General features: G+C 72.0%; 50 protein-coding genes and 1 riboswitch (2 of these 51 cut by a window edge). Of the genes, 13 read left to right on the top strand and 37 right to left on the bottom strand.

What is annotated here, in order from left to right:
- Positions 1-257, top strand: the end of a protein-coding gene (locus AB0E88_RS11790) for an MFS transporter (RefSeq protein WP_361627817.1). Its footprint begins 1,267 nt before the window's first position; 257 of the gene's 1,524 nt are visible here — the last part of the coding sequence; its start codon lies beyond the left edge, outside the window; its stop codon occupies positions 255-257.
- Positions 258-333: 76 nt separating this feature from the next.
- On the opposite strand, the gene serA is transcribed toward AB0E88_RS11790, so the two are convergent.
- The 6 genes from serA to AB0E88_RS11820 form a co-directional block, all read right to left on the bottom strand.
- Positions 334-1,923 carry a phosphoglycerate dehydrogenase gene (gene serA, locus AB0E88_RS11795; RefSeq protein WP_361627820.1) on the bottom strand — a complete coding sequence of 530 codons (1,590 nt, stop codon included), beginning with the start codon at positions 1,921-1,923 and terminating at the stop codon, positions 334-336.
- 261 nt (positions 1,924-2,184) lie between these two features.
- The gene (gene ilvC / locus AB0E88_RS11800) at positions 2,185-3,183 is read right to left on the bottom strand and encodes a ketol-acid reductoisomerase (RefSeq protein ID WP_361627823.1); all 999 of its coding nucleotides are present in this window, start codon (positions 3,181-3,183) and stop codon (positions 2,185-2,187) included.
- Positions 3,184-3,301: 118 nt separating this feature from the next.
- The gene (ilvN, locus tag AB0E88_RS11805) at positions 3,302-3,826 is read right to left on the bottom strand and encodes an acetolactate synthase small subunit (RefSeq protein ID WP_361627826.1); all 525 of its coding nucleotides are present in this window, start codon (positions 3,824-3,826) and stop codon (positions 3,302-3,304) included.
- A gap of 21 nt (positions 3,827-3,847) precedes the next feature.
- Positions 3,848-5,707, bottom strand: coding sequence for an acetolactate synthase large subunit (locus AB0E88_RS11810; protein WP_361627829.1), 1,860 nt, complete (start codon positions 5,705-5,707; stop codon positions 3,848-3,850).
- 213 nt (positions 5,708-5,920) lie between these two features.
- The gene (locus AB0E88_RS11815; protein WP_361627832.1) at positions 5,921-9,031 is read right to left on the bottom strand and encodes an EAL domain-containing protein; all 3,111 of its coding nucleotides are present in this window, start codon (positions 9,029-9,031) and stop codon (positions 5,921-5,923) included.
- Positions 9,032-9,556: 525 nt separating this feature from the next.
- Positions 9,557-10,522 (bottom strand): 2-hydroxyacid dehydrogenase, encoded by a 966-nt coding sequence (locus tag AB0E88_RS11820; RefSeq protein WP_361627835.1) that lies wholly within the window; start codon positions 10,520-10,522, stop codon positions 9,557-9,559.
- A gap of 76 nt (positions 10,523-10,598) precedes the next feature.
- Here AB0E88_RS11820 and AB0E88_RS11825 point away from each other — a divergent pair, with 76 nt between their 5' ends.
- Both AB0E88_RS11825 and AB0E88_RS11830 read left to right on the top strand, forming a co-directional pair.
- Positions 10,599-11,603 (top strand): aldo/keto reductase, encoded by a 1,005-nt coding sequence (locus AB0E88_RS11825; protein WP_361627838.1) that lies wholly within the window; start codon positions 10,599-10,601, stop codon positions 11,601-11,603.
- 523 nt (positions 11,604-12,126) lie between these two features.
- Positions 12,127-13,272 (top strand): PQQ-dependent sugar dehydrogenase, encoded by a 1,146-nt coding sequence (locus AB0E88_RS11830; protein ID WP_361627841.1) that lies wholly within the window; start codon positions 12,127-12,129, stop codon positions 13,270-13,272.
- Between the two features lie 6 nt (positions 13,273-13,278).
- Here the strand turns inward: AB0E88_RS11830 and AB0E88_RS11835 are convergent, their stop codons facing one another.
- From AB0E88_RS11835 to AB0E88_RS11910, 16 genes are all read right to left on the bottom strand, one after another.
- On the bottom strand, positions 13,279-13,458 hold the full coding sequence (locus tag AB0E88_RS11835) for a DUF6191 domain-containing protein (RefSeq protein ID WP_361627844.1): 180 nt from the start codon (positions 13,456-13,458) through the stop codon (positions 13,279-13,281).
- Positions 13,459-13,495: 37 nt separating this feature from the next.
- Entirely contained in the window at positions 13,496-16,537 is a 3,042-nt protein-coding gene (locus tag AB0E88_RS11840; protein WP_361628030.1) for an AAA family ATPase, read from the bottom strand.
- 335 nt (positions 16,538-16,872) lie between these two features.
- On the bottom strand, positions 16,873-17,058 hold the full coding sequence (locus AB0E88_RS11845; RefSeq protein WP_361627847.1) for a hypothetical protein: 186 nt from the start codon (positions 17,056-17,058) through the stop codon (positions 16,873-16,875).
- 244 nt (positions 17,059-17,302) lie between these two features.
- Complete coding sequence (locus tag AB0E88_RS11850; RefSeq protein ID WP_361627850.1) at positions 17,303-17,875, bottom strand: hypothetical protein; 573 nt, start codon at positions 17,873-17,875, stop codon at positions 17,303-17,305.
- Positions 17,876-17,940: 65 nt separating this feature from the next.
- Positions 17,941-18,495 (bottom strand): GNAT family protein, encoded by a 555-nt coding sequence (locus tag AB0E88_RS11855; protein ID WP_361627853.1) that lies wholly within the window; start codon positions 18,493-18,495, stop codon positions 17,941-17,943.
- Positions 18,473-20,716 carry an MMPL family transporter gene (locus tag AB0E88_RS11860; protein ID WP_361627856.1) on the bottom strand — a complete coding sequence of 748 codons (2,244 nt, stop codon included), beginning with the start codon at positions 20,714-20,716 and terminating at the stop codon, positions 18,473-18,475. The genes AB0E88_RS11855 and AB0E88_RS11860 overlap by 23 nt, the downstream gene beginning before the upstream one ends.
- A 271-nt stretch (positions 20,717-20,987) precedes the next feature.
- A complete protein-coding gene (gene gatB / locus AB0E88_RS11865) occupies positions 20,988-22,502 on the bottom strand; it encodes an Asp-tRNA(Asn)/Glu-tRNA(Gln) amidotransferase subunit GatB (RefSeq protein WP_361627859.1) in 1,515 nt (504 codons plus the stop codon).
- A gap of 15 nt (positions 22,503-22,517) precedes the next feature.
- Positions 22,518-22,757: a hypothetical protein gene (locus AB0E88_RS11870; RefSeq protein WP_103782893.1), complete on the bottom strand. Its 240-nt coding sequence runs from the start codon at positions 22,755-22,757 to the stop codon at positions 22,518-22,520.
- Positions 22,754-24,250 carry an Asp-tRNA(Asn)/Glu-tRNA(Gln) amidotransferase subunit GatA gene (gene gatA, locus AB0E88_RS11875; RefSeq protein WP_361627863.1) on the bottom strand — a complete coding sequence of 499 codons (1,497 nt, stop codon included), beginning with the start codon at positions 24,248-24,250 and terminating at the stop codon, positions 22,754-22,756. Before gatA ends, AB0E88_RS11870 begins: the two co-directional genes overlap by 4 nt.
- Before the next feature lie 5 nt (positions 24,251-24,255).
- On the bottom strand, positions 24,256-24,552 hold the full coding sequence (gene gatC, locus AB0E88_RS11880) for an Asp-tRNA(Asn)/Glu-tRNA(Gln) amidotransferase subunit GatC (RefSeq protein ID WP_270081522.1): 297 nt from the start codon (positions 24,550-24,552) through the stop codon (positions 24,256-24,258).
- Positions 24,553-24,663: 111 nt separating this feature from the next.
- Positions 24,664-25,158 carry a cupin domain-containing protein gene (locus AB0E88_RS11885; RefSeq protein ID WP_361627867.1) on the bottom strand — a complete coding sequence of 165 codons (495 nt, stop codon included), beginning with the start codon at positions 25,156-25,158 and terminating at the stop codon, positions 24,664-24,666.
- Positions 25,159-25,421: 263 nt separating this feature from the next.
- Positions 25,422-27,764 (bottom strand): EAL domain-containing protein, encoded by a 2,343-nt coding sequence (locus AB0E88_RS11890; RefSeq protein ID WP_361627870.1) that lies wholly within the window; start codon positions 27,762-27,764, stop codon positions 25,422-25,424.
- Between the two features lie 260 nt (positions 27,765-28,024).
- Positions 28,025-30,220: an NAD-dependent DNA ligase LigA gene (ligA, locus tag AB0E88_RS11895; RefSeq protein ID WP_361627873.1), complete on the bottom strand. Its 2,196-nt coding sequence runs from the start codon at positions 30,218-30,220 to the stop codon at positions 28,025-28,027.
- Between the two features lie 15 nt (positions 30,221-30,235).
- Positions 30,236-31,243 carry a methionine synthase gene (locus AB0E88_RS11900; protein ID WP_361627876.1) on the bottom strand — a complete coding sequence of 336 codons (1,008 nt, stop codon included), beginning with the start codon at positions 31,241-31,243 and terminating at the stop codon, positions 30,236-30,238.
- Between the two features lie 93 nt (positions 31,244-31,336).
- Entirely contained in the window at positions 31,337-32,035 is a 699-nt protein-coding gene (locus AB0E88_RS11905) for an SDR family oxidoreductase (RefSeq protein WP_361627879.1), read from the bottom strand.
- An 18-nt stretch (positions 32,036-32,053) separates the two neighbouring features.
- Positions 32,054-32,593 carry a TIGR00730 family Rossman fold protein gene (locus tag AB0E88_RS11910; RefSeq protein WP_361627882.1) on the bottom strand — a complete coding sequence of 180 codons (540 nt, stop codon included), beginning with the start codon at positions 32,591-32,593 and terminating at the stop codon, positions 32,054-32,056.
- A 52-nt stretch (positions 32,594-32,645) separates the two neighbouring features.
- Here AB0E88_RS11910 and AB0E88_RS11915 point away from each other — a divergent pair, with 52 nt between their 5' ends.
- The gene (locus tag AB0E88_RS11915) at positions 32,646-32,969 is read left to right on the top strand and encodes a DUF427 domain-containing protein (protein ID WP_361627885.1); all 324 of its coding nucleotides are present in this window, start codon (positions 32,646-32,648) and stop codon (positions 32,967-32,969) included.
- 37 nt (positions 32,970-33,006) lie between these two features.
- Positions 33,007-33,819 (top strand): alpha/beta hydrolase, encoded by an 813-nt coding sequence (locus tag AB0E88_RS11920; RefSeq protein ID WP_361627888.1) that lies wholly within the window; start codon positions 33,007-33,009, stop codon positions 33,817-33,819.
- Positions 33,820-34,085: 266 nt separating this feature from the next.
- Here the strand turns inward: AB0E88_RS11920 and mnmA are convergent, their stop codons facing one another.
- Positions 34,086-35,216 carry a tRNA 2-thiouridine(34) synthase MnmA gene (gene mnmA, locus AB0E88_RS11925; protein ID WP_361627891.1) on the bottom strand — a complete coding sequence of 377 codons (1,131 nt, stop codon included), beginning with the start codon at positions 35,214-35,216 and terminating at the stop codon, positions 34,086-34,088.
- A gap of 60 nt (positions 35,217-35,276) precedes the next feature.
- Between mnmA and AB0E88_RS11930 the strand changes: the two genes are divergently transcribed.
- Complete coding sequence (locus AB0E88_RS11930; RefSeq protein WP_361627894.1) at positions 35,277-35,936, top strand: N-acetylmuramoyl-L-alanine amidase; 660 nt, start codon at positions 35,277-35,279, stop codon at positions 35,934-35,936.
- 333 nt (positions 35,937-36,269) lie between these two features.
- Here the strand turns inward: AB0E88_RS11930 and AB0E88_RS11935 are convergent, their stop codons facing one another.
- The 3 genes from AB0E88_RS11935 to AB0E88_RS11945 form a co-directional block, all read right to left on the bottom strand.
- Entirely contained in the window at positions 36,270-37,439 is a 1,170-nt protein-coding gene (locus AB0E88_RS11935) for a cysteine desulfurase family protein (protein WP_361627897.1), read from the bottom strand.
- A 127-nt stretch (positions 37,440-37,566) separates the two neighbouring features.
- The gene (locus AB0E88_RS11940) at positions 37,567-37,857 is read right to left on the bottom strand and encodes a DUF4190 domain-containing protein (protein WP_361627900.1); all 291 of its coding nucleotides are present in this window, start codon (positions 37,855-37,857) and stop codon (positions 37,567-37,569) included.
- A gap of 46 nt (positions 37,858-37,903) precedes the next feature.
- Positions 37,904-38,071, bottom strand: a complete 168-nt coding sequence (locus tag AB0E88_RS11945) for a hypothetical protein (protein WP_361627903.1) — start codon at positions 38,069-38,071, stop codon at positions 37,904-37,906.
- Between the two features lie 133 nt (positions 38,072-38,204).
- Here AB0E88_RS11945 and AB0E88_RS11950 point away from each other — a divergent pair, with 133 nt between their 5' ends.
- A complete protein-coding gene (locus tag AB0E88_RS11950) occupies positions 38,205-38,831 on the top strand; it encodes a TetR family transcriptional regulator (RefSeq protein ID WP_361627905.1) in 627 nt (208 codons plus the stop codon).
- 71 nt (positions 38,832-38,902) lie between these two features.
- On the opposite strand, the gene AB0E88_RS11955 is transcribed toward AB0E88_RS11950, so the two are convergent.
- Positions 38,903-39,865 (bottom strand): YafY family protein, encoded by a 963-nt coding sequence (locus AB0E88_RS11955; protein WP_361627907.1) that lies wholly within the window; start codon positions 39,863-39,865, stop codon positions 38,903-38,905.
- 101 nt (positions 39,866-39,966) lie between these two features.
- Here AB0E88_RS11955 and AB0E88_RS11960 point away from each other — a divergent pair, with 101 nt between their 5' ends.
- Positions 39,967-40,554, top strand: coding sequence for a TIGR03086 family metal-binding protein (locus AB0E88_RS11960; protein ID WP_361627910.1), 588 nt, complete (start codon positions 39,967-39,969; stop codon positions 40,552-40,554).
- Here the strand turns inward: AB0E88_RS11960 and AB0E88_RS11965 are convergent.
- Entirely contained in the window at positions 40,541-41,401 is an 861-nt protein-coding gene (locus AB0E88_RS11965; RefSeq protein ID WP_361627913.1) for a thioesterase family protein, read from the bottom strand. The genes AB0E88_RS11960 and AB0E88_RS11965 overlap by 14 nt on opposite strands.
- Before the next feature lie 153 nt (positions 41,402-41,554).
- On the opposite strand from AB0E88_RS11965, the gene AB0E88_RS11970 reads away from it, so the two are divergent.
- Positions 41,555-42,790: an alpha/beta hydrolase-fold protein gene (locus AB0E88_RS11970; protein ID WP_361627916.1), complete on the top strand. Its 1,236-nt coding sequence runs from the start codon at positions 41,555-41,557 to the stop codon at positions 42,788-42,790.
- Between the two features lie 260 nt (positions 42,791-43,050).
- Here AB0E88_RS11970 and AB0E88_RS11975 read toward each other — a convergent pair whose 3' ends face one another.
- The 9 genes from AB0E88_RS11975 to AB0E88_RS12015 form a co-directional block, all read right to left on the bottom strand.
- Positions 43,051-43,707, bottom strand: coding sequence for a trimeric intracellular cation channel family protein (locus AB0E88_RS11975; RefSeq protein WP_361627919.1), 657 nt, complete (start codon positions 43,705-43,707; stop codon positions 43,051-43,053).
- 63 nt (positions 43,708-43,770) lie between these two features.
- Positions 43,771-45,228, bottom strand: coding sequence for a dipeptide ABC transporter ATP-binding protein (locus AB0E88_RS11980; RefSeq protein ID WP_361628033.1), 1,458 nt, complete (start codon positions 45,226-45,228; stop codon positions 43,771-43,773).
- A gap of 23 nt (positions 45,229-45,251) precedes the next feature.
- Positions 45,252-46,349 (bottom strand): ABC transporter ATP-binding protein, encoded by a 1,098-nt coding sequence (locus AB0E88_RS11985; RefSeq protein ID WP_361627922.1) that lies wholly within the window; start codon positions 46,347-46,349, stop codon positions 45,252-45,254.
- A complete protein-coding gene (locus AB0E88_RS11990; protein WP_361627925.1) occupies positions 46,346-47,344 on the bottom strand; it encodes an ABC transporter permease in 999 nt (332 codons plus the stop codon). Before AB0E88_RS11990 ends, AB0E88_RS11985 begins: the two co-directional genes overlap by 4 nt.
- Positions 47,345-47,454: 110 nt before the next feature.
- Complete coding sequence (locus AB0E88_RS11995) at positions 47,455-49,245, bottom strand: ABC transporter substrate-binding protein (protein ID WP_361627928.1); 1,791 nt, start codon at positions 49,243-49,245, stop codon at positions 47,455-47,457.
- A 73-nt stretch (positions 49,246-49,318) separates the two neighbouring features.
- The gene (locus AB0E88_RS12000) at positions 49,319-50,326 is read right to left on the bottom strand and encodes an ABC transporter permease (RefSeq protein WP_361627931.1); all 1,008 of its coding nucleotides are present in this window, start codon (positions 50,324-50,326) and stop codon (positions 49,319-49,321) included.
- 320 nt (positions 50,327-50,646) lie between these two features.
- Positions 50,647-51,447: an enhanced serine sensitivity protein SseB C-terminal domain-containing protein gene (locus AB0E88_RS12005; RefSeq protein WP_361627934.1), complete on the bottom strand. Its 801-nt coding sequence runs from the start codon at positions 51,445-51,447 to the stop codon at positions 50,647-50,649.
- A 91-nt stretch (positions 51,448-51,538) separates the two neighbouring features.
- Positions 51,539-52,333 carry an enhanced serine sensitivity protein SseB gene (locus AB0E88_RS12010; protein ID WP_361627937.1) on the bottom strand — a complete coding sequence of 265 codons (795 nt, stop codon included), beginning with the start codon at positions 52,331-52,333 and terminating at the stop codon, positions 51,539-51,541.
- A 57-nt stretch (positions 52,334-52,390) separates the two neighbouring features.
- On the bottom strand, positions 52,391-53,056 hold the full coding sequence (locus tag AB0E88_RS12015) for an AAA family ATPase (protein ID WP_361627940.1): 666 nt from the start codon (positions 53,054-53,056) through the stop codon (positions 52,391-52,393).
- Positions 53,057-53,225: 169 nt separating this feature from the next.
- Positions 53,226-53,321, top strand: a riboswitch (glycine riboswitch).
- Between the two features lie 149 nt (positions 53,322-53,470).
- Between AB0E88_RS12015 and gcvT the strand changes: the two genes are divergently transcribed.
- The 4 genes from gcvT to AB0E88_RS12035 form a co-directional block, all read left to right on the top strand.
- Positions 53,471-54,589 (top strand): glycine cleavage system aminomethyltransferase GcvT, encoded by a 1,119-nt coding sequence (gcvT, locus tag AB0E88_RS12020; RefSeq protein WP_361627943.1) that lies wholly within the window; start codon positions 53,471-53,473, stop codon positions 54,587-54,589.
- Between the two features lie 109 nt (positions 54,590-54,698).
- Complete coding sequence (gene gcvH, locus AB0E88_RS12025) at positions 54,699-55,076, top strand: glycine cleavage system protein GcvH (RefSeq protein WP_361627946.1); 378 nt, start codon at positions 54,699-54,701, stop codon at positions 55,074-55,076.
- 17 nt (positions 55,077-55,093) lie between these two features.
- The gene (glyA, locus tag AB0E88_RS12030) at positions 55,094-56,356 is read left to right on the top strand and encodes a serine hydroxymethyltransferase (RefSeq protein ID WP_361627949.1); all 1,263 of its coding nucleotides are present in this window, start codon (positions 55,094-55,096) and stop codon (positions 56,354-56,356) included.
- A 91-nt stretch (positions 56,357-56,447) separates the two neighbouring features.
- Positions 56,448-57,233, top strand: the 5' portion of a protein-coding gene (locus AB0E88_RS12035) for an L-serine ammonia-lyase (RefSeq protein WP_361627952.1). The gene runs 582 nt beyond the window's last position; only the first 786 of its 1,368 coding nucleotides appear in the window; it begins with the start codon at positions 56,448-56,450; its stop codon lies beyond the right edge, outside the window.

Below are 57,233 nucleotides of genomic sequence, written 5' to 3' on the forward strand. Positions count from 1 at the left end.
CCATCGGAACGGCGGTCTACCGCCACGGCATCCCGGCCTCGGCGCCGGACGCGGCCCGCGAGACCCTGGGCGGCGCCCTGGCCGTCGCCGGGAAGGTGCCGGGACTCGCGGCGGTGGCCCGGGAGGCGTTCACCCAGGGGATGCAGGGCGCGGCGATCGCGGGCGCGGTACTGCTCGCGGGGGCGGGTGTGGCCGCCGCCGTCACCCTGCGGGGCGTACGGGTGCGGGAGCAGGCGGAGGTCGACATGGCCGCCTGACCGCGCACGAACGCCGGGTGGGGCTGAGGTTTCCCTCAGCCCCACCCGGCGTTGCGGCAGAAACGGACCAGGTGGATCAGACCAGGTTCACCGAACGGGCCGAGGTGGCACCGATCTCCGCGGCGACCTCGGTCAGCACACCCGCGGGCACGGTGTCGTCGACGGTGAGGACGGCCAGCGCCTCGCCGCCGACCGCCGCACGGGCGACCTGCATGCCGGCGATGTTGATGCCGGCCTCGCCGAGGATGCGGCCGACGGTGCCGACGACACCCGGACGGTCCTCGTACTTCAGCACCACCATGTGCTCGGCGAGCGCCAGGTCCACGTCGTAGTCGCCGACCGCGACGATCTTCTGGACGTGCTTGGGGCCGGCCAGCGTGCCGGAGACCGACACCTCCTCGCCGGTGCCCAGCGTGCCGCGCACGGTGACGACGTTGCGGTGGTCGGCCGACTCCGAGCTGGTGGTCAGGCGGACCTCGACGCCGCGCTCCTGCGCGAACAGCGGGGCGTTGACGTAGGAGACCGTCTCGTCGACGACGTCCTCGAAGACACCCTTGAGCGCGGACAGCTCGAGCACCTTCACGTCGTGCTGGGTGATCTCGCCGTACACCTCGACGTCGAGGCGGACCGCGACCTCACCCGCGAGCGCGGTGAAGATGCGGCCGAGGCGCTCGGCGAGCGGCAGACCGGGCTTGACGTCCTCGGCGATGACACCGCCCTGGACGTTCACCGCGTCCGGGACCAGCTCACCGGCGAGCGCGAGGCGGACGGACTTGGCGACGGCGATGCCCGCCTTCTCCTGGGCCTCGTCGGTCGACGCGCCGAGGTGCGGGGTGCACACGACCTGGTCGAACTCGAACAGCGGGGAGTCCGTGCAGGGCTCCTTGGCGTACACGTCGAGACCGGCACCGGCGACCCGGCCCTCCTTGAGGGCGGAGTACAGGGCCTGCTCGTCGACGATGCCGCCGCGCGCGGCGTTGATGATCCGCACGCTCGGCTTGACCTTGCGCAGGGCCTCGTCGCCGATCAGGCCGAGCGTCTCCGGGGTCTTCGGCAGGTGGACGGTGATGAAGTCGGAGACCTCGAGCAGCTCGTCCAGGGAGAGGACCTTGACGCCCATCTGCGCGGCGCGCGCCGGCTGCACGTAGGGGTCGTAGGCGACGACCTTCATGCCGAAGCCGGACATGCGCTGGGCGACGAGCGCGCCGATGCGGCCGAGGCCGACGACACCGAGGGTCTTCTCGGCCAGCTCCACGCCCGTGTACTTGCTCCGCTTCCACTCGCCGTTCTTCAGCGCGGCGTTGGCCTGCGGGATGTGACGGGCGGTGGCGACGATGAGACCGCAGGCCAGTTCGGCGGCGGTCACGATGTTGGAGGTGGGGGCGTTGACGACCATCACGCCGGCCTTGGTGGCGGCGGAGACGTCGACGTTGTCCAGGCCGACGCCGGCGCGGGCGACGACCTTGAGCTTGCGCGCGGCGGCGATGGCCTCGGCGTCGACCTTGGTGGCCGAGCGGATCAGGATCGCGTCCACCTCGGCGATGGCCGGCAGCAGTTCGGCGCGGTCCGCGCCGTTGCAGTGCCGGATCTCGAAGTCCGGACCGAGGGCGTCGACGGTGGCGGGCGACAGCTCTTCAGCGATGAGTACGACGGGTTTCGAGCTCACGTGAGTCCTCACATGTGCGATGCGGACGGCCGTCCCGACGGCCGCAGGCGGTGGAGGGGGGCTACCGCGGAAGACGCACGACGCTGTGGGCCTGACGCGTGTTGTGCAGCAGTCTAGTGGCGCGGCGGGGGCCGTAATGCGCCTCCGCGGAAGGATCACCCATCCGTGGCTGGACGGGGTGGACAACGCCGTGTCACCGACGTTACCCGAGGTTCGCCGAAGGGGCCGAAGCGGTCTCGCTCCGGCCCCTTCGTCCGAGGCTTACGCCTCCTCGTTCACCCAGCTCATCAGCTTGCGCAGCTGCTTGCCGGTGGTCTCCAGCAGGTGCTCGGCGTCGGCGTTCTTGTACTCGTTGTACTTCTTCAGACCGCCGTGGTACTCGTCCATCCAGGTCCGGGCGAAGGTGCCGTCCTGGATCTCGGCGAGGACCTGCTTCATCTCGGCCTTGGTGGCGTCGGTGATGATGCGCGGGCCGGTGACGTAGTCGCCCCACTCGGCGGTCTCGGAGACGGACCAGCGCATCTTCTCCAGGCCGCCCTCGTACATGAGGTCCACGATCAGCTTCAGCTCGTGCAGGCACTCGAAGTAGGCGATCTCCGGCTGGTAGCCCGCCTCGACCAGGGTCTCGAAGCCGGCCTTCACCAGGGCGGAGGTGCCGCCGCAGAGCACGGCCTGCTCACCGAACAGGTCGGTCTCGGTCTCCTCGGTGAAGGTCGTCTTGATGACACCCGCGCGGGTGCCGCCGATGGCCTTGGCGTACGACAGGGCCAGCGCGAAGGCGTTGCCGGTGGCGTCCTGCTCGACGGCGGCGATCGCGGGGACGCCGCGGCCCTCCTCGTACTGGCGGCGCACCAGGTGGCCCGGGCCCTTCGGGGCGACCAGGGCGACGTCCACGCCGGCCGGGGGCTTGATGAAGCCGAAGCGGATGTTGAAGCCGTGGGCGAAGAACAGCGCCTTGCCGTCCGACAGGTTGGGAGCGATGGACTCCTCGTAGACCTGGGCCTGGATCGGGTCCGGGATCAGGATCATGATGACGTCGGCCTCGGCGGCGGCCTCGGCCGGGGTCACCACGCGCAGGCCCTGCTCCTCGGCCTTGGCCTTGGACTTGGAGCCCTCGTGCAGACCGACACGCACGTCGACACCCGAGTCACGCAGCGACAGCGCGTGGGCGTGGCCCTGGCTGCCGTAACCGATGACCGCGACCTTGCGGCCCTGGATGATGGACAGGTCGGCGTCGGCGTCGTAGAACAGCTCGGCCACTTTGGGTTCTCTCCTTGTGTACGGGTGTTGCGTCCCACCGTATGACGGCGGGGGGAGGGGAAGTTTCGGGGTCTCGGTATACGGGCGGCCGGTGTCACCCGGCCGCCCGAATCCGGCCTTACGCCGACCGGTCCAGGGCGCGCAGCGACCGGTCCGTGATCGAACGGGCGCCGCGGCCGATGGCGATCGTGCCGGACTGCACGAGTTCCTTGATGCCGTACGGCTCGAGCATCTTCAGCATCGCGGACAGCTTGTCGCTGGAGCCGGTGGCCTCGATGGTGACGGCGTCCGGGGAGACGTCGACGGTCTTGGCGCGGAAGAGCTGGACGATCTCGACGATCTGGGAGCGCGTCTCGTTGTCGGCGCGCACCTTCACCAGGACGAGTTCGCGCTGCACGGCCTGCGACGGCTCCAGCTCGACGATCTTGAGCACGTTGACCAGCTTGTTGAGCTGCTTGGTCACCTGCTCCAGCGGCAGCTCCTCGACACCGACCACGATCGTGATGCGGGAGATGTCGGGGTGCTCGGTGACGCCGACCGCGAGCGAGTCGATGTTGAAGCCGCGCCGGGAGAACAGGGCGGCGATGCGGGCGAGGATGCCCGGCGTGTTCTCCACCAGGACGGAGAGCGTGTGCTTGGACATGGTTTCTGCTCTTCCTTGCCGTCAGTCGTCTTCGTTGTCGCCGAAGTCGGGGCGGACGTCCCGGGCGGCCATGATCTCGTCGTTGGAGGTGCCGGCGGCGACCATCGGCCAGACCATGGCGTCCTGGTGGACGATGAAGTCGATGACGACCGGGCGGTCGTTGATGGAGTTCGCCTCTTCGATGACCTTGTCGAGGTCGGCGGGGTCCTCGCAGCGGATCGCGTGGCAGCCCATGGCCTCCGACAGCTTGACGAAGTCGGGGACGCGGGTGCCCTGGGCGGGCTCGATGCCGTCGTGCTCCGGGCCGGAGTGCAGGACGGTGTTGGAGTAGCGCTGGTTGTAGAACAGCGTCTGCCACTGGCGGACCATGCCGAGGGCGCCGTTGTTGATGATGGCGACCTTGATCGGGATGCCGTTCAGGGCGCAGGTGGTGAGCTCCTGATTGGTCATCTGGAAGCAGCCGTCGCCGTCGATGGCCCACACCGTCCGGTCGGGCACGCCGGCCTTGGCGCCCATGGCGGCCGGGACGGCGTAGCCCATGGTTCCGGCGCCGCCGGAGTTCAGCCAGGTCGCGGGCTTCTCGTACTTGACGAAGTGCGCGGCCCACATCTGGTGCTGGCCGACGCCCGCCGCGAAGATCGTGCCCTCCGGGGCGAGCCGGCCGATGCGCTCGATGACCTGCTGCGGGGACAGCGAGCCGTCCTCGGGGTGGTCGTAGCCCAGCGGGTAGGTGTCGCGCCAGCGGCTGAGGTCCTTCCACCAGGCGCTGTAGTCGCCCTGGTTGCCCTCGCTGTGCTCCTTCTGCACGGCCTGGATCAGGTCGGCGATGACCTCACGGGCGTCGCCCACGATCGGCACGTCGGCGGCGCGGTTCTTGCCGATCTCGGCCGGGTCGATGTCGGCGTGGACGATCTTCGCGTACGGCGCGAAGCTGTCCAGCTTGCCGGTGACACGGTCGTCGAAGCGGGCACCGAGGGCGACGATCAGGTCGGCCTTCTGCAGCGCGGTGACGGCGGTGACCGCACCGTGCATGCCCGGCATTCCCACGTGCAGCGGGTGGCTGTCGGGGAACGCGCCGAGCGCCATCAGGGTGGTGGTGACGGGCGCTCCGGTCAGTTCGGCGAGGACCTTCAGCTCGGCGGTGGCCTGGGCCTTCAGCACGCCGCCGCCGACGTAGAGGACGGGGCGCTTCGCGGCGGTGATGAGCTTGGCGGCCTCGCGGATCTGCTTGGCGTGCGGCTTGGTCACCGGGCGGTAGCCGGGCAGGTCCATGGTGGGCGGCCAGGTGAAGGTGGTCTTCGCCTGGAGGGCGTCCTTGGAGATGTCGACCAGGACCGGGCCCGGGCGGCCGGTGGAGGCGATGTGGAACGCCTGCGCGATGACCCGCGGGATGTCCTCGGCCTTGGTGACGAGGAAGTTGTGCTTGGTGATCGGCATGGTGATGCCGACGATGTCCGCCTCCTGGAAGGCGTCCGTGCCGATCGAGGTGGACGCGACCTGGCCGGTGATCGCGACCATCGGCACGGAGTCCATGTGCGCGTCCGCGATCGGGGTGACCAGGTTGGTGGCGCCGGGGCCCGAGGTGGCCATGCAGACGCCGACCTTGCCGGTGGCCTGCGCGTAGCCGGTGGCGGCGTGGCCGGCGCCCTGCTCGTGGCGGACCAGGACGTGGCGCACCCGGGTGGAGTCCATCAGCGGGTCGTAGGCGGGAAGGATCGCACCGCCCGGAATGCCGAATACCGTGTCCGCGCCGACCTCCTCGAGGGAGCGGATGAGGGACTGCGCACCCGTGACGTGCTCGACGGGCGAAGGCTGCTGTCCTCCGGAACGGGGCCGCGGCTGCGGATGATGGGCCCCGGTGGCCTGCTCGGTCATCGGCATTCTCTTCTCGATGCTGAGGGTTTTTGCGAAGTTTGGGCGGTGTGCGTTTGCTGCCTGTGCAACAAAAAACCCCTCGTGCCGTAAGGCAAGCGAGGGGAGCGCGCCGGGTGGGGGTCGCTGAGCGATCAGGGCTCAGCGTCAGCCGACGCGCTGTCCAAGTACGAGAATTCGGGTGCGCATGGCACTGACCCTCCCCCCGGCACGCACCCGGTGTCAAGTGGGTGGGACGGGAGTCTCATTATGTGAGCGCAACGCCGTCCCGCCTCCGAGAACGGCCGGAACACCTGCGCGAAATCCGCCCGCGAAGGCCGGCTCGGCGGGTCCGTGCGGCACCGGGCAGTGGCCGGAAGTGAGCGCTCTGCGCAGCCGGTACTCGTCCAGCGGTCCGGCGAAGGCCATGCCCTGGCCGTGGGTGCAGCCCATCGCGCGCAGGGCGACGACCTGTTCGGGGAGGTCCACCCCCTCCGCGACGGACTGCAGCCCGAGGTCGGCGGCGATCCGCAGCAGCCCACCGGTGATCTTGTGCAGCCGGGCGGACTCCACGATCCCCTCGACCAGACCGCGGTCCAGCTTCAGCACGTCGACGGGCAGACGCCTGAGCGCCGTGATGGCCGCGTAGCCGCTGCCGAAACCGTCCAGGGCGATGCGCACGCCGAGCCGCTTGAGGGCCGCCAGACGCCGCTCCAGCTCCTCCAGCGGCACCCGGGGGTCGAGGTCGGCCAGTTCGATCACCAGGGCTCCCGAGGGCAGCCCGTGCCGCGTCAGCAGGGCCTCGATCGAGCCGAGCGGCATCGAGCGGTCCAGCAGCCGGCGCGCCGAGACCCGCACGGCCACCGGTACGGCGCGGCCGGAACCGGTGCGCTCGGCCGCCTGCTCGACGGCCTCCTGGAGCATCCAGCGGCCCAGCTCGGCGGTCTTGTCGCTGTCCTCCGCGACCCGCAGGAACTCGGCGGGCGTGAACAGCACGCCCTGCGAGGAACGCCAGCGCGCCTGCGCGGACACCGCCGTGATCCGGCCGTCCTCCAGCCGCACCACCGGCTGGTGCAGCAGACAGAACTCGCCGTCGTGCAGCGCCGCCCTGAGCCGGCCCGCCAGCTCCGCCTTGCGCACGACGTCCTGCTGCATCTGCGGCCGGTACAGCTCGACGCGGCCCTTGCCGCCCGCCTTGGCCCGGTACATCGCGAGATCGGCGTTGCGCAGCAGCTCACCGGCGCCGAGGCCCGGCTCGGCGAAGGCGACGCCGATGGAGGCGGCGACCCGGACGTCGCCGCCGTCGATCTCGTACGGCTGCGAGAGCGTGACCCTGAGGCGGTCGGCGAGCTCCAGGATGTGGCGCTCCCGCTCCGTACGGTCGCGAGTGCCGTCGCCGGCGATCAGCGCGGCGAACTCGTCGCCGCCGAGCCGGGACGCGGTGTCCCCCTGCCGGACCGCGTCCTGCAGTCTTCGGGCGGCCTGCACGAGCAGTTCGTCGCCGGCCTGGTGGCCGATGGTGTCGTTGACGGCCTTGAAGCCGTCGAGGTCGATGAAGAGCACCGCGGTGTTGCGCAGCGCGAGCCCGCGGTCGCTGGAGCGGCGGCCGGACAGCGCCTGCTGCACGCGCCGGGTGAACAGCGAGCGGTTGGGCAGGTCGGTGAGCGGGTCGTGCTCGGCGTTGTGCTGGAGCTGTGCCTGCAGGCGTACGCGCTCGGTGACGTCCCGGCTGTTGAAGATCAGGCCGCCCTGGTGGCGGTTGACGGTCGACTCGACGTTGAGCCAGCCGCCGTCGCCGGAGCGGAAGCGGCACTCGATGCGGGTGGTGGGCTCGTCCTGCGGGTTGGCGGCGAGGAAGCGGCGCACCTCGTGCACCACGCACCCCAGGTCCTCGGGATGGATCAGGCCGGCCAGTTCCGTGCCCACCAGGTCCTCGGCCGGACGGCCGTAGACGCCGGCGGCGGCCGGGGAGACGTACCTCAGGATGCCGCTGGGCGCGGCGATCATGATGACGTCGCTGGAGCCCTGCACCAGGGAGCGGAAGTGGTTCTCCTTCTGCGCCAGCTCCTGGGTGAGGGTGATGTTGTCCAGCAGCATGATGCCCTGGCGGACCACCAGCGCGAGCACGACCGTGCCGCCGGTCAGCAGCACCACGCGCGAGACGCTGTGGCCGTTGAGGACGTTGTAGAGGATCCCCAGCGTGCACACCGCTGCCGCGAGGTACGGCGTGAGCGCGGCGAGGGAGCCGGTGATGGGCCGGGTGCCCGGGTAGCGGCCGTGGTCGCCGGCCGGGGCGGACCCGGGCGGCGCGCTCCCGGGGACGGGCGCCGTCGCCGTGAGGGCGGCCGCGTGGTCCTCGGGTGCCGGGTGGTGGCCGCCGCGCTGCCCGCCGGGCCGGTGCTCGCCGGGGTACTCGCCGCGTCGGCCCGCCGGGTGCTCGCCGCGCCGGCCGGCGGGCAGGTGCTCGTGGACCACGCGGGTGTGCCCGTGGGCGGCCTTCACGCGCGGGTGCCGGGGCGCGGCCCAGGGGGCGTAGGCGAGCAGCAGCGAGCCGGCGAACCAGCCCGCGTCGAGCAGTTGGCCCGAGCGGTAGCTGTTGTGCAGCAGCGGCGAGGTGAACAGCGCGTCGCACATCACCGTCAGGGCGAGCGCGCCGATCGCCGTGTTGACGGCCGTGCGGTTCACCGCCGAACGCCGGAAGTGCAGCACGAGCACCATGCTGACCAGCGCGATGTCCAGCAGCGGGTACGCCAGCGACAGAGCCGCGTGGGTGACGCTGGGGCCGTCGAACTTCGCCGCCTGGGCGAGCGCGAGGCTCCAGGCCAGGGTCAGCAGCGAGCCGGCGATCAGCCAGGCGTCCAGCGCCAGGCACACCCAACCGGCCTTCGACACCGGCCGCTTGGCCAGCACCAGCAGACCGACGATGGCGGGCGGCGCGAAGAGCAGGAAGAACAGGTCGGCGATGGACGGGCTGGGCACGGGCCGGTCCAGCACGACCTCGTACCAGCCCCACACGCCGTTGCCGAGGGCGGCCATGGCCGAGGAGAAGGCGAACAGCATCCAGGCGGGCCGGAAGCGGACCCGGCGGATGCGGGCGTAGAAGAAGCAGGAGACCGACGCCGCGCCCGCCGCGACGGCGAGCCCGAAGTCGCCCATGATCAGAGCGAGTTCGTGCGAGCCCCAGTCGAACGCGGAGCCGACGGCGTACGCCGCGCAGACGAGGGCCAGGAACAGCTGGTGGACGAGGTTGCGCGGGCCGTCACCGGCCGCCGGGCGCGCAGGCGGCGCGGGCGCGGGCGGCGGCGTCCGCAGCGCGCCGTCCAGGGTGGTCACGGAGGGCGGGGGCGAGCTCACCGTGGCCTCCCGGTCCGCGCCGTTCCCGGGTCCCGGGGGTCCCGGTGCGGTGGGTGGGCGTTCCTCCTGCGGGCGCCGGGCCTGCGGGAGTGCGGGGCGTGCCGGCTGTGGTGGCCCCGGTGGCCGCGCCGGCCGCCGCCCTGGTGCGGAGCGCCGCCGGGGTGGCGGCCCTTGAGGCCGCCATGGCCGGTTCGGCTCTTGTGCGTGGTGTGGTCGGCGTGGTGGCCCCCTGCGCGTGCCGCCGTGCGCCAGGGTCGTCGTCGGCGGTCCGACAGCGTCGGGTCGTCCGCCCAAAGGCCGTACATCGCCCGTCGCCCCCCTCACAACTCTGAGATGTCCATCCCCGGCGCCGAACGGCGCGCGGCGCAGCCCCTGTCGGGACGATACACCAGTCTCGTCACTCAGGGACATAGTTCCTCTACGCTCCGTGACGAGCAGCGAGAACGGGGCGACGCCCCGCGTTCGGGAGACTGCGGAGGGTACCCGAACCGGAGCGGGTGAGGCCGGTGTGGCCTCCGGGGCCGGTCACGCGCCGGCGTCCTCCCCCGTCGTGAGGATCACGTTGCGCAGCGGCTCGCGGTTCACGAAACGGGTCAACTGGTCGACCAGCAGCCGCTTGGCGCGGGGCATGAAGGCGGACGTGGGGCCTCCGACATGCGGGCTGATGAGCACGCCGGGCGCACGCCACAGGGGGTGGTCGCGCGGCAGCGGTTCCGGGTCGGTGACGTCCAAGGCCGCGGTGATCCGGCCGCCCTCCAGTTCCGCGAGCAGCGCCTTGGTGTCGACGACGGGGCCGCGCGCGACGTTGACCAGCAGGGCGCCGTCCTTCATCCGGGCCAGGAACTCGGCGTCGGCGAGGTGCCGGGTGGCGTCGGTGAGCGGGGTGGACAGCACGACGACGTCCGCCTCGGGCAGCAGGGCGGGCAGATCGGTGAGCGGGTGCACGGGGCCGCGCTCCGTGGTGCGCGCGGAGCGTGCGACGCGCACCACCCGCGCGAGCTCGAACGGCGCGAGCCGGTCCTCGATCGCGGCGCCGATCGAGCCGTAGCCGACGATGAGGACGGTCTTGTCGGCGAGCGCGGGGCGGAAGCCGCCGAGCCACTCGCCTCGTTCCTGCGCCCGCACGAAGTCGGGGATGCCGCGCAGGGAGGACAGGACGAGCGCGAGGGTCAGCTCGGCGGTGCTCGCCTCGTGCACGCCGCGGGCGTTGCACAGCCGGACGCCGGGGCGCAGGGCGGGCAGGCCGGGCTGGACGTGGTCGATGCCGGCGGACAGCGTCTGGACGACCTGGACACCGCGCATCTCGGGCAGCGGGCGCACGCCGACGCCGCTCGGCTTCATGTACGGCACGACGTAGAAGGCGCAGTCGGCCGGGTCGGCGGGGAACTCCGGTTCGCCGTTCCAGAAACGGTAGGCCGGCCCCTCGGGAAGGCCCTCGATCTCCTCGGGCGGGATGGGCAGCCACACGTCGGCTCTCACGTCAGCAGTCATGACTGGAGGCTATGTCAGGTGTCCGCGGGCGCAGAGGTTAGGTTGGGGACGCCAGGAGAGGGAGGGTCACGCACAGGTGGAGCGCAGGACGATCGGCGCGGCGGCACTCTCCGTGGGGGCCGTCGGACTCGGATGCATGCCGATGAGCTGGGCGTACAGCGGGTCGCGGCAGCGGGGCGAGGAGTCGGTCAGGGCGGTTCACCGGGCGCTCGATCTGGGCTCGACGCTGCTGGACACCGCGGACATGTACGGGCCGTTCACCAACGAGCTGCTGCTCGGGCGGGTGCTGAAGGAGCGGCGGGCGGACGCGTTCGTGTCGACGAAGGTCGGGCTGCTCGTCGGTGATCAGCACGTCGTGGCGAACGGGCGGCCGGGCTATGTGAAGCGGGCGTGCGACGCGTCGCTGCGGCGGCTGCAGACCGATGTGATCGACCTCTACCAGTTGCACCGTGCCGACCCGGAGGTGCCCGTCGAGGAGACGTGGGGCGCGATGGCGGAGCTGGTGCAGGCCGGGAAGGTGCGGGCGCTCGGGCTGTGCGCGGTGGGGGTGCGCGGCGGGCGGCGCGGCGGTGGCCGGCGCGGGCTGTACGAGGGGACGCTGCGGCAGTTGGAGCGGGTGCAGCAGGTGTTTCCGGTGAGCGCGGTCGAGGCGGAGCTGTCGGTGTGGTCGCCGGAGGCGGTGCGGGAGCTGCTGCCGTGGTGTGCGGCGCGGGGGGTCGGCTTCCTGGCGGCGATGCCGTTGGGGAACGGTTTCCTCACGGGCACGCTGACGCCGGGCGAGGGGTTCGAGCCGGACGACATGCGGGCGCGGCATCCGCGGTTCACGGCGGAGATGATGGCGGCGAACCAGCCGATCGTGGCGGGGCTGCGGAGGGTTGCGCGGCGGCACGGGGAGTCGGTGACGCCGGCGCAGGTGGCGCTGGCGTGGGTGCTGGCGCAGGGGCGGCATGTGGTGCCGGTGCCGGGGGCCAAGCGGGAGCGGTGGGTCTCCGAGAACGCGGGGGCGGTGGGGGTGTCTTTGACGGGTGGGGATCTGGCGGAGTTGGGGGCGTTGCCCGTGGCCCGGGGGTCTTGGGACTGAGGGGGCATTCGGGGGGCGTTGTCGTCTGCGGGTGCGTTGTCTTTCGCGGGGGCGTTGTCCTTCGCGGGGGCGTTGTCGTCTGCCGACGCGTTGTGGCTGGGCGCCTTTGCCTGCGGCGGCCTGTGCGGGGTGCGTTGTGGCTGGTCGCGCCGTTCCCCGCGCCCCTATTGGTGCCTGCGGCGGCCCGTTTCCGTCCGGTGGTCGGTTGCGGTCTCGCCTGCGGCCGGTGGTCACGGCGGGGCCGGGGTGCGGGGTGTCCGTCCTCGGTCCGGCCGGCCGTCACTCCATACGGCGCCCACCGCCGGTGCCGGCCGCTGCGGCCGGACACCCCCCACCCCGGCCCCTTCCCGCCGTCGGCGACTGCGGGCCGTCGTGGCGTGCGTGGTCGCGGGTGGCCGTCCCGCGTGGCTGTGGGGGCGCCGGCCGGCGGTAGGCGTCGGGGCCCGGGCGTCCTGTTCCCGGGTGCGGGAACCTTGGGTGGGTGGGGTGCGTAAGAAGTAGGGGGCGGCGAAGGGAGTGGAGCGTGCGAGGGCGAGTTGGGGCGGCTCTGGCGGCCGGCGTCGTGATCGTGGGGGCTGCCGGTTGTTCCTCAGGTGGCAAACCGCCGCAGGCGGCCGTCTCGCCGAGTCGCGCGGTGGCGTCGCCGAGCGCGCCCGGGGAGTCCGCCGCGCCCGCCAAGGGCACCGCCACGGTCGTGCGTACCGTCGCGACCGGGCTGGATTCGCCGTGGGGACTCGCTCCGCTGCCGGACGGTGGTCTGCTGGTGGCGTCGCGGGACAAAGGCACGATCACCCGGGTCGACGACAGGACCGGGAGGAAGACCGAGCTGGGTGAGGTGTCGGGGGTCGCCGCGGAGGGCGAGGGCGGCCTGCTGGGCATCGCGCTGTCCCCGGACTACGCCTCGGACCACATGATCTACGCGTACTTCACCTCCGCCTCGGACAACCGCATCGCCCGCATGATCTACGACGCCCGGAAGCCGGCGGGCGACCAGCTGGGGGCGCCCGACACGGTGTTCAAGGGCATTCCCAAGGGTGTCGTGCACAACGGGGGGCGGATCGCCTTCGGGCCGGACCGGATGCTCTACGCCGGTACGGGCGAGACCGGCGACCGGGGACTGGCGCAGGACCGGAAGTCGCTGGGCGGGAAGATCCTGCGGATGACGCCGGAGGGCGAGCCGGCGCCGGGGAATCCGTTCCCCGACTCCCCCGTGTACTCCTACGGGCACCGGAACGTGCAGGGGCTCGCCTGGGACGGCAAGCAGCGGCTGTTCGCCTCGGAGTTCGGGCAGGACACCTGGGACGAGCTGAACGTGATCAAGCCGGGGGGCGACTACGGGTGGCCTAGCGCCGAGGGGCGTTCCGGAGATCGGGCCTTTGTCGATCCGGTCGCTCAGTGGCGCACCGACGACGCCTCGCCCAGCGGCATCGCCTACGCGGACGGCTGTGTGTGGATGGCCGCGCTCAAGGGGGAGCGGCTGTGGCGGATCCCGCTCAAGGGCACGCGGGCGTCCGCCGCGCCGCAGGACTTCCTGCGGGGTGAGTACGGGCGCCTGCGCACGGTGGTCGCGGCCGGCGGCGACAGGCTGTGGGTCACCACCAGCAACACCGACGGCCGTGGTGAGCCGAAGAGCGGGGACGACCGGATCCTGGAGGTGCGGGTCGGCTGAGGGGCCTCACTCCTCGTCCTGCTCCGGGCTGGGCGGCCGGACGACCACCTTGCCGGACGCCAGGTCTATCGGGCCGCGTCCGGGGTCGCCGTCGCCGACGTCCTCCCGGGTCAGCTCCAGCCGGTTCTGCTCGTCGCGGGTGTGCTTGCGGCCGGGCGCGAACACTTCCTCGAAGACGTTGAACATCGCCCCTCCCCGCTGCCGGTTGTCTCCACCCTACGTCTCAGCGCCCGGCGCGCACAGGGAGGGCCTCGGCGTACAGGCCCAGCCGGTGGGCCACGGCCGCCGCCTCACCGCGTCCGGAGACGCCGAGCTTGGCCAGGATGTTGGACACGTGGACGCTGGCCGTCTTCGGTGAGATGAACAGTTCCTCGGCTATCTGGCGGTTGGTGCGGCCGGCCGAGACCAGCCGCAGTACGTCCCGTTCGCGGGAGGTGAGGCCGAGGGCCTCGGCCGGGTCGGCGGAGTCCGCTTCCGGCTGTGCGGGGCCGGTCAGGGGCAGCCGGGCGCGGCGGGCGAGCAGGGCGGTGGCGTCGGCCAGCGGGCGGGCGCCCAGGTGGTCGGCGACGGCATGGGACAGGCGGAGCAGTTCGGTGGCCCGGGCGCGCTCGTCGTCGCCGCCGACGGTGACGAGGGACTCGGCGAGGCGGTGGCGGACACGGGCGAGGTCGTAGGGGCGTTCCAGGGCCTCGAAGGCGGCGACCACCGGTGACCAGGTGTCCGGGGTGGCCCGGTCCTCGGCACGCAGCACTTCGGCGCGCACCCACTGCTCGTGTGCCTGCCAGATCGGGACCGCCGTCGTGAGCTGCTTGACGGCCTGGAGGATGCGGGTGAGGGTCCGCTCGCGGCCCGGCCCGGCCGCGGGCGAGGTGAGCGCGTCCGCCTCGGCGGTGGCGGCCGCCAGCAGCAGGGGCCAGGCGTAACGCTGGGTGCCGGGCGGTGTCCCGGCGTCCAGGGCGCGTTCGAGTTCCGCGCGGGCGTCGAGGAGGCGGCCCTGGGCCGCGGCCACGCCGAGGGCGATGCGGGCCAGCGGCAGCCGCTGCTGGGGCATCGGGTCGTGCGAACCGAAGTGGCCTCGCGAGGCGGCCAGTTGGCGTTCCGCCTCGGCCAGATCACCCCGGGCGAGCGCGAGATGCGCCAGGCACAGCGCGCCCGTGCCCTGCGGCTTGGCGCTCTGTCCGCGGCGCAGGGCGTTCTCCGCGGCCTGCGCGGCGCCGTCCCACTCCCCCAGCGAGTACAGCGAGTCGGAGAGGTTGCCCCACACCCATGACTCGGAGTCGAGCAGCCCGAACTTCCGGGCGTAGGCGGCCCCTTCGCGCAGTACGGCGGCGGCTTCCCGGGAGCGGCCGACCGCCTCCAGTTCGGAGGGCAGGTTGATGTACGCGCGCCCGGCGACGGGCGGCACGCCCTCCTGGATCGCCCGCTCCATGACCTGGCGCATCTCGGCGAGACCGTCCTCGACGGCTCCGGAGTCGACCATGAGCCCGCCGAGGGTGAGCCGCGCGTTCAGCTCGATGGAGCGGGCGTCCACCATGCGCGCGTACTCCACCGCCCGCTCGGCGGCCGCGAGCGCTTCGGCGCCCGGCTGGTGCAGCATCGACCAGCCGGCGACGGCGGTGAGCACCTCGGCGTGCACGGTGGACGGCGGCAGGCCGCGCACCAGCTCCTGCGCGGTGGCCAGTTCGGCCCAGCCGTCGCCGCGGGCGAGGGACTGCACCAGGCGGGAGCGCTGGCTCCAGAACCAGGCCGCGCGCAGCGGGTCGGGGTCGTCCTCCAGCAGCCGCAGCGCCCGCTTGGTGATCTTCAGGGCGCGTTCGCGTTCCCTGGAGAGGCGTCCGGCCACGGCCGCCTCGGCCATCAGGTCGAGGTAGCGCAGGGGTGTGGTGGCGGGGTCGCAGCCGCAGGCCGGGTAGGCCTCGGCGTGGTCGTGCGGCCGCAGGTGCGTGCGTACGTCCTCGGGGACGGCGTCCCACAGCTCCATCGCGCGCTCCAGCAGGCCGAGTTGCTCGCTGTAGGCGTGACGGCGGCGCGCGGTGACCGAGGCGTCCAGGACGGCGGGCAGCGCCTTGGCGGGGTCGTGCGCGTGGTACCAGTAGCTGGCCAGGCGCATGGCGCGCTGGTCGGCGGGGACGAGGGTGGGGTCGCTCTCCAGGGCCTCGGCGTAACGGCGGTTGAGGCGGGAGCGTTCGCCGGGGAGCAGGTCGTCGCTGACGGCCTCGCGGACCAGGGAGTGGCGGAAGCGGTAGCCGTCGGCGGCCGGGGTGGGGATGAGGATGCTGGCGTTGACGGCGGCGCGCAGGGCCTCGATGAGGTCGTCCTCGGCGAGCGAGGCGACGGCGGCGATCAGCCGGTACTCGACGGTGGAGCCGCCCTCGGCGACGACCCGGACGACCCGCTGGGCGCTCTCGGACAGCGCCTCGACACGGACCAGGAGCAGATCGCGCAGGGTGTCCGTGAGGCCGGTGCAGCAGCCCGCGTGGGCGGCGACGGCGAGTTCCTCGACGAAGAAGGCGTTGCCGTCGGAGCGTTCGAAGATGTCGTCGACCTGGTCCGGGTCGGGTTCACCGGCGATGATGCCGGCGACCTGGCGGCAGACCTCGTCGCGGGTGAAGCGGGCGATGTCCAGGCGGCGGACGGTGCGCAGCCGGTCCAGTTCGGCGAGGAGGGGCCGCAGGGGGTGGCGGCGGTGGATGTCGTCGGAGCGGTAGGTGCCGAGGACGACGAGGCGGCCGGTGCGCAGGGTGCGCAGCAGGTAGGCGAGGAGGTGACGGGTGGAGGCGTCGGCCCAGTGCAGGTCCTCGAGGGCGACGACGACGGTCCGTTCGGCGGCGATCTGCTGGAGCAGACGGGCGGTGAGTTCGAAGAGGCGGGCCATGCCCTCCTCGTCGTGCCGGCCGGGGCCGGCCTCGCCGAGTTCGGGCAGCAGCCGGGCCAGTTCGTCCTCCTGGCCGGCGGCCGCCGCGGCGACGTCGGCGGGCAGTTCGCGGCGCAGGGCGCGCAGGGCGGCGGAGAACGGGGCGAACGGCAGGCCGTCGGCGCCGATCTCGACGCAGCCGCCGAGCGCGACGACGGCATCCCGCCGGCCTGCGGCGGTGGTGAACTCCTCCACCAGCCGCGTCTTGCCCACACCGGCTTCCCCCGCGATGAGCAAGGCTTGCGGCTCGCCCGTGGCGGCGCGGGCGAGCGCGTCGTGCAATGCCTCCAACTCGTCGGTGCGACCGACGAACACCGGACTGACGGACCTGGTCTCCACGCCGGAGAGCATCGCACGGGGCGCTGACAACGGGGCAGCGGTTTTCGCCGGGGGCAGAGCGGCCGCCGGGCCGCCGGGGCCGGCCGGCGGGGCAGCGACCGCGCCCGCGGCGGGCCCCGCGGTGCCCTCGGCCGGAGTCCGGGGAACGGTGACGGGGGCGGCGCCGCCGGCCGGTCCGCCCGCCCGCACCGACGGCTCCTTCGGGCTCCTCGGCGCCGGAACGCCGGACACCGGCCCCGTCGGGAGGCCGGTGTCGGTGGTGCCGGGTGACAGTGCCGGCGTGGATGTCGCCGGGTGCGGGCGGCCGACCCCCGTACGGCCGTTCCCCGCACCCGGCGTCGCGCCGCTCACGCGGCCCGGGTGGACCAGCGACGGCGGGGGCGGCCGGTATGCGCCTCGGCCTCGCTGGTGCGTGCGGCGGCTTCACGGCGGGCGGCGCGGTCGGCGCGTACGGCCTCGCGGGCCAGGCGCTCCTGGTCGGCCCGGCGGATGAGCTCGGCGGCGCGGGCCTGCTGGATGTCGTACTCGTACATGTGGTCCCCCTGCGGGAAGAGAGTCGAGGCTTCGCTTGCTGCGATGCCTCAACTCTCGTCTCCCAGGGGGGTCCGCCACATCGGGAGAGTTCCGCATCTTGCGCGCGGTGGGGGGCCTTAGACGCCGGCCGGGGGTCCCCGGGTCCGCCGTAAGGCAGCGCGCGGACGGCCTAAGGCGTCCCGGGGGACCTGGGCAGACGCTTCGCGGGGCCTACGGCGGCCCCGCGTGGACCGGCGGGGTCGTTCAGCTCGTGGCGGGCAGGCTCAGGAGTACGCCCGTGTACTTCAGGACCGCCAGGAGCAGGCCGATCACGCCGAGCGAGACGCCCGCCCAGGCGACCGACTTGATCCACGGGGCCTGCGGCCGGCCGGGTGCGCCGAACGCGGGCCGGGCGAGCACGACCACGCCCACGACCAGCGCCGCCAGCGCGAACAGGCCGGCCCACAGCGCGGTGGCCTGCCAGGCGTCGCCGTAGCCCTCCTTGACCATCGTCGCGACGCTGGAGGACGACGAGGTGTGCAGCTGGCCGATGAGCGCCTCGCGCGCGGAGGCCACGGTGCCGGTCCAGCTTCCGGTGAGCGAGACGACGCCCAGACCCGCGGCGACGACGGCGCCGGCGCCCTGGCCGACCCCCGAGGGGGCGCCGTCCTGCGGCTCGGCCTCCCGCGCTTCCGCCTCCGGCGTCTCCTGCCCGGCCTGCGCGTCCCGCTCGGCCTGCGGAGCCTGCTCGGTCTGCGCGTCCTGCGTCTCCTCCTCGGTCCCGGTCGCCTCGTCGGCCTGCGTCGCCGCGGCCTCGTGCTCAGTCTTGGTAGCCATGCTCCGCACCGTACGGACGGAGTCTGAGAGGTCCCTTAATGATCGTCACGGGGCACCGGCACCCGTCACGCGCGTGCCGCGCGCCATTCCGGGGCGAGCACCGACCAGATCTCCAGGTCGTGCCGCTCCCCGTGGTGGAGGTAGGCCGCGCGCCGCACCCCGTCGCGGGTCATGCCGAGGCGGCGGGCGACGTTGATGCTGGGGACGTTGCCCGCGGAGGCTACCCACTCCACGCGGTGGATCCCGCGCTCCTCGACGGCCCAGTCGATGAGCACCCGCATCGCCCGGGTGATCAGCCCGCGCCCGGTCGCCGCCGGCTCCAGCCAGCAGCCGACCTCGCAGCTGCCGTTCTCGGCGTCGAAGTTCAGCGTGAGCACACCGCCGACGAGCGTGCCGTCCAGCCACAGTCCGTGCAGCGCGGCCGTGCCGGCGGCGCGCATGTCGGCGTACCGCTGGAGTGCCTCGCGTGCCGTGGGGACGTCCACGGCCTTGGAGCCGAAGGGGATGTACCGGTTGATGAAGTCGCGTCCCCGCTCCAGGTGCGCCAGGAACTCCTCGGCGTGCCAGGGCTCCAGCGGCCGCAACTGCGCTCCGTCGTCACCCAGGGATATCGCGTACATCCTGCTGCTGCTCCTTCGCCAGTACGTCCGCCACCTCGGCGTCCGTCGCAGCGGCCAGCCTCTCATGGGCGGCGCGGCACTCGGGCGGCTCGATGCTGATGCGGGGCAGGACACCGTCCAGGCCGCGCGGCAGCCACCAGTTGGCGGCGCCGAGCAGGTGCATCAGGGCGGGCACCAGCAGGGTGCGCAGGACGAAGGCGTCCAGGGCGACGGCGGAGGCCAGCGCTATGCCGAACATGGCGATGACCCGGTCGCCGCTGAGGACGAAGGCGAGGAAGACGGAGATCATGATGACCGCCGCGGAGTTGATCACGCGGCTGGTCTCGGCGAGCCCTATGCGCACGGCGCGCCGGTTGTCGCCGGTCTCCAGCCACTCCTCGTACATCCGGCTGACCAGGAAGACCTGGTAGTCCATGGAGAGCCCGAAGAGGACCGACACCATGATCACGGGGAGGAAGGGTTCGATGGGGCCGGCGCGGCCCAGTCCGAGCAGTTCGCTGCCCCAGCCCCACTGGAAGATCGCGACGACGACGCCGAACGCGGCGGCGACGGCGGCGATGTTCATCACAGCGGCCTTGAGCGGGATGCCGACGGACCGGAAGGCGAGCAGGAGCAGCAGGCAGCCCAGGCCGATGACCACGCCGACGAAGAGGGGCAGCTTGCCGACGATGACCCCGGCGAAGTCGTCGTAGGAGGCGGTGACGCCGCCGACGTACACGTCGAGGGAGGTGCCGGCCTCGGCTCGGGGCAGCACGTCGGTGCGCAGCCGGTCGACGAGCTCACTGGTGGCCTGCGACTGCGGCGCGGACTCGGGGACGACGGTGAGGTAGGCGGTGTCGCCGCCGGGACCGTAGGTCGCGGGGGTCACGGAGGCGACGCCGCGGGTGCCGCGCAGGGTGGTGTCGAGGTTGTCGAGGGCGAGCTTGTCCTGGGCGCCGTCTACGCGCGTCACCAGGGTCAGGGGGCCGTTGACGCCGGGTCCGAAGCCGTCCGCGAGGAGGTCGTAGGCCTTGCGGGTGGTCGAGGCCTGCGGGTCGTTGCCCTGGTCGGAGGTGCCCAGGTGGAGGGAGAGCGTGGGCAGGGCGAGCAGGGCGATGACGGCGACGGCGACGCCGCCGAGCTTCTTGGGATGGCGCTCGACGAACGCCGACCAGCGGGCGGCGAACCCGGTCGGCAGCTCCGGCTGCGGGCCGTGCTCGGCCAGCCGGCGCCGTTCGCGGCGGCTGAGGGCGCGCATGCCGATGAACGACAGCAGGGCGGGCAGCAGGGTCACGGAGGCGGCGACGGTGAGCACCACGGTCAGCGAGGCGGCGATGGCGACGCCGTTGAGGAAGCTCAGGCGCAGGATCAGCATGCCGAGCAGGGCGATGCACACGGTCGCACCCGCGAAGACGACGGCACGTCCGGTGGTGGCGACGGCGTTGGTGGCCGCCTCGGTGACGCTCAGGCCGCGTTTGAGTCCGCGTCGGTGGCGGGTGACGATGAACAGGGCGTAGTCGATGCCGACACCGAGCCCGATGAGCATGCCGAGCATGGGCGCGAAGTCGGCGACGGTCATGGCGTGCCCGAGCAGCTCGATCCCCGCGTAGGCGGTGCCGACGCCGACCAGGGCGGTCGCGATGGGCAGCAGCGAGGCGGCGAGCGAGCCGAAGGCGAGGAAGAGCACGAGGGCCGCGACGAGGACGCCGACCACCTCGGCCAGGTGGCCGCCGGAGGTCTTGGTCAGGGCGATGGCGCTGCCGCCCAGCTCGACCTGGAGCCCGTCGCCCTCGGCGGACTTGGCGGTGTGCACCACGGCCTGCGCCTCGGCGGGCGTGAGGTGCTCGACGGTGTCGGCGAAGGTGACGGTGGCGTACGCGGTGTGTCCGTCGGCGCTGATCCGGCCGGCGCCCTGGCCGCTGTAGGGGCCGCTGACGGCCACCACGCCGGGCAGGTCGTCGATCTTCTCGAGCGTGCGGGTCATGGTCTGCTCGACGTCGGCGGCCCGGACGGTGCCGGTCGTGGTGTGCCAGACGACGGTGTCGCTGTCGCCGCTCATGCCGGGGAAGCCTTCGGCGAGCAGTTCGGCGGCGTGGCCGGCCTGGGTGCCGGGGACGTCGTAGTCGTTGGAGTAGGCGGAGCCGGTCACGGCGGCGGCAGCGGTGACCCCGCCGAACGCGAGGAGCCACAGCAGTACGGCGATCAGGCGCCGTCGGACACACCAGCGTGCAAGGGCTGCCACGAACCTGCTCCCAGAGTGACTGAATTGTGGATCTTTGACCGGGAACAGTGGTCCATTAACCGAACAGCCCGCAAAGAACGCATGAGCAACGCCTGGCCACTCTTACAGGCGGAAGAGATCCTTTGCGGCTTTCGTGGCCTTGTTCACAGGTGTTGGGAGCGAGGTCACAGGACAATCGGCGGCACTCTGTCACCTGTTGTGGCGTCACTCACATGCGGCAGGCCCCCGGGGACATCGTCCCCGGGGCCTGCCGCATGTGCTGTGCGGGTGCTCAGCCCTCGCTGACGCCCAGCTTGTCGAGGATCAGCTCCTTGACGCGGGCCGCGTCGGCCTGGCCGCGCGTGGCCTTCATGACGGCGCCGACCAGGGCGCCGACCGCGGCCACCTTGCCGCCGCGGATCTTGTCCGCGATGGCCGGGTTGCCGGCGATGGCCTCCTCGACGGCGGCGGTGAGCGCGCCCTCGTCGGAGACGACCTTCAGACCGCGCTTGTCGACGACCTCGTCCGGCGTGCCCTCGCCGGCGAGGACGCCCTCGATGACCTGACGGGCGAGCTTGTCGTTCAGGTCGCCCTTGGTGACCAGCTCGGCCACCCGGGCCACCTGCTGCGGCGTGATCGCCAGCTCGTCCAGCGCCTTGCCGGACTCGTTGGCGCTGCGGGCCAGCTCACCCATCCACCACTTGCGGGCGGAGGCCGCGTCGGCCCCGGCGTCGATGGTGGCGACGATCAGGTCCAGCGCGCCGGCGTTGAGGATCGCCTGCATGTCGGTGGCGGTGATGCCCCACTCGGCGAGCAGCCGGGTGCGGCGGGCCAGCGGCGTCTCGGGCAGCGCCGCGCGGATCTTCTCGACCCACTCGCGCGAGGGCGCGACGGGGACCAGGTCGGGCTCCGGGAAGTACCGGTAGTCCTCGGCCTCCTCCTTCACGCGGCCCGAGGTCGTGGACCCGGTGTCCTCGTGGAAGTGGCGGGTCTCCTGGACGATCGTGCCGCCGGAGGAGAGCACGGCCGCGTGGCGCATGATCTCGTAGCGGGCCGCACGCTCCACCGAGCGCAGCGAGTTGACGTTCTTGGTCTCGCTGCGGGTGCCGAACTTCTCGGTGCCGTTCGGGCGCAGCGACAGGTTCACGTCGCAGCGCATCTGGCCCATCTCCATGCGGGCCTCGGACACGCCGAGGGCACGGATGACCTCGCGCAGCTCACGCACGTACGCCTTCGCCACCTCGGGCGCGCGCTCGCCGGCACCGACGATCGGCTTGGTGACGATCTCGATGAGCGGGATGCCGGCGCGGTTGTAGTCCAGCAGGGAGTGGGACGCGCCGTGGATACGGCCGGTGGCGCCGCCGACGTGCGTCGACTTGCCGGTGTCCTCCTCCATGTGGGCGCGCTCGATCTCCACGCGGAAGGTCTCGCCGTCCTCCAGCTGCACGTCGAGGTAGCCGTTGAAGGCGATCGGCTCGTCGTACTGGGAGGTCTGGAAGTTCTTCGGCATGTCCGGATAGAAGTAGTTCTTCCGGGCGAAGCGGCACCATTCGGCGATCTCGCAGTTCAGCGCGAGGCCGATCTTGATCGCGGACTCGACGCCGGTCGCGTTGACGACCGGGAGCGCGCCGGGCAGGCCGAGGCAGACCGGGCAGGTCTGGCTGTTCGGGTCGGCGCCGAGCGAGGTCGAGCAGCCGCAGAACATCTTGGTCTTGGTGCCGAGTTCGACATGGACCTCGAGGCCCATGACGGGGTCGTACGACGCGAGTGCTTCGTCGTACGGCACCAGGTCGGTCGTGGTGGTCACGGTGAAACTTCCCTCTCAGCCCAGCAGGACGTCGTCGTCGCCCAGCCGCTTCAGCTCGCGGTACAGGATGGCGAGGCCGGTGACGATCGCGACCGCGGAGACGGTGGCGTCGATCAGCCGCAGCGTGTCCTGCTCGGCGCGGGCCTTCTTGATCTGCTTGGCGACACCGAGCGCGCCGAACGCGGTGGTGGCCATCGACAGGTACGTACCGGACTTGGACTTCTTGAAGTCCTTGGCCTTGGACAGCTTGCTCACAGCGACGGAGCCTCCTCCAGGAGCGGGTGCCCCCACTTTTCCACGAAGGCGGCCTCGACCGCGGCACCCACCTTGTACAGGCGCTCGTCCTTCATCACCGGGGCGATGATCTGCAGGCCGACCGGGAGGTTGTCCTCCGGGGCGAGACCGCAGGGCAGGGACATGGCCGCGTTGCCCGCCAGGTTGGTCGGGATGGTGCACAGGTCCGCGAGGTACATCGCCATCGGGTCGTCGGCGCGCTCGCCGATCGCGAAGGCGGTGGTCGGGGTCGTCGGGGAGACGATCACGTCGACCTGCTCGAAGGCCTTGTCGAAGTCCTGCTTGATCAGCGTGCGGACCTTCTGCGCGGAGCCGTAGTACGCGTCGTAGTAGCCGGAGCTCAGCGCGTACGTGCCCAGCATGATGCGGCGCTTGACCTCGGGGCCGAAGCCGGCCTCGCGGGTGAGGGAGGTGACCTCCTCCGCCGAGCGGCTGCCGTCGTCGCCGGTGCGCACGCCGTAGCGCAGCCCGTCGAAGCGGGCCAGGTTGGAGGAGCACTCCGACGGCGCGATCAGGTAGTACGCCGACAGCGCGAGGTCGAAGGACGGGCAGTCCAGCTCGACGATCTCGGCGCCCAGCTCCTTCAGCAGCGCGACGGACTCGTCGAAGCGCTGGATCACGCCCGGCTGGTAGCCCTCGCCGCGGAACTGCTTGACGACGCCGACGCGCATGCCCTCGACGCTGCCGTTGCGGGCGGCCTCGACGACCGGCGGGACCGCGGCGTCGATGGAGGTGGAGTCCAGCGGGTCGTGGCCGGCGATCACCTCGTGCAGCAGGGCCGCGTCCAGGACCGTACGGGCGCACGGGCCGCCCTGGTCGAGGGAGGAGGAGAAGGCGACCATGCCGTAGCGGGAGACCGCGCCGTAGGTCGGCTTCACGCCGACGGTGCCGGTGACGGCGGCCGGCTGGCGGATGGAGCCGCCGGTGTCGGTGCCGATGGCGAGCGGGGCCTCGAAGGCGGCCAGCGCGGCGGAGGAACCGCCGCCGGAGCCGCCGGGGATCTTGGTGAGGTCCCACGGGTTGCCGGTGGGGCCGTAGGCGCTGTTCTCCGTCGACGACCCCATGGCGAACTCGTCCATGTTGGTCTTGCCGAGGATGACGACGTCGGCGGCCTTCAGCTTGCGCGTGACGGTCGCGTCGTACGGCGGGATCCAGCCTTCGAGGATCTTCGAACCGACCGTCGTGGGCACGCCCTCGGTGGTGAAGATGTCCTTCAGCGCGAGCGGGACGCCGGCCAGCGGGCCGAGCTTCTCGCCGCGCTCACGCTTGGCGTCCACCTCCCGGGCCTGCGCCAGCGCGCCCTCGCGGTCGATGTGCAGGAAGGCGTGCACCTTCTCGTCGACGGCCTCGATCCGGGCCAGGTGGGCCTCGGTGACCTGGACGGCCGTCAGTTCGCCGGAGGCGATCTTCTCGGCGATCTGCGCGGCCGTGAGCTTGATGATGTTGTCCGTCATGGTGGTCACTCCTCCCCCAGGATCTGCGGCACCTTGAAACGCTGCTGCTCCTGGGCCGGGGCGCCGGACAGCGCCTGCTCGGGGGTGAGCGAGGGACGGATCTCGTCCGGCCGCATGACGTTCGTCAGCGGGAGCGGGTGCGAGGTCGGCGGTACGTCTTGGTCGGCGACCTCGCTGACGCGGGCCACCGCGCCGATGATGTCGTCCAGCTGTCCCGCGAAGTGGTCGAGCTCTTCGGGCTTCAGCTCCAGACGCGCCAGCCGGGCGAGGTGGGCGACCTCCTCGCGCGTGATGCCAGGCATGCAGCGATCCTCTGGGGTGAGTGTGTGTGGTTTGGCCCAATCCTATGGGGCGGGGGGCCGTGCCTGTTAAACGGTTTGCCGGGGGGCCGCGCGAGGCGGCCCCGCCCCGGGTCAGCCGCGGCGCTTCTCCCAGGCCTCGCTGTGCAGGAAGTGGTTGTCGTACGTCTCCTGCACCTCGAGGATGCTCGACAGCGGGACCTCGCCGAGCCGGATGCGCTGCAGGTGGCGGAAGTACTCGAAGCGCTCGACGCCCGGGGTGATCACGATGAGAAGGTCCGCGGTGGCGCCGGGGACGGCGGCGAAGGCGTGCGGGCGGTTCGGCGGGACGATGATCAGGTCGCCGCGCTCGGCGGTGACGACGTCGTCGCCGGACAGGACGTCCAGGGCGCCGTCGAGCAGGTAGAACATCTCCGCGGAGTGGTGGTGCACGTGCGGCTTGGCACCGTCGGCGCCCTCGCCGAGGGTCACGCGGACGGTGGACAGCGCGCCGCCGGTGGCGCTGCTGTCGGCGAGCAGCTTGACGGCGACGGGGTCACCCCCGACGACCTCCGCCTCGGCGTCCCGGACCAGCACGGTCTCGTCGAACTTCGGCACGAACAGCGACATGACGTGTCCCCCTCATTCTTGCCCGCACGCACAGTGCTCTGCGTGCTCTGTGCGCTCTGCGTGCTCGGACCGCGAAGGGCGGTGCGGCACTGATCCGTACAACGATCACGGTGGCCGAGGGGATCCCGCAACCGACGGCTTCCGCGCCGCCGTTGCACAGGAGGCGCCGAGCAGGACGGCCGGGCTGACGCTGCCGGGCTGCCGGGCTGCCGGGCTGCCGGCGGTGAGGCTGCCAGGGCCGTGGGCGGTGTGGGGAGCCGGTCCTAGCTGACCCGGCCCGGGTCGTCCACCGTGGCGGCGGGGAGGGCCGCAGCGGGGCGCTGCCAGCCTCGGGAGCCGCGGGCGCGCAGCCAGGCCGTCGTCTCGTCCGGCGGCATCGCGGCGGCGACCAGCCAGCCCTGGACGGCGTCGCAGCCCAGGTCGCGCAGACGCTCCCAGGTCTCGTCGTCCTCGACACCCTCGGCGACGACCAGCAGGCCCAGCGAATGGGCGAGGTCGACGGTGCAGCGCACGATCTCGGCGTCCTCGGTGTCCACGGCGAGCCGGGCGACGAAGGAGCGGTCGATCTTCAGCTCGCTGACCGGGAGGCGGCGCAGGTGCACCAGGGAGGAGTAGCCGGTGCCGAAGTCGTCCAGGGACATCTTCACGCCGTGACCGGTGAGTCCGGCGAGGGTGTCGGCGGCGCGCTGCGGGTCCTCCAGCAGGACGTGTTCCGTTATCTCCAGCTGCAACGACCCGGCCGGTACCCCGTGCCGGGCCAGCCGGGCGGCGACGGAGCCGGCGAAGCCGGGGGTGTGGACGTCGCGCGGGGAGACGTTGACGGCGACCGGCACGAACAGTCCCTGCGAGCGCCACCGGGCGACCTGGGCGAGCGCGGTGTCCAGCACGTACTCGGTGAGGTGCGGCATCAGGCCGGAGGACTCGGCGATCGCTATGAACTCGTCCGGGGGCACCTTGCCACGCTCGGGATGCACCCAGCGCACCAGGGCTTCGAGACCGGCCACCTGGCCGTCGAAGCGGACCTTGGGCTGGTAGTGCAGCTGGACCTCGTGGGCGTCCAGCGCCCGGCGCAGATCGCCGAGCAGTCCGAGCCGGTCGGGGGTGTTGGAGTCGCGTTTGGACTCGTAGACCTCGACGCCGGTGCGGTCCCGCTTGGCCTGGTACATCGCCACGTCGGCGCGGCGCAGCAGTCCCTCGGCGTCGAGCGCGTGGTCGGGGAAGACGGCGACACCGGCGCTGGCCTCCAGCACGAGGGTGAGCCCGTCGAGGTCGAGCGGGGAGCTGAGGTCGGCGACGAGGCCACGGGCGACGCGCATCGCGGAGGTCGTGGAGTCGGCGACCGGCAGTAACACGGCGAACTCGTCACCGCCCAGCCGCGCCACCTCCGCGCCGCGCGGCAGGGCGAGCCGCAGCCGGTCGGCTATCTGGAGCAGCAGCCGGTCCCCGGCGAGATGGCCGAGGGTGTCGTTGACCGAGCGGAAACGGTCCAGGTCGATCAGCACGAGGGCGGCACGGGCGTCGATGCGTTCGGCGTCGTCCAGCGCGGTCCAGATGCGTTCCAGCAGCCACTGGCGGTTGGGCAGCCCGGTGAGCGGGTCGCGCAGCTGCTCCTCCGCCCGGGCCCGGGCTATCCACAGGGTGGAGTCCAGGGCGATCAGCGGGATGGAGAACAGCGGCAGCAGCACCGGCTTGTCGGTGGCCACCACGCACACCAGGGGGGCTATGCCGAGCAGGGCGACGGCCACCAGGCCCTGCCTGACCAGGGCGGTGCGCGCGACCGTGGGCAGCCCGCCGGAGCGCGGCGCGTGCAGGTACCACAGCAGGATGCGGGTCACGGCGAGATACGCGACCGCGACGAGCACCACCTCGGGGGCGGTGTAGAAGGTCCAGCTGCCGGGGTCCGAGGGCGCCTCGACGGTCGGTACGGCGCCGAAGGCGGCCAGCACCAGGGCGCCGGCGCCGATGCCGAGCAGGTCCACCGAGCCGTGCAGCACGCCTTGCCGCCAGCGGTGGCGGCGGGCTATGCCGACCAGGACGACGACGGTGAGACTGACCATGCCGGCCGGCACCCAGCCGTAGAGCAGCAGGACGGCGAGGGTGAGGGCGGCGCCGGAGCCGGTGCCGCCCCACCAGCGGGCGCGCCCCAGCATGACGAGGTGGCCGACGATGATGCCGGTCAGCAGGGCCAGCGACCAGCCGACCGCGCCGGACGGGAAGAGGGCGTGACCGCCGGTGAAGGCGCGGTAGAAGCCGGCGCCCAGCACGAAGGCGGCGGCCGCGACGACCGCGGCGGGCAGCGGGGGCCAGGACGGGTGGCGTTCGTGGTCGGCGCCGGGCAGGGCCGCGGCGGGGCGGGAGGGATCGAGCCCGTCGGGGCGGCCCGGGCCGGCGCCGGGCCGGGCGGCATCGCGCCCGTCTGCGCCCGTCGGGCCGGCGCTCAGCCGTGCGGGGTCCCTGCCGTCGGCGCCGGGGTACGCGGGGGCGGCGCGCTCGCAGGCGCCGCCGCGCCGTGTCGCGCGTGTCACCCACCGGCTCCCCCGCCGCGCGCCCGCCACACGGCGCAGGCGCAGCCGTGAGCCGGGGGCGGTGCTCTCGGTCGGTTCCATTCCCGTCCCTCTCACAGCCGGCGGTGCCCACGCCTCGCGGCCCGATGCCCGACTTCCCTCAACGGCTCCGCGTCGGAAAACCCTTCCCCCTGCTCATGCGCGAGCACGAGGATGCCCCGACCGCAGCTGGGCACGGCAGGCGCACATCTCAACAGTAGGCCGCGGACGCCTTCCTCGGGCAGCGGTCGCCGACGGTTGCCCGAATGCGCCCCGGCCACCCCTATGCATCTGATATGCGCCGATCGGGTGGCCTTCAACCGCTACTCCTCGGCCGAAAGAGCGACGTCCGCCGCGGCCTCGGGTCCCTGGTCGAGCAGGACGTTGAAGCCCTCCTCGTTCAGGACGGGCACCTTGAGCTGCATCGCCTTGTCGTGTTTCGATCCGGGGTTGTCCCCCACAACGACGAACGAGGTCTTCTTCGACACCGAACCGGTCACCTTGGCGCCGCGGCTCTGCAGGGCGTCCTTGGCACCGTCCCGGGTGAAGTGCTCCAGGGTGCCGGTGACGACGACGGTAAGCCCTTCCAGCGGGCGGGGTCCTTCGTCCTCTCCGGTGCTCTCCTCCTCCATGCGGACGCCGGCGGCCTTCCACTTGCGCAGGATCTCCTGGTGCCAGTCCTCGGCGAACCACTCCTTGAGGGAGGCGGCGATGATCGCGCCCACGCCGTCGGTGTTCGCCAGCTCCAGCTCGTCGGCCTGTTCGATGCGGTCGATGGAGCGGAACTCCCGCGCGAGCGCCTCGGCGGCGACCGGGCCGACGTGCCGGATCGACAGGCCGGTCAGGACGCGGGCGAGCGGGCGCTCCTTGGCGGCCGCGATGTTCTCCAGCATGGCCAGGGCGTTCTTCTTCGGTTCGCCCTGCTGGTTGGCGAAGACGGTGACGATCTTCTCCTCGCCGGTCTTCGGGTCCCGCTTGGGCAGACCGCTGTCCTGGTCGAGGACGTACGCCTTGATGGGCAGCAGCTGCTCGACGGTCAGGTCGAACAGGTCGCCCTCGTCCTTCAGCGGCGGGTCCGCCGGCTCCAGCGGCTTGGTGAGGGCGGCCGCGGCGACGTACCCGAAGTGCTCGATGTCGAGGGCCTTGCGGCCGGCGAGGTAGAACAGGCGCTCGCGCAGCTGGGCCGGGCAGGTGCGGGCGTTGGGGCAGCGCAGGTCGACGTCGCCCTCCTTCATGGGCCGCAGCGGCGTGCCGCACTCGGGGCACTCGCTCGGCATCACGAACTCGCGCTCGCTGCCGTCGCGCAGGTCGACCACCGGCCCGAGGATCTCGGGGATGACGTCACCGGCCTTGCGCAGCACCACCGTGTCACCGATGAGGACGCCCTTGGCCTTGACCACGTCCTGGTTGTGCAGGGTGGCGAACTCGACCTCCGAGCCGGCCACCGTCACCGGCTCGACCTGCGCGTACGGCGTGACGCGGCCGGTGCGGCCGACGCCGACGCGGATGTTGACGAGCTTGGTGTTGACCTCCTCCGGCGCGTACTTGTAGGCGATGGCCCAGCGCGGCGCCCGCGCGGTGGAGCCGAGGCGGCCCTGGAGCCGGATCTCGTCGAGCTTGACGACGACGCCGTCGATCTCGTGCTCCACCGAGTGCCGGTTCTCGCCGAAGTAGGCGATGAACTCGCGGACGCCGTCGAGGTCGTCGACCACCTTGTTGTGCCGGGAGGTGGGCAGACCCCAGGTCTTCAGCAGGTCGTACGCCTGGGAGAGGCGGGTGAGGCCCTCGAAGCCCTCCAGGGCGCCGATGCCGTGCACCACCATGTGCAGCGGGCGGGTGGCGGTCACCCGCGGGTCCTTCTGGCGCAGCGAACCGGCGGCGGCGTTGCGCGGGTTGGCGAAGGGCTTGTCCCCCGCCTCGACCAGGCGGGCGTTCAGCTCCTCGAACTTCTCCCCGGGGAAGTAGACCTCGCCGCGGATCTCCACGAGGTCGGGGACCTCGTCCCCGTCGAGGCGGTCCGGGATCTCCGCGATCGTGCGGACGTTGGGGGTGATGTCCTCGCCGGTGCGGCCGTCGCCCCGGGTCGCCGCGCGGACGAGGCGGCCGTGCTCGTAGGTGAGGTTCACGGCGAGGCCGTCGACCTTCAGCTCGCACAGGAAGTGGTACTTCTGCTCGCCCAGTTCGCGCGCGATGCGGTCGGCCCAGCCGGCGAGTTCGTCGTCGTTGAAGGTGTTGTCCAGGGAGAGCATGCGGGAGCGGTGCTCGACGGCGGTGAACTCCGTCGCGTAGGAGCCCGCGACCTTCTGCGTCGGGGACTGCGGGGTGCGCAGCTCCGGATACTGCTCCTCCAGCGCCTCCAGCGTCTTCAGGAGCTTGTCGAACTCGGCGTCGCTGATGACGGGAGCGTCCTTCACGTAGTACCGGAAGCGGTGCTCCTCGATCTGCTCAGCGAGCTGCGCGTGCTTCTCACGTGCCTCGGCGGGCACTGCCGTCTCCGCCTGCTGCTTGTCGCCGGCCACCGTGTGGTCCTCCCGTTACTCTGGGTTGTCCGCGAGGGATCTCGCCGCCTGGACGCAGTGGGCGAGCGCCTGGCGCGCGTACGCCGGGGAGGCGCCCGCGAGCCCGCACGCCGGCGTCACCGTGACCGCCTGAGCGAGCAGCCCCGGGGACAGGCCCAGCCTGCGCCACAGCGTCCTGACACCCATGACGCTACCGGCAGGGTCTGACAACGGGCCGTCCGTGCCCGGCACGACACCGGCGAACAGCCGGGTGCCGCCCTCCACGGCCTCGCCGATCGCGTCGTCGTCACGCTCGGTGAGCAGCGAGAAGTCGAAGGAGACGGCTGCCGCGCCGGCCCGGCCCAGGAGTGCGAAGGGCACGTCGGGGGCGCAGGAGTGGACCACGACGGGGCCGCCGGTGTGCACCGCGACGGTGTCCCGCAGGGTGGCCTCCACGATCTGGCGGTCGACGGCGCGGTGGGTGCGGTAGCCGCTGGCCGTCCTCACCCGGCCGCGCAGGACCGCGGTGAGGGACGGCTCGTCGAGCTGGAGGACGAGCTGCGCGCCGGGGACGCGCCGCTGCACCTCGGCGAGGTGGAGGCGCAGCCCCTCGGCGAGAGAGGCGGCGAGGTCGCGGCAGGCGCCCGCATCGGAGAGGGCGGCCTCGCCGTTCCTCAGCTCCACGCTCGCGGCGAGCGTCCACGGCCCGACGGCCTGCACCTTCAGCGGCCCGGTGTAGCCCTGGGTGAACTCCTCCAGCGCGTCGAGGTCCTCGCCGAGCCAGGACCGGGCCCGCTTGGTGTCGCGGCCCGGCCGGTCACCGAGCCGCCAGCCGCTGGGCTCCACGCGCGCGTACAGCTCGACGAGCATGCCGGCGGTCCGGCCGATCATGTCCGCGCCGGGGCCGCGGGCGGGCAGTTCCGGCAGAAACGGGAAGTCCTCGAAGGACCCGGTGACGGTCTTGGCGGCCTCCCGGGCGTCCCCTCCGGGCATCGACCCGATCCCGGTGGCGCCCCCGAACCTGAACTGGCTGTCTTCGCTCACGTCTGAAGCCTACGTAAGCGTCACCGGTGGTCCGTCGCCGACTGCCGCCGGCCGGGCGCCCCGGCGCCTGCGCGCGGGCGCCCGGGCACGGGGTCAGCGCCCGGGCCGCACCGTCAGGTCGTTGACCTCGGCGTCCTCGGGAAGGTCGATCGCCATCAGGATCGTCGTGGCGACCGACTCGGGGTCGATCCAGCGGGACGGGTCGTACTCCTTGCCCTCCTGCTGGTGGACCTTGGCCTGCATGGGGCTGGCGGTGCGGCCGGGATAGACGGAGGTGACGCGGACACCGCTCGCGTGCTCCTCCTGGCGCAGCGCGTCGGCGAGGGCCTTCAGTCCGTGCTTGGACGCGGCGTACGCCCCCCACTCGGCGTGCGCGTTCAGGCCGGCGCCGGAGTTGACGAACACCACGTGACCGCGGGCGACACGCAGCTGGGGCAGCAGCAGCCGGGTCAGCTCGGCGGGCGCGATCAGGTTGACGTTGAGCTGGTGGCGCCAGGACTTCGGGGTCAGGTCGCCGACCGGGCCGAGGTCGACGACGCCCGCGATGTGCAGCAGCGAGTCCACGCGGTCCGGCAGCGACTGGTGGGACAGCGCCCAGGACAGCTTGTCGGGGTCAGCGAGGTCGCCGACCAGGGTCCGCGCGCCGGGGAACTCGGCGGCCAGTTCCTTCGCGCGCCCCGCGTCACGCGCGTGCAGCACGAGGTCGTCCCCGCGGGCGTGCAGGCGGCGGGCGACGGCCGCGCCGATGCCGGAACCGGCTCCGGTGATCACATGTGTAGCCATGCCCGCCATGCTCGCACCACCGCGGGGTCAGGCGATGCCCTGGCTCTCCTCCAGGTAGGCCAGCGCGCCCACCGGCTCCTCGGCGAAGAACACCAGGTCGGTGAGCGGGCGGGGCAGGAAGCCCTCGTCGTCCATGCGGCGGAACTGCTCCTTGAGGCCGTCGTAGAAGCCGGCGGTGTTCAGCAGTACCACCGGCTTGTCGGTGTGGCCGTGCTTCTTCAGCTCCAGGATCTCGGTGGCCTCGTCCAGCGTGCCCGTGCCGCCCACCATGATCACCACTGCGTCGGCCTTCTCCAGCAGCAGCCGCTTGCGCTCGGCGAGGTCCTTGGCGATCACCATGTCGTCGACGCCCGGGCGGACCTTGGCCGCCAGGAAGTCCACCGAGACCCCGCACAGCCGTCCGCCGGCCTCCTGCACGCCGTCCGCGACGACCTTCATCAGGCCGACGTCCGAGCCGCCCCAGACGAGCGTGTGACCGCCCTTGCCGAGCAACTCGGCGAACTCGCGCGCGGGACGGGTGTAGCGGTCGTCGAGGTCGGCGGCGGAGAGGAAGACACAGATACGCATGGAGCCACCGTACGCGGGAAGAACCGGCGCCCGGAAAACGCTGTTCCTCGACATGACCCGTGGACACACCATCACCGTCGAGCGAAGCGACCGGCACGTGCGCGTGGTGCACGACGGTCAGGTCCTGGCCGAGAGCGACCGACCGCTCGTCCTGCACGAGACCGGCTGTCCGCCTCGCTACTACCTGCCCGCCGAGGACGTACGGCTCGAACTCCTCACCCCTTCCGACACGCACACCCACTGCCCGTTCAAGGGGACGGCGTCCTACTGGTCGCTGCCCGGCGCCCCGGACCTGGTGTGGTCGTATCCGGACCCGAAGCCGGACGTGGCGCAGATCAAGAACCACCTCTGCTTCTACGAGGTGGAAGTGTCGTGACCCCTGCGCCGCGTCATCTGCGGCAGTCTGCTCTGCCATGGAGAAGCAGGAGAAGCAGGACGGTCACAGCAGTCTGACGGTGGTGTCGCGGGACGGCACCCGCATCGCCGGTGTGCGCCACGGCGACGGTCCGCCCGTGATCCTGGTGAGCGGCGCGATGTCCACCGGGCGCACGCTGGCCCCGCTGGCCGAGCGGCTCGCCGGGCACTGCACGGCCGTGGTGTACGACCGCCGGGGCCGTGGCGAGAGCGGTGACACGGCCCCGTACGCGGTTCAGCGGGAGGTCGAGGATCTGGCCGCGCTGATCGACGCGGTGGGCGGCGAGGCGGCCCTGTTCGGCGTCTCCTCGGGCGGCGCGCTGGTGCTCGAGGCGGCGGCGAGCGGGCTGCCGGTCCGTCAGGCGGGCGTGTACGAGGTGCCGTACGCGGACTTCCTGCCGGACGGCGCCGAGCGGCACGCCACCTATGTACGGAACCTGACCGCGGCGCTCGCCGAGGACCGGCGCGGGGACGCGGTGGAGCTGTTCCTGCGCCTGACCGGGCTCGGCGAGGAGGTGATCCGGGGCGCGCGCCAGTCGCCCATGTGGGCCGGCATGGAGGCGGTGGCCCCCAGCCTGGCGTACGACGCGGCGGTGATGGGCGACGGAGTGCTGCCCCGCGAGCGGCTCGCGGCGGTCACCGTACCCCTCCTGGTGGTGGCCGGCGGGGCGAGCCCGGCGTGGATGCTGGACGCGAACCGGGCGGTCGCCGAGGCGGCGCCGCACAGCGACCACCGGGTTCTTGAGGGACAGACCCACATGGTGGAGCCGGACGTCCTGGGCCCGGTGCTGACGGACGTCTTCTGTGGGTGAGGCGCGACAGGATCTTCCGGCGGTGAGGGGCCCTCTGGGACATGCGGGGGGTGAGGGCCCCGAGCCTTGCGTGGGTGAGGGCCCCCGGGCCTTGCGGGGGTGAGGGGCCCCCGGGCCGTCCCGGGAGTGAGGGGCTCTCGGGCCTTGCGGGGGTCAGAGGCCCCCGGACCTTGCGGGGGTGACGGGTCCCCGGCCCGTCCCGGGGTGAGAGGCCGACCCCGGGGTGAGAGGCCGGCCCCGGGACGTCCGGGTGAGGCGCGCCCGGGTCAGGCCACGCCGGCCGTCGCGCGCGTGGTCGTCGCGATCGTCGCCGACCCCACCACGCGCGTGCCGTCGTACAGGACGATCGCCTGGCCGGGGGCGACGCCGCGGACCGGCTCGGCGAAGGCGACCTTCAGCTCGCCGTCGGCCAGCTCCGCGGTGACCTCGGTCTCGTCGCCGTGGGCGCGCAGCTGGGCGGTGTAGGTGCCGGGGCCCTCCGGGGCCGTGCCGCACCAGCGCGGCTTGATAGCGGTCAGGGCGGTGACGTCCAGGGCGGCGGCCGGGCCGACGGTGACGGTGTTGGTCACCGGGGAGATGTCGAGGACGTAGCGCGGCTTGCCGTCGGGGGCCGGGGTGCCGATGCGCAGGCCCTTGCGCTGGCCGATGGTGAAGCCGTACGCGCCCTCGTGCGTGCCGACGCGGTTGCCGGCCTCGTCGACGATGTCGCCCTCCGCCTTGCCGAGGCGCCGGGCGAGGAAGCCCTGGGTGTCGCCGTCGGCGATGAAGCAGATGTCGTGCGAGTCGGGCTTCTTGGCGACGGCGAGCCCGCGCCGCTCGGCCTCCGCGCGGATCTCCTCCTTGGTGGTGACCGTGTCGCCGAGCGGGAACATCGCGTGGGCGAGCTGCTGCTCGTCCAGCACACCGAGGACGTACGACTGGTCCTTGGCCATGTCGGAGGCGCGGTGCAGCTCGCGGGAGCCGTCCTCGCGCACGATCACCTGGGCGTAGTGGCCGGTGCAGACCGCGTCGAAGCCCAGGGCGAGCGCCTTGTCGAGCAGCGCCGCGAACTTGATCTTCTCGTTGCAGCGCAGACACGGGTTCGGGGTGCGCCCGGCCTCGTACTCGGCGACGAAGTCCTCGACGACGTCCTCGCGGAAGCGGTCGGCGAGGTCCCACACGTAGAACGGGATGCCGATGACGTCCGCGGCGCGGCGGGCGTCCCGGGAGTCCTCGATGGTGCAACAGCCCCGCGCGCCCGTGCGGAAGGACTGGGGGTTCGCGGAGAGCGCGAGGTGGACGCCGGTCACGTCGTGGCCCGCCTCGGCGGCGCGGGCCGCGGCGACGGCGGAGTCGACGCCGCCCGACATGGCGGCGAGGACGCGGAGGGGGCGGGAGCGCTGCGGGGTGTCAGTCATAGCCCTTCCAGGGTACGGGGGCGCGGGAACCGGGATCGCCGGATATGCGTTGACGACCACATGGGGGATGCGAAGAGTGATGCGGACCGGCGGATCGGGCGCCGTGCCCTGCTGATCGGCGGCGCGGCGGCCGCCGCGGGCACGGCCGTGCTGGCCCGTGACGAGCTGGCGCATCTGTGGTGGCGGCTGCCTGGGGTGGAGAAGGAGCGGGTGGCGGGCGCGGTCGACTTCCGGGGCGCGCTGTGGGTGGCGGCCTCCACGGCGAACTACCGCAGGGCCGACCGGCCCGACGACTACCCGATCGACCGGGTGGTCGTCCATGTCACACAGGGCAGTTACCGCAGCGCCGTGAAGGTGTTCCAGGACCCGGGTCACAAGGCGGCGGCGCACTACATCGTCCGTCAGGACGGGCATGTGACGCAGATGATCCGCGAGCTGGACGTGGCCTTCCACGCGGGCAACCGGGAGTACAACGAGCGCAGTGTCGGCATCGAGCACGAGGGGTTCGTGGACCGCCCGGGCGACTTCACGGCGGCGATGTACGCGGCCTCGGCGCGGCTGACGGCCGGAGTCTGCCGGCGGTACGGCATACCCGTCGACCGGGAGCACATCATCGGCCATGTCGAGGTGCCGGGCACGGACCACACCGACCCGGGACCGCACTGGGACTGGGACCGCTACCTGGCTCTGGTGCGGCGGGCGAGGACGGCGCCGGCCTGAGGCGAAAATCAAGGTCTGCCCCCTTCCGTCCCGCTCCACGCGTTCTATCCTGGTTGCAGGCCTACGAGGCGAGTGAGGGAGTTCGACCGGAGTAGCCGACTTGAGCGAGAAGCCCCGGCTTCCGCTGAGGCCGACGTCGACGGTCGGGCTGAGAGGCCGGACGGTGCAGTCCACGGCCGGAAGGCGACCCCCAGTACCTGATCCGGACCATGCCGGCGAAGGGAACCCGCTTCGTAGGTCGCTGCATGTGATCCCGCGGTGCGGGCCCGCCTCCTGCTCGACGGGAACGTCGGCTCTGCGTCAGTCCCGCTGTGGGCCCGCAGAACGTCTGCTCTACGTAAGTCCCGCCGCGCGGGCCCGCTCGACGGCCGGGCCGATGGCCTTGGCCAGGGCCTCGATGTCGGCCTCGGTGGAGGTGTGGCCGAGGGAGAAGCGCAGGGTTCCGCGGGCCAGATCGGGGTCGACGCCGGTGGCGAGCAGGACGTGGCTGGGCTGGGCGACGCCCGCGGTGCAGGCGGAGCCGGTGGAGCACTCGATGCCCTGGGCGTCCAGCAGGAGCAGCAGGGAGTCGCCCTCGCAGCCGGGGAAGGTGAAGTGCGCGTTGGCCGGCAGCCGGCCCCCGGGCGCGGGATCGCCGCCGAGGATCGCGTCCGGCACGGCGGCACGGACCGCGTCGACGAGCTGGTCGCGCAGGGAGCCGATCTCGCGGGTGAACCACTCGCGCTGTTCGGCGGCGAGACGGCCGGCGACGGCGAAGGAGGCGATCGCGGGGACGTCGAGGGTGCCGGAGCGGACGTGGCGTTCCTGGCCGCCGCCGTGCAGGACGGGGACGGGGCTGTACTCACGGCCGAGGAGCAGGGCCCCGATGCCGTAGGGGCCGCCGATCTTGTGGCCGGAGACGGTCATCGCGGCGAGCCCCGATGCGGCGAAGTCGACGGGGACCTGCCCGAAGGCCTGCACCGCGTCGGAGTGCAGCGGGACGCCGAACTCGGCGGCCACGTCGGCGAGTTCCCGGACCGGCTGCAGCGTGCCGATCTCGTTGTTCGCCCACATGACCGTGGCCAGCGCGACGTCGTCCGGGTCGCGGGCGATCGCCTCGCGCAGGGCGTCGGCGTGGACCCGGCCGTGACGGTCCACGGGGAGGTACTCGACGGTGGCGCCCTCGTGCTCGCCGAGCCAGTGGACGGCGTCCAGGACGGCGTGGTGCTCGACGGGGCTGGCCAGCACCCGGGTGCGGGCCGGGTCGGCATCGCGGCGGGACCAGTACAGGCCCTTGACCGCGAGGTTGTCGGCCTCGGTGCCGCCGGAGGTGAGGACCACCTCGCTGGGGCGGGCGCCGAGCGCTTCGGCGAGGGTCTCGCGGGCCTCCTCGACGGTGCGGCGTGCCCTGCGGCCGGATGCGTGGAGGGACGAGGCGTTGCCGGTGATGCCCAGCTGGGCGGTCAGGGCCTCTGCCGCCTCCGGGAGCATCGGCGTGGTCGCCGCGTGGTCGAGGTAAGCCATGGTGTGCCGATTCTACGGGGCACCTCCGGGCGGCCTCGGCTCCAGGGCGGCCGGATCGCCCCGCGCACGCCCGCGGCGGCACGAGCGGCCGTACCCCTGCGCGGATCCGGGGCGCGGCCGTGACGCTTCAGAAGCTCCAGGAGACCGAGTGGTCCGCCTGCATGAAAGCGAACAGGACGACCAGGTCGGCCACGCCCAGTGCCAGGCCCAGGTAGGCGCGGCCGCGGCGGGCCGTGCCGCGCCACAGGGCGACGGAGGCCAGGGCGATGGAGATCGGGCCGAGGAAGAGGTTGAGGACGAGCAGGCCCAGCAGGCCGAGGATGAACGAGGCGACGGCCATGCCGTCGGTGTCGCGCATTCCGGTACGGCGGCTGCCGGTCGTGCCGGTGCGGCGGTCGGCCGGTGCGGTCAGTTGCATGATGGTCGGCTCCCGACGGTCGAAGTCGTGGTGGACGTGCGGACGGTCACCTGGCGGGCGTGCCGCGACGGCGGGCGTGGCGCTCGCGGACGGCGAAGACGGCCAGCCAGACGGCGATGACGACAGCGGCGATCGCCGTGAAGGACAGCGGCGCGTGGGCCACGGTGCCCATGACGACACCGAGCAGCAGAAGTGCGGCGACGAGGAAGAGCATGGGATGAAGCCCCCTGTCGAGATGCTCTCGTGAAGTTTGGGTGAACGGTTGTAGTAACACTTGTTCACTGACTACCCAGTCTAGCGCGCTCCACGGCTTTTCAATTCCGGAGAACAGTTGTTAACTGCATGGCATGAGTCACACCCTCGGCGTCCGGCAGGCCCAGAAGCTCAAGACCCGCCAAGCCCTCCTGGACGCGGCGCTCGGCCTGCTGGAGGGGCAGAGCCTGAGCAGCCTGGGCCTGCGCGAGGTCACCCGCGCGGTCGGCGTCGCCCCGACCGCCTTCTACCGCCACTTCCGCTCCATCGAGGACCTGGGCGTGGCGCTGGTCGAGGAGGCGCTGGGCAGCCTGCACCCGATGATCAGGACGACGGTGTCCACGGCGGGCGACCACGAGGAACGCATCGTGCGTGCCGTCGAACTGATCGCCCGTCATGTGGACGCGTACCCCGCACACGTCCGGTTCATCGCGCGGGAGCGACATGGCGGGGTGCAGCCGGTACGGGAGGCGATCCGCGAACAGCTGGCCCGGTTCGCCGACGAGGTGAAGGCCGAGCTGGCCAAGGACCCGGTCTCCGCGGGCTGGAGCGAGGACGACCTGCTGATGCTCGCCACGCTCTACGTCGACCAGATGCTCATCACCGCCTCGCTCTTCCTGGAGTCCCTGGAGGCGTCGCGCGCGGAGCGTGAGCGGGTCACCCAGGTGGCGACCCGGCAGATGCGGCTGATCAGCATCGGCCGCCACCACTGGCTCGACTGAGCCGCCTCACCCGGGCGGGTACGACTGCCGCCGAGCCCGGACGCTGCCTCGTCCAGACCCGGACGGCTGCCTCATCCGGGCCCGTACAGCTCCGCGACGGACGCGGCCGCGCGGGCCAGTTCCTCGCGCACCTCGGGCGGGGAGAGCACCTCGACGCGGTCGGAGAAGGCGAGCAGCTGGCGGGCCTCGGCGACTACGCCGTACGACAGACGGGCCGTCACCCAGTCGCCGTGCCCGTCGTCGTCGGGGAGACCGACGAGCGTGGACGCCATCAGGCGCTGGAACATGTCGAGCCGGTCGCGCCGGACACGCACCACCACCTCCAGCGCGCCGGGCCGCTCCTCGACCTGACGGCGCAGCACCTCCCACGCGTCGGCGAGTTCGACGCCGGGCCGGCGCCGCACCGCTTCGTCGAGGAGCCTCGCCGAGCGCACCCGGTCGGCGCGGAACAGCCGCGGCCGGCCGCGCCGGTCCGCGACGAGGTACCAGACGCCCGCCTTGGAGACCAGGCCGTAGGGGTCGACGGTGTAGGTGCGCGGTTCGCGCTCGCCGCTGTGCCGGTAGCGCAGCCGCAGACGGCGGTCGGCGAAGACGGCGTCCTGCAGCACGTCCAGGTCGACGGCCTGCCGGGGGCCGCCGCGCCAGCGGGTGGCGTCGACCAGGATGCGCCGGCTGGTCACCTCGGCGGCCGGGCGGTGCGGGGCGGGCAGCGCCGCCATCACCTTGCGCAGCGCCGAACCCAGCGCGGCGTCGAGCCCGAGCGCGGCGTGCGCACCCTCGGCGGCGAGGATGAACAACGCCCGGGACTCGTCCGCGGTCAGGCCCGTGACGTCCGTGCGGAAACCGGCGAGGAGCCGGATGCCGCCGTGCCGGCCGCGTTCGGCGTAGACGGGGACGCCGGAGGCGGACAGGGCCTCGATGTCGCGGTAGACGGTGCGCACCGACACCTCCAGCCGCTCGGCGAGTTCATGCGCGGGCACGCGGCCGCGGGTCTGCAACAGCAGCAGGATCGACAGCAGGCGGTCGGACTTCACGGCCTCAGCATCGCGCCCCCGGAAACCCCCGGGCAAATGTTGACGGGAACTGTCAGGTTAAAGGCCGAACCTCGGCGTACCGACCGAGAGAGAGGTACCCGATGAACGCCATCGACCCGCGTCCCGTCTACACCCGCGCCACCGAGCAGGCCGCCGCCCTGATCCGGACGGTCCGTCCCGAACAGCTGGACGGGCCCACCCCGTGCACCGAGTTCGACGTACGGCGGCTGCTCAGCCACATGGTCGGCGGCACGCTGCGGATCGCCGTGGTCGGCGAGGGCGGCGACGGCATGGCCGTGCACCCGTTCGCCGAGGGGGTGGAGGACGCCGGCTGGCCCGAGGCGTACGACGAGGTCCGCACGCGGGTGCTGAAGGCATGGGAGCCGGACGAGCGGATGGACGCGCCGGTGCGTGTCCCGTGGGGCGAGGTGCCGGGGTGGCAGGCGCTCTCGGGGTATGTGATGGAGATCGTCACCCACACCTGGGACCTGTCCGAGGCGCTCGGCCACCCGCTCCCCCTCGACGCCGCACCGGCCGAATTCGCCCTGGCCACGGCCGAGCGCGTGCTGCCCGCGACGCCCCGCGGCGGGGACACGCCGTTCGAGCGGGTGCGGCCCGCCCCGGAGGGGGCTGGCACCTACGCCCGGCTCGCGGCCTGGCTGGGCCGCGAACCCCTCAGCCGAGCCTGACCCGGGCCAGCTGCCGGGACTGGGCGACCAGCCGGTCGGCGCTGTCCCAGACCTCGGCGTCCTCCTCCAGGAAGCCGCCGGCGAGGTTGCGCGTGGTGATGGCCACGCGCAGCGGGCCGGCGGCCGGGCGCGCGCGCACGTGCACGGTCAGCTCGACCGTGGGCACCCAGCCCTTGAGCCCCATTTCGAAGGCGGTGGGCGGCAGGGCGTCCACCGCCAGCAGCAGGGAGAGCGGGTCGGCGTCGCGGCCGTCGGCGAGACCGAACCAGGCCCGCATCTCCCCGTTGCCGGAGGGCTGCCCGAGCGCCCAGCCCAGGGTGGCCGGGTCGAGCTTGATCATCAGCCGGTCGGTGATGGCGGAGCTGCCGGGAATGGGGGCGGGACTGTCCTGGGGACCGAAGCACTGCTCCATGGGCGGGATGGCCGGGGGCTTCGCCGTGGTGCGCACGTCGTCGGGCAGCTCGGCCAGGTCGCCGTAGGAGGCGAGGACGCGGATCCGCTCGACCTCCTGGCCCTCGTCGTCGTACTGGAAGAGGGACGCCTGACCCGTGGAGAGGGTGCGGCCGGCTCGGACGACGTCGGTGCGGATGACCGCGGGGCCCGGCTGGGAGGCGGTGAGGTAGTGCGCCGAGACCGTGAACGGGTCGGGGTGCGGCAGGGCGTCGGCCAGGGCGCGGCCGAGGACGGCCAGCAGATAGCCGCCGTTGACGGCGTTGATGATCGTCCAGCCGGCCGAGAGGTCGATGTCGTAGACACCGGGGGCGCGGCGGGTGACGGCGGTGTCGCGGTCGAACTCGCTGTCGCCGATCACGGCCCGGGGGGCCGCTGCGGAAGCTGCTTCTGGCATGCCATGAACGGTACAACAGGTAACTACTAAGCGGTAGCTTTTCTGTCCTGTGACCCCGCCCGCACCGCCGCCCAGGTGAGGCTTCGGCAATTAAACGGTAAGTGTCCGTATCGGTCCGTAAACCTTGAGGGCGTTATCGCCCTCTCTAGGGATATGAGCCTCACCGGGACTCCGTTCCTCTACCTCTTGATCGTGCTGGCCGTCGTGGCCGTGCTCGTTCCTCTGGTCCTGTGGTCACGGCTGCGCGGACCCAAGGCCCTGCGCGCCGCGGCCCGGCTGCTGATGCTGTTGTTCGCCCAGGGCACCGCCGTCGCCCTGGTGTTCGTCCTGGTCAACAATTCCAACAACCTGTACGACAACTGGGACGACCTGCTCGGCACCGGCGACCACGTCCACCAGGCCGCCGACCTCGGGGCGAACGGCACGGGCAACATCGCGCTGGACAAGCTGCCCAAGGTCAAGCAGAAGTTCAGCCCGGCGACGGGACCCGGCATGCGCGAGGCCGGCGGCGTGCAGGTCACCCAGCTCAAGGGGCAGGTGTCCGGGGTGGACGCCGAGGTCTACGTCTGGCTGCCGCCGCAGTACCACCTGCCCGGCTGGCGGCACTACAAGTTCCCGGTCGTCGAGGTGCTGCCGGGCTACCCCGGCTCGGCGAAGGCCTGGTTCGGGTCGATGAAGGCGCACGAGCAGCTGCTGCCGCTGATGCGCTCCGGGGAGGTCGCGCCGTTCATCCTGGTCGCGCCGCGCACCAACCTGCTGGCGGGCGTGGACACCGGCTGCGCCAACATCCCCGGCACGGTCAACGCCGACACCTGGCTCAGCGTCGACGTGCCCAAGATGGTCACGGACAACTTCCGCACGCAGCCCGCGCCGGGCGGCTGGGCCGTCGCCGGCTACTCCGCCGGGGCGCACTGCGCGGCCAAGCTGGCCGTCGCCCACCCCGACCGCTACCGGGCCGCCGTGAGCCTGTCCGGGTACAACGACCCGATCGGCGAGAGCAACTCCCTCGCCGCGCAGACCCGCGCGCTGCGCGACGCGAACAACCCGTACATGCTGCTGCGCAAGGCGAAGGTGCCGCCGCAGATCGCCCTGTACCTCTCCGGCCAGCCGCGCGACGGGTACGAGGCGGCCATGGCCCTGAAGCAGGCGGCCAAGGCGCCCACGACCGTCCACGTGGTCTATCTGCCGCGCACCGCCGGCGGGCACACGATGGCCCTGTGGAAGCCGCAGGTCGACACCATCTTCCGCTGGCTGTCGGTGCAGATGGGCAAGCACGGCGTGAAGGACCCCACCGCGTCGGCTCCGCCGGCCACCCGGAAGGCGGGCTCCACCCGCGCCGAGCTGGCCAGCGGGGAGCCCTCCGGGGGTGCGGCGGGTCGCAAGCAGTAGCCTCCGGCGGCCTGCGCAAAGGATCGTTTCGGCCGGGGTGCCTTCGGAGGGGAGCCGGGGGGTCTCGGGGGGGCTGGATGAGGTGATTCGTCGGGTGCGGGTGCGTCCGGGGTCGGGCGCGCAGTTCCCCGCGCCCCTGGGTGGGTTGGGGGGACGTCGGTCGGTCGGTTCCGTGTCCAGGGTGGGTTGGCGGAACGTTGGTCGGTCGGTTCCGTGGCCTGGGTGGGCTGCCGGAACGTCGGTCGGTCGGTTGCGGTGGGTTACTCCTCGCGTACTGTCGAGCGGCGGTTCCAGGCTCGGGGGGCTCGCCAGTGGAAGCGCATCGCGAGCAGGCGCAGGACGAAGGCCGTCAGCGCGGCCAGGCCGCTGGCCAGCGGGGTGAGTGCGTCGTAGCGGATGCACAGGGCGACCATGGTGGAGCCGACGATCGCGGGCACCGCGTACAGGTCGCGGTCCCAGCGCAGCAGGGACGGCACCTCGTTGGCGAGTACGTCGCGCAGGACACCGCCGCCGACCGCGGTCGCGAGGCCGAGAGTGGCCGACGCGGTCAGGCCGAGCCCATAGGCGTACGCCTTCGTCGTCCCGGCGACGCAGAACAGGCCGAGGCCGGCGGCGTCGAAGACCAGGACCGCCGCCTGGATCCGCTCGACGTGCGGATGCAGGAAGACGACCACGAGCGCGGCGAGCAGCGGTGTGAGGAAGTAGCCGAGGTCCGTGAACGCGGCCGGGGGCACCGCGCCGATGATCAGGTCCCGGAACAGCCCACCGCCCAATGCGGTGACCTCGGCGAGGACGGCGATGCCGAAGACGTCGAAGTTCTTGCGCACGGCCAGCAGCGCGCCCGAGATGGCGAAGACGAAGATGCCGACCAGGTCGAGCGTGTGCTGGACGGACGGGCTGAAGAGCTGGGGGATCACCCGAACATTCTGACGTCTCGGGGGGCGTGCACCTGGCAAAGCCAGGCCACGCCCCCCGCGCCGCTACTTCTTGGAGCCGTCCGGGGAGCCCGGCTGCTCGGTGTCGCCGGCCGAGCCCTCGACGGACGCGGCCTCGCCGGGCGCCTCCGCCGACGCGGACTCGGCGCCCGGTGTCTCGTCGGGGGCGGCCTCCGCTGACGCGGACTCAGCACCCTCCGCCGGGGCCTCCGCCGACGCCTCGCCGTCAGCGGCTTCCGCCGACACGGTCCCGGCGCCCGGCGTCTTCGCGGGGGCGGCCTCCGCCGACGCGGGCTCGTCGCCCTCCGCCGGAGCCTCCGCCGACGCCACCTCCGCCGCCACCGCCGCCGACGTCTCCGCCGATTCCGCGAGGACCTCGTCGGCCACCAGCTCCGCCGCCTCCTTGGCGACGGTCAGCAGGACCGTGTCCTGCGGCTGCTGGTCCTCGAAGTTCTCCGGGTGGTGGCACGCGACCCGCTGCCCCGGCCGCAGCTCGGCCAGCGGCGGCTCGGTCGTCGCGCAGATCTGCGTCGCCTTCCAGCACCGCGTGTGGAAGCGGCAGCCGCTGGGCGGCGAGATCGGCGAGGGGACGTCGCCCTTGAGCAGGATGCGCTCGCTCTTGGCGTTCCTGCGCCGCGGGTCCGGGATCGGCACCGCCGACATCAGGGCCTTGGTGTACGGGTGCATCGGCGACCGGTACAGCTGCTCGCGGTCGGCCAGCTCCACGATCTTGCCGAGGTACATCACCGCGATCCGGTCCGAGACGTGCCGGACGACCGACAGGTCGTGCGCGATGATCACGTACGTCAGGCCCAGCTCCTGCTGGAGGTCGTCCAGCAGGTTCACCACCTGGGCCTGGATCGACACGTCCAGCGCGGAGACCGGCTCGTCGGCCACCACCAGCTTGGGGCTGAGCGCGAGCGCGCGGGCGATGCCGATGCGCTGGCGCTGGCCGCCGGAGAACTCGTGCGGGTAGCGGTTGTAGTGCTCGGGGTTGAGCCCGACCACCGACAGCAGCCGCTGCACCTCCTTCTTGATGCCGCCCTCGGGCGTGACGCCCTGGAGCCGGAAGGGGGCGCCGACGATGGTGCCGATGGTGTGGCGCGGGTTCAGCGACGAGTACGGGTCCTGGAAGATCATCTGCACGTCGCGGCGCATCGGGCGCATGCCCGTCACCCCGAGGTGCGTGATGTCCTTGCCCTCGAACTCGACCTTTCCACCGGTCGGTTCGAGCAGCCGGGTGATCAGCCGGCCCATGGTCGACTTGCCGCAGCCCGACTCGCCCACGACGCCGAGGGTCTCGCCGCGGCGCACCTCGAAGTCGATGCCGTCGACCGCGTGGACCGCGCCGACCTGCCGCTGGAAGAGGCCCTTCTTGATCGGGAAGTGCTTCTGCAGCCCGGTCACCTTCAGCAGGACGTCACCGTGGGCGGCGTCCTTGGTGAGGGTGGCCGCGCCCGCGGTCCTCGTCTCGGTGCCGTCGCTCTGCGCGGGCAGGGTCACGTCCGTGTCCTTGGAGTTCTCGCTCACAGCTTCGGCGCAATCTCTTCGGTCCAGATACGCTCCCGCTGCTCCGCGCTCATGTGGCAGGCGGCCCAGTGCCGGCTGCCGACCTCGGCCAGCTCGGGGCGGACCGTGCGGGTGACGTCGTCCTTGGGGACATCGGCGTACGGGCAGCGCGGGTTGAAGGCGCAGCCGGACGGGATGTTGATGAGGGAGGGCGGGGAGCCCTTGACCGGGATCAGGCGCTCCTGCTGCTCGCGGTCCAGGCGCGGCATGGAGCCGAGCAGGCCCCAGGTGTAGGGGTGGCGGGGCTCGTAGAACACCTTCTCGGCGGGCCCGCGCTCGACGCAGCGGCCGCCGTACATCACCAGGATGTCGTCGGCCAGCTCGGCGACGACGCCCAGGTCGTGGGTGATGACGATGACCGCGGAGCCGAACTCCTTCTGCAGATCGCGGATCAGGTCCAGGATCTGCGCCTGGACGGTCACGTCCAGGGCGGTGGTCGGCTCGTCCGCGATGAGCAGCTCGGGGTTGTTGACCAGCGACATCGCGATCATCGCGCGCTGGCGCATACCGCCGGAGAACTCGTGCGGGTAGTTGTCGACGCGCTTGTCCGGCTGCGGGATGCCGACCCGGTCGAGCATCTCCACCGCCCGCTTGCGGGCGGTCTTCTTGTCGACGTCGTGGTGGATCCGGTAGGCCTCCACGATCTGCTGACCGATCGTGAAGTACGGGTGCAGCGCGGACAGCGGGTCCTGGAAGATCATCGCCATCTGCCGGCCCCGCAGCTTGCGCACGTGGTCGGGGTCGGCGGAGAGCAGCTCGGTGCCGTCCAGCCAGATCTCGCCCGAGATCTGCGCCTTGCGCTTGCCGTACTGGCCGGCGGTGTGCAGGCCCATGATGCCGAGCGAGGTCACCGACTTGCCGGAGCCCGACTCGCCGACGATGCCGAGGGTCTTGCCCTTCTCCAGCTGGAAGGTGAGCCCGTCCACGGACTTGACCAGGCCGTCGTCGGTCGGGAAGTGCACCTTCAGGTCGCGCACTTCGAGGAAGGCCGACGGCGGCGCCGAGGCGGGGGTGGGCTCACCCACGGCGGCCCCGGTCTTGCTCAGTTCGGTCATGACAGCCTCACTCGGGGGTCGATCACGGCGTACAGGACGTCCACCACGAGGTTGGCGATCAGCACCGCGAGGGACGTGATCAGGACGACTCCGAGGATGATCGGCAGGTCGACGTTGCGGATCGCGTCGAGTACGGCCCGCCCGAGGCCGGGCAGGTTGAACGTGGACTCGGTGAGGATCGCGCCGCCGATGAGGGCGCCGAGGTCCATGCCGAGCATGGTCAGGATGGGGGTCATCGTGGAGCGCATGGCGTGCTTGCCGATGACGGCCGGCTCACCGAGGCCCTTGGCGCGGGCGGTGCGGATGTAGTCCTCGCCCAGCACCTCCAGCATGGTGGCGCGGGTGATGCGGGCGTACATGGCGGCGTACAGGAAGGCCAGGGTGATCCAGGGCAGGATCATGCCGTCGAGCCAGCCGGTGAAACTCTCGCTGAGGGGCACGTACTTGGCGTCGACCCAGTGGAGACCGAAGGCGAAGATCGCCAGGCTGAGCAGACCGGTGAAGTAGATCGGCAGGGACACACCCGCGAGGGCGACGACCATGGCGCCGCGGTCCCACAGGCTGCCCCGCTTGAGCGCGGAGAGCACACCGGCCGCGATGCCGAAGACCAGCCACAGCACGGCCGCGCCGATCGCGAGCTGCAGGGTGACCGGGAAGCGGTCGGTGAGGACCGGCCAGATGGCCTGCTCGCTGCGGAAGGAGTAGCCGAAGCACGGCGCGGAGCAGTGGATCACGTCGCCGCCGCCGGAGTAGGTGCGGCCGACGAAGATGCCCTTGAAGAAGTCCCAGACCTGGAGGTAGATCGGGTCGCCGAGGCCGAGCTTCTCCCGCACGCCCTCCACGGCCGCCGGGTCGGCCTGCTTGCCCACGAAGCTCAGGGCGACGTCGACGCCCGCCCACTTGGGGATCAGGAAGAAGATGCAGAACACGGCCAGGATGATGACCACGAGCATCACTGCGGCGGCGAACAACCGCCTGATGAGGTAAGCGAGCACAGCTTACGGCCCGCCGCGGGACCGCGGGCCCCGGAGGTCGTCCGGGGGCCCGCGGTCACGCCGCGCCGGCCTTCACCTGCCTTTCGTGCCGTACGGCGGGTGTGCCGGGTTTACTTCGGGTTCTTCAGACCGAGGTTGACGAAGTCGTACGTACCGCTGTAGCCGTCGGTGGTGTAGACGTTCGCCAGGTTGTCGCCGCGCCAGTTGATGAACTTCTCGAAGACGAAGGGCAGGTAGTAGCCGCCCTCCATCACCTTGTGGTTGATCTCCGTGGCGATCTTGGCCTTGCCGGCGTCGTCCAGCGTGTTCACGTAGCTGTCGAACAGCCCGTCGATCGTCTTGTCCTTGATCAGGGCGTAGTTGTTGTTACCGCTCTGCTGGATGTACTTGCTGTCCCACAGCGGCAGACCGTAGCCCTGCACGGACGGGAAGTCCGGGCCCCAGCCCATGATGATGATGCCGTAGCCCTTCTTCTGCACGTTCGAGGGGCTGCCGATGATGCCGGTGGTCTGCGAGCCGTCGTACTGGTCGATGTCGACGTTGATGCCGACCTTCTTCAGCGACGCCTGCAGGGACTGGGCGGTGGCCACCTCGACCGGCTTGTTGTTGCGCACGGCGATGGTGGTCTTGAAGCCGTTCGGCTGACCGCAGGCCTTCAGCTCTTCCTTGGCCTTGGCGGCGTTGCCGTTCTTGTTGGCGCCGGCGAGCTGGTACGGGTCGTACTTCTGGCCCTCGCCACCCGCGACGGACGGCGGGAGCATGTTGGTGCCGATGTCACCGCCGGCCAGGGGGCCGCCGCGCGCGGTCTGCAGGGAGACGTGGTCGGCGCCGTAGATCACGGCGAGGCGGCAGTGGATGTTGTCGAACGGCTTCACGCTCTGCGGGAAGACCGCGTAACGGATGTAACCGGACGTCGGGTTGTCCAGGTTGGCCTTGTGCTGCTTGAGCGCCGTCTGGCGGCCCTGCGGCGACATGCCCGTCTGGTTGATGTCCAGGTCCAGGTCGCCGTTGATCAGGCGCTGGTCCAGCTCGTTGGCGTTGGAGAAGAAGGTGACGGTGATCTTGTCCGGGTACGCCTTGCGGACCGGGTCCGAGGCCTGCTTCCAGTTGGTGTTGCGGACGAGGGTGAGGTCCTTGCCCGGGTTGTACGACTGGAACTTGTACGGGCCCGAGGAGAACGGCTTCAGACCGTACTTGGACTTGGTGTCCATGTCCTGGCGGACCGGGGAGGCCGAGGTGAGGGCCAGCATCTCCTCGAAGTCCGAGTTGGCCTTCGGCAGGTGGAAGACGATGGTCTTGTCGTCCGGCGTGTCGATCGCCTTCAGGCCCAGGTGGTCCGCGGAGGTGTCCTTGTAGGGGCCCTTGTACTCGTTCTTGGGGTCGAGCACGTCCTTCAGGTAGGTCGGGCCGCCGGAGAGGACGTCCTGCGCCCAGATGCGCTCGATGCCGTACTTGAGGTCCTTGGAGGTGATCGGCTTGCCGTCCTCCCAGGTCAGACCGTCGCGCAGCGTGTACGTGTACGTCTTGCCGTCGTCGGTGACCTTGGCGAGACCGGTGGCGAGGTCCGGGGTGAGGGTGGCGCCTTCCTTGCCCGGGGCCGGCTTGTTCGTGACGAGCTGGCGGCTGTAGTAGCGGGAGAAGTTCCACATGAAGCCGTAGTAGCCGCGCGTGGTGTCCCACGAGTCGGCGTCCTGGGCGGCGCCGAACCTCAGCGTGCCGCCCTTCTTCGCCAGCGAGGCCTGGGCGACCTTGTTGTTGGCGGCGTCGAAGCCGGCGGCACCGGACTTCGAGCCCCCGTCGTCGCTGCCGCCGCCGCACGCCGCCGTGGTCAGCAGCCCGGCGACCACGAAGGCGGCGGCCATGGCCTGCTTGTGCCGCCCTGAGGTGCGTTGCGTAGTCACGATCTCGGATCCTCCGGTTTTGATGAGAGACCCCGTGCCAGGTGCTGCCACGGGTCGCTTGGGGTACGGCACTTCAGCGGGAGCCCTTGGGGTCGAGCGCGTCACGCACGCCGTCGCCGAAGAGGTTGAAGGCAAGAACGGTGATGAAGATCGCCACGCCGGGCACCACCATGTACATGGGGTCCGAGTCGTAGTAGTCGATCGCGCTCGAGAGCATCTGGCCCCAGGAGGCCGTGGGCGGCTTGACGCCCACGCCCAGGAAGCTGAGTGCCGCCTCGGTGAGGATGTTGGTGGGGATCATCATCGTCGTGTAGACGATGATCGGCGCCACGAGATTGGGCAGCAGTTCCTTGAACAGGATGTACAGCCGCCCGGCGCCCAGCGATCGGGCGGCTTCGACGTACTCGCGCTCACGCAGCGAGAGTGTCTGGCCGCGCACCACGCGTCCGATGTAGGGCCAGCCGAAGAAGCCGATGACCACGACCATCATGAACACGCGCACGCCGGTGCCGGACAGGCCCAGCATGTTGTTCGGCATGACGGAGACCAGCGCGATGGTGAACAGCAGCTGCGGGAAGGCCAGCAGGCCGTCCATCACGCGGCTGATCAGCGAGTCGACCCAGCCGCCGAAGAAGCCCGCCAGGATGCCGAGAACCGTACCGAGGACGACGGCGACGATCGCGGACAGGAAGCCGACCAGCAGGGAGATCTGCGCGCCGTAGAGGATGCGGGCGAAGATGTCGCGGCCGTTGACGGGCTCGACGCCCAGCCAGTGGTCCCCGCTCATGCCGCCCAGCGACCCCTTGGGGGTGCCGAACAGCGGGTCGATCAGGTTCTCGTGATAGTCGTTCGGGTCCTGGCCCACCACGCTGGTGATCACCGGGGCGAGCAGGGCGACGACGATGAGGAGCAGCACGACGACGCCGCCCGCGAGGGCGAGCTTGTCCCGCTTCAGGCGCTCCCAGGCGATCCGGCCCAGGGACCGGCCCTGGACGGCCTTGGCGCCGGTGGTCGCAACCGCCGCTTCCTCGGCCGCGCTCGGGGCCGCTTCCGCGGTCGGCTCGTGCAATGGTGCCGTCATCTGGCAGGGACCCCTCTCAACCGGCGGTAGCCGGCCCGCACTTGCCGCTGTGGCGGCATGGTCAGTCCGTCGTACGAAGTCGTACACAGGGGCGACTGGGCCCCTTGGAGCGGGAGTCTTCAACGCATTGGCGAGCAGTTGCCAGAGTTGGTGAGGAAAGGATGCGTAAACGTGATGCGGTCTGGGGACTTCCGTTATCCGGACAGCGGGTGGCGCGGGCCGGACGGGGACCAGTGGGGAGGATTCGGACCAGTCGGGGTCATCCGCCGTGATCTACGCGCGCAGAAGAGTGCCGGAGGGCGCGGCGAACCGCGCGGGTGTCAGTACCGGCCGGGGGCGGGCGGGAAGCCGTAGCCGGACGCCGGCGCCGGGGGCGCGGCGGCCGCGTGGGCCTCGCGGTCGTAGAACGGACGCGCGTTGGCGCGCATCCACAGCACGACCGGGTCGTGGTCGTCGCTCATCGCCACGGTCGACACCGGCAGCCCGTCCGGCACCGCGCCGAGGGACTGCTGCATCATCGCCCGTACGGCGTCGACGGCGGCCGGCGAGGTGTCGTAGACGTCCAGGCCGATGGCGAGGTAGGGCGCGCCGAGCGCCGGCTGCACCCAGGCGCGGCGCAGGGCGCGCAGCGGCGGGGTGCGGTGCGCGTTCTGCGCGAGCAGGGCGTAGAACTGCGGGATCTCGATGGCCGGTTCCGTCAGGCGCAGCGGGCCGGCAGGCTGGCGGTCCAGGCCGGTGGCGATGCGGCGCAGGTCGAGCCAGGGGATGCCCACGCCGCCGCCGGGGGCGTGCGGGTTGAGCCACAGGCCGTGGTGGTCGGGGTAGAGGGCGCGGGCCACCTCGAGGCCGTCGACCACCTCGTACGAGCGGTTCCAGCCGCTGGCGCTCAACTCCTGGGCGGAGGTGACGCAGGGGGCGTAGCCGTGGCCGCCGACCTCCATCGCGCCGTACTGGGCGTCCGGGGAACCGGCCTGGCCGTGCCACAGCAGCATCCAGACCTGGCCGGTGGCGGGGGTGGCGAGCGCGCGAAGCAGCGCCTCGTAGGCGTCGTACCGCCCGGGCGTCACCTGGCGCAGCATGTGCTCGACCTGGCCGGTCGCGGCCGTGCCGCTCGCGCTCACTTCGAATCGCCCTTTCGTACAACACCCTCGACCGAGCTATGAAACCAGGTTAAGTGGTGCGTGGGGAGGACCGGGGAGAGCCCAGGCGCCGTCAGCTTCCCCGGGTGTAGAAGGGGCGCACCTTTTCCCTGAGCCAGACCGCCACCGGGTCGTCGCCCGCCAGGTCCAGCAGGATCAGGTTGACCGGCCAGGGTGCGGGGGTGGCGCCGAGGGCCCGGCCCAGGGCGTCCAGGGGGGCGTTGCGCAGGTCGCCCTCCCATTGGGAGAGTTCGACGCCGACGAACATCACCGGGTCGGCCGTCTCGATCACGGCGAGGCAGCGGCGGGCCGTCAGGACGGTGCCGGTCGCCTCGAACTCGGCGGAGGCCGTGGAGAGGAAGGCGACGGGGTCGTCCTGCCAGTCCGGCTCGTACAGACGGACCCGGCCGCCGCTCGCGGGGCCGTCCAGCGGGGTCCGGCCGGCCCGGCACACCTCGGCCACCGCCTGCGGCGGCAGCGGGACGCCGACCAGGCCGCCCGGGTTCACGGCGATGCCGACCTGCGCGGGCAGCCCGCGCGCGAACTCCACGGCGGGCGCGACGGTGTACGACATGTGGGAGCCGGCGACCTGGCGCAACTGCTCCTCGGAGCTGAAGACGGGGACGTAGGCCTGGCCGTCGATCTCGGTGGTGGGCAGGTCGAGGGGGCCGCTGTGCGGGCCGCCGCCGCTCGGCAGGGGGATCCACAGGAAGCTGCGGCCGAGCACCTCCACGATCCGGCCGCCGGCTCCCGGCACGCCGAGGGAGGCCGACAGCACCTCCTCCAGCTCGTTGCCGGGCCATCCGCCGTGCGGATGGGGGTGCGTCTGCGCCGGGAAGTCCGCCGGAAGGTCGGCAGGGAAGTCCATCTCTCCACCATCTGCTTCGAACCGCTGCTGTGGCTGAAAGGCTAACCGCACGGTGGTTCAGCCGGTGAAGGCGATCCGCCGCAGGGCGTCCGCCGCGTCCCGGTCGAGCAGGACCGCCGCGTCGCAGCCGGCCGGCAGGTCGCCGCGCTGGACAGCGCGCAGCAGCCGGGTGGTGGCGCGGCGGTGGCGCTGGAAGGCGTACCGGGAGACGCCGCGGCCGCGTGCGCGCTGGCCGGTCAGGGCGGTGTCCGGGTCGACGTCGAGCAGCAGCAGGTGCAGGGCGCCGCCGCGGCGGCGGGCCGCGCGGGCCAGCCAGCCGCGCACCCAGGACTGGGTGCCGCAGTCGTGGACGACGAGGCCCTCGCCGCTCGACAGGGCGCGGCGCAGGGCGGCGTAGTGGGCGAGCCGGACCAGCGGGCGGTAGAGCGCGTAGGGCAGCAGGCGGTGCAGGCGGGCGTCGTAGCGGTCGCGGGTGTCCTGGGAGTCGACGCGCGGGCCCGGCACCGCGCGGCGCATGAGCGTGGACTTGCCGCTGCCGGGCAGACCGGTGACGACGACCAGGTCGCGCGGGCCGAAGAGCAGGGCGTGCGGGCTGCGGCCGGCCCGCTCGCGCAGGTCCCGCACCACCGGGCCGGGCCGTGTCTCCAGGGCGGGCACCCCTGGCTGCGCGGGCAGTGTGAGGCCCGGGGTCGTCGCGTACGCCGTGATCCTGTCCACCGTCATCGTCCTCCCCTGGGGTCAGGTGAAGACCTGCCCAACGTAGGTAAAGAGAAGGTAATGCCAGGTGTCTCGTGTTTTCGTGTGCGTACCGCCACAACCCGGTTACAGATGCGGCCTGCCGTCATCGGGCGCGGCGTGCAATGATGAGCCCGCCAACTGCATACCGGCCGTTTGAATCCGCGCGGGAGAGTTCCCAGCCGAAGGCTGGGGCGCCGAAGGAGCAAGTCCCTCCCTTGAATCTCTCAGGCCCCGTTACCGCGCGGGCGAGGCACATCTGAAAAGCGGGCCGCCCTCGCCGGTGGCCCCACCCAAGGTGCAAGCCAGGACCGCGCGCGGTCATGGCGAACCTCTCAGGTTCCGATGACAGATGGGGAGGAACTTCCTCGCCCTGTCCTTCCCCTGGGAGACGACCGACCGATGAGCAGTACCGAACTCCGTCACACCGCGCTCGATGCCGTGCATCGCTCGCTCGGCGCGACCATGACCGACTTCGCCGGCTGGGACATGCCGCTGCGCTACGGCTCCGAGCGCGACGAACACAACGCCGTCCGCACGAAGGCCGGGCTCTTCGACCTCTCCCACATGGGCGAGATCACCGTCACCGGCCCGCAGGCCGCCGCCCTCCTCGACTTCGCGCTGGTCGGCAACATCGGGGCGGTCAAGACCGGCCGCGCCCGCTACACCATGATCTGCCAGGCCGACGGCGGCATCCTGGACGACCTGATCGTCTACCGGCTCGCCGAGACCGAGTACATGGTCGTCGCCAACGCCTCCAACGCCCAGGTCGTCCTCGACGCGCTGACCGAGCGCGCCGCGGGCTTCGACGCCGAGGTGCGCGACGACCGCGACGCCTACGCGCTGCTCGCCGTGCAGGGCCCCGAGTCGCCCGGGATCCTGGGCAGCCTCACCGACGCCGACCTGGACGGGCTGAAGTACTACGCCGGACTGCCCGGCACCGTGGCCGGGGTGCCCGCGCTGATCGCGCGCACCGGGTACACCGGCGAGGACGGCTTCGAGCTGTTCGTGAAGCCGGAGCACGCCGTCGAGCTGTGGCAGGCGCTGACCAAGGCCGGCGAGGGCGTGGGCCTGGTCCCGTGCGGCCTGTCCTGCCGGGACACGCTGCGCCTGGAGGCGGGCATGCCGCTGTACGGGCACGAGCTGACCGCCGCCCTGACCCCCTTCGACGCCGGGCTGGGCCGGGTGGTCAAGTTCGAGAAGGAGGGCGACTTCGTCGGGCGCGAGGCGCTCGCCGCCGCCGCCGAGCGCGCCGAGTCCGCCCCGCCGCGCGTCCTGGTCGGCCTGGTCGCCGAGGGCCGCCGGGTCCCGCGCGCCGGCTTCCAGGTCGTCGCGGACGGCACGGTCGTCGGCGAGGTGACCTCGGGCGCCCCTTCCCCCACGCTGGGCAAGCCGATCGCCATGGCCTACGTGGACGCGGCGCACGCGGCGCCGGGCACGCCGGGTGTCGGCGTGGACATCCGCGGTACCCATGAGCCGTACGCGGTCGTGGCGCTGCCGTTCTACAAGCGGCAGAAGTGACACTGTCGTAAGCCCTCCGACGTGACATGGGGCACATCGCCCCTGGTCACGCGCGTCTTCGCAGTCCCCCATTCATCAGCACAGACCCGCGTACAGGAGAATTCAGGCCATGAGCAACCCCCAGCAGCTGCGCTACAGCAAGGAGCACGAGTGGCTGTCGGGCGCCGAGGACGGCGTCTCGACGGTCGGCATCACGGAGCACGCGGCCAACGCGCTCGGTGACGTCGTGTTCGTCCAGCTCCCGGAGGTCGGCGACACGGTGACCGCGGGCGAGTCCTGCGGCGAGCTGGAGTCGACCAAGTCCGTCTCGGAGCTGTACTCCCCCGTCAACGGTGAGATCACCGAGGTCAACGAGGACGTCGTCAACGACCCGTCGCTGGTGAACTCGGCCCCCTTCGAGGGCGGCTGGCTGTTCAAGGTACGTGTCACGGGCGAGCCGGACGACCTGCTCTCCGCCGCCGAGTACGACGCCTTCATCGCCGGCTGAGAGGTCGCAGGAATCCCATGTCGCTTCTGAACACGCCCCTGCACGAGCTCGACCCGGACGTGGCCGCCGCGGTCGACGCCGAGCTGGACCGCCAGCAGTCCACCCTGGAGATGATCGCCTCCGAGAACTTCGCCCCCGTGGCGGTCCTCGAGGCCCAGGGCTCGGTGCTCACCAACAAGTACGCCGAGGGCTACCCGGGCCGCCGCTACTACGGCGGCTGCGAGCACGTCGACGTCACCGAGCAGATCGCGATCGACCGGGTCAAGGAGCTGTTCGGCGCCGAGTACGCCAACGTGCAGCCCCACTCGGGTGCCTCCGCCAACCAGGCCGCGCTGTTCGCGCTGGCCCAGCCCGGCGACACCATCCTGGGCCTGAACCTGGCGCACGGCGGCCACCTCACCCACGGGATGCGGCTGAACTTCTCCGGCAAGCAGTTCAACGTCGTCCCCTACCACGTCGACGACGACGGCCTGGTCGACATGGCCGAGGTCGAGCGGCTCGCCAAGGAGCACCGCCCCAAGGTGATCATCGCCGGCTGGTCGGCGTACCCGCGTCAGCTCGACTTCGCCGCCTTCCGCCGCATCGCCGACGAGGTCGAGGCGTACCTGTGGGTCGACATGGCGCACTTCGCCGGTCTGGTCGCGGCCGGGCTGCACCCGAACCCGGTGCCGTTCGCGGACGTCGTGACGTCCACCACGCACAAGACGCTCGGCGGCCCGCGCGGCGGCATCATCCTCGCCAAGCAGGACTTCGCCAAGAAGCTGAACTCCTCCGTCTTCCCGGGCTTCCAGGGCGGCCCCCTGGAGCACGTGATCGCGGCCAAGGCGGTCTCCTTCAAGCTGGCGGCCTCCGAGGACTTCAAGGAGCGCCAGCGTCGTACGCTGGAGGGCGCGCGCATCCTCGCCGAGCGGCTGACCTCGCCGGATGCCCGTGAGGCCGGGGTGAACGTCCTGACCGGCGGCACCGACGTGCATCTGGTCCTGGTCGACCTGCGCGAGTCCGAGCTGGACGGTCAGCAGGCCGAGGACCGCCTCCACGAGGTGGGCATCACGGTCAACCGCAACGCGGTCCCGAACGACCCGCGCCCGCCGATGGTCACCTCGGGCCTGCGCATCGGTACGCCGGCCCTGGCGACCCGCGGCTTCACGGCCGAGGACTTCGCCGAGGTCGCGGACGTGATCGCCGAGGCGCTGAAGCCGTCCTACGACGCCGAGGCGCTCAAGGGCCGGGTTCGCGCGCTGGTGGAGAAGCACCCGCTCTACCCGGGTCTGAACAAGTAAGCAACGCTCCGCGGGGCACCGCGCACACTGGGAGTACCGGTGTGCGCGGCGCCCGCACCCCCGCACCACCCCCGTTCTGAGGAGTTACCCCGTGGCCATCTCGGTCTTCGACCTGTTCTCGATCGGCATCGGCCCGTCCAGCTCCCACACGGTGGGCCCGATGCGCGCGGCCCGCATGTTCGCCCGCCGTCTGCGCAACGAGGACGTGCTCGGCAAGGTCGCCTCCGTACGCTGCGAGCTGTACGGCTCCCTCGGCGCGACCGGACACGGCCACGGCACCCCGAAGGCCGTCCTGCTCGGCCTGGAGGGCGACTCCCCGCGCACGGTGGACGTCGAGACGGCCGACGAGCGGGTCGAGGCGATCAAGTCGGCCGGCCGGCTGAACCTGCTCGGCGAGCACGAGATCGCCTTCTCCTTCGACGACGACCTGGTCCTGCACCGCCGCAAGGCCCTGCCGTACCACGCCAACGGCATGACGATCCGGGCCCACGACGCGGCCGGCGCGGAGCTGATGTCGAAGACGTACTACTCGGTCGGCGGCGGGTTCGTCGTCGACGAGGACGCGGTCGGGGCGGACCGGATCAAGCTGGACGACACGGTGCTGAAGTACCCCTTCCGCACCGGCGACGAGCTGCTGCGCCTGACCAAGGAGACCGGCCTGTCGATCTCCTCCCTGATGCTGGAGAACGAGCGGGCCTGGCGCACCGAGGACGAGATCCGCGCCGGGCTGCTGGAGATCTGGCGGGTGATGCGGGAGTGCGTGGAGCGCGGCATGTCCCGTGAGGGCATCCTGCCGGGCGGCCTGAAGGTGCGCCGCCGGGCGGCGACCACGGCCCGCAAGCTGCGTTCCGAGGGTGACGCGAAGGCGCTCGCGATG

The sequence above is a fragment of the Streptomyces sp. NPDC028635 genome, assembly GCF_040637635.1.
Lineage (GTDB): Bacteria > Actinomycetota > Actinomycetes > Streptomycetales > Streptomycetaceae > Streptomyces.

Coding starts and splice junctions, on each gene's coding strand:
- ilvN (WP_361627826.1), bottom strand. CDS start 3,826: ATGTCCAAGCACACGCTCTCCGTCCTGGTGGAGAACACGCCGGGCATC.
- AB0E88_RS11810 (WP_361627829.1), bottom strand. CDS start 5,707: ATGCCGATGACCGAGCAGGCCACCGGGGCCCATCATCCGCAGCCGCGG.
- AB0E88_RS11820 (WP_361627835.1), bottom strand. CDS start 10,522: ATGACTGCTGACGTGAGAGCCGACGTGTGGCTGCCCATCCCGCCCGAG.
- AB0E88_RS11835 (WP_361627844.1), bottom strand. CDS start 13,458: ATGTTCAACGTCTTCGAGGAAGTGTTCGCGCCCGGCCGCAAGCACACC.
- AB0E88_RS11840 (WP_361628030.1), bottom strand. CDS start 16,537: ATGCTCTCCGGCGTGGAGACCAGGTCCGTCAGTCCGGTGTTCGTCGGT.
- AB0E88_RS11845 (WP_361627847.1), bottom strand. CDS start 17,058: ATGTACGAGTACGACATCCAGCAGGCCCGCGCCGCCGAGCTCATCCGC.
- AB0E88_RS11850 (WP_361627850.1), bottom strand. CDS start 17,875: ATGGCTACCAAGACTGAGCACGAGGCCGCGGCGACGCAGGCCGACGAG.
- AB0E88_RS11855 (WP_361627853.1), bottom strand. CDS start 18,495: ATGTACGCGATATCCCTGGGTGACGACGGAGCGCAGTTGCGGCCGCTG.
- gatA (WP_361627863.1), bottom strand. CDS start 24,250: ATGACGGACAACATCATCAAGCTCACGGCCGCGCAGATCGCCGAGAAG.
- gatC (WP_270081522.1), bottom strand. CDS start 24,552: ATGCCTGGCATCACGCGCGAGGAGGTCGCCCACCTCGCCCGGCTGGCG.
- AB0E88_RS11885 (WP_361627867.1), bottom strand. CDS start 25,158: ATGTCGCTGTTCGTGCCGAAGTTCGACGAGACCGTGCTGGTCCGGGAC.
- AB0E88_RS11890 (WP_361627870.1), bottom strand. CDS start 27,764: ATGGAACCGACCGAGAGCACCGCCCCCGGCTCACGGCTGCGCCTGCGC.
- AB0E88_RS11905 (WP_361627879.1), bottom strand. CDS start 32,035: ATGGCGGGCATGGCTACACATGTGATCACCGGAGCCGGTTCCGGCATC.
- AB0E88_RS11910 (WP_361627882.1), bottom strand. CDS start 32,593: ATGCGTATCTGTGTCTTCCTCTCCGCCGCCGACCTCGACGACCGCTAC.
- AB0E88_RS11915 (WP_361627885.1), top strand. CDS start 32,646: ATGACCCGTGGACACACCATCACCGTCGAGCGAAGCGACCGGCACGTG.
- AB0E88_RS11920 (WP_361627888.1), top strand. CDS start 33,007: ATGGAGAAGCAGGAGAAGCAGGACGGTCACAGCAGTCTGACGGTGGTG.
- mnmA (WP_361627891.1), bottom strand. CDS start 35,216: ATGACTGACACCCCGCAGCGCTCCCGCCCCCTCCGCGTCCTCGCCGCC.
- AB0E88_RS11930 (WP_361627894.1), top strand. CDS start 35,277: ATGGGGGATGCGAAGAGTGATGCGGACCGGCGGATCGGGCGCCGTGCC.
- AB0E88_RS11935 (WP_361627897.1), bottom strand. CDS start 37,439: ATGGCTTACCTCGACCACGCGGCGACCACGCCGATGCTCCCGGAGGCG.
- AB0E88_RS11940 (WP_361627900.1), bottom strand. CDS start 37,857: ATGCAACTGACCGCACCGGCCGACCGCCGCACCGGCACGACCGGCAGC.
- AB0E88_RS11945 (WP_361627903.1), bottom strand. CDS start 38,071: ATGCTCTTCCTCGTCGCCGCACTTCTGCTGCTCGGTGTCGTCATGGGC.
- AB0E88_RS11950 (WP_361627905.1), top strand. CDS start 38,205: ATGAGTCACACCCTCGGCGTCCGGCAGGCCCAGAAGCTCAAGACCCGC.
- AB0E88_RS11960 (WP_361627910.1), top strand. CDS start 39,967: ATGAACGCCATCGACCCGCGTCCCGTCTACACCCGCGCCACCGAGCAG.
- AB0E88_RS11965 (WP_361627913.1), bottom strand. CDS start 41,401: ATGCCAGAAGCAGCTTCCGCAGCGGCCCCCCGGGCCGTGATCGGCGAC.
- AB0E88_RS11970 (WP_361627916.1), top strand. CDS start 41,555: ATGAGCCTCACCGGGACTCCGTTCCTCTACCTCTTGATCGTGCTGGCC.
- AB0E88_RS11985 (WP_361627922.1), bottom strand. CDS start 46,349: ATGACCGAACTGAGCAAGACCGGGGCCGCCGTGGGTGAGCCCACCCCC.
- AB0E88_RS12000 (WP_361627931.1), bottom strand. CDS start 50,326: ATGACGGCACCATTGCACGAGCCGACCGCGGAAGCGGCCCCGAGCGCG.
- AB0E88_RS12010 (WP_361627937.1), bottom strand. CDS start 52,333: ATGGACTTCCCTGCCGACCTTCCGGCGGACTTCCCGGCGCAGACGCAC.
- AB0E88_RS12015 (WP_361627940.1), bottom strand. CDS start 53,056: ATGACGGTGGACAGGATCACGGCGTACGCGACGACCCCGGGCCTCACA.
- gcvT (WP_361627943.1), top strand. CDS start 53,471: ATGAGCAGTACCGAACTCCGTCACACCGCGCTCGATGCCGTGCATCGC.
- gcvH (WP_361627946.1), top strand. CDS start 54,699: ATGAGCAACCCCCAGCAGCTGCGCTACAGCAAGGAGCACGAGTGGCTG.
- glyA (WP_361627949.1), top strand. CDS start 55,094: ATGTCGCTTCTGAACACGCCCCTGCACGAGCTCGACCCGGACGTGGCC.